General features: G+C 33.2%; 47 protein-coding genes (1 of these 47 cut by a window edge). 29 read left to right on the top strand and 18 right to left on the bottom strand.

Features of this window, described 5'->3' with window-relative positions:
* Positions 1-195: 195 nt before the first annotated feature.
* Together OEW74_RS04535 and OEW74_RS04530 are read right to left on the bottom strand one after the other, a co-directional pair.
* Positions 196-942, bottom strand: coding sequence for a glycerophosphodiester phosphodiesterase family protein (locus tag OEW74_RS04535; RefSeq protein WP_265427370.1), 747 nt, complete (start codon positions 940-942; stop codon positions 196-198).
* 68 nt (positions 943-1,010) lie between these two features.
* The gene (locus OEW74_RS04530) at positions 1,011-4,112 is read right to left on the bottom strand and encodes a TonB-dependent receptor (protein ID WP_265427369.1); all 3,102 of its coding nucleotides are present in this window, start codon (positions 4,110-4,112) and stop codon (positions 1,011-1,013) included.
* 240 nt (positions 4,113-4,352) lie between these two features.
* Between OEW74_RS04530 and ligA the strand changes: the two genes are divergently transcribed.
* From ligA to OEW74_RS04510, 4 genes are all read left to right on the top strand, one after another.
* On the top strand, positions 4,353-6,356 hold the full coding sequence (gene ligA / locus OEW74_RS04525; RefSeq protein ID WP_265427368.1) for an NAD-dependent DNA ligase LigA: 2,004 nt from the start codon (positions 4,353-4,355) through the stop codon (positions 6,354-6,356).
* A 94-nt stretch (positions 6,357-6,450) separates the two neighbouring features.
* Entirely contained in the window at positions 6,451-7,095 is a 645-nt protein-coding gene (locus OEW74_RS04520; protein ID WP_265427367.1) for an MgtC/SapB family protein, read from the top strand.
* Between the two features lie 273 nt (positions 7,096-7,368).
* Positions 7,369-7,950, top strand: a complete 582-nt coding sequence (locus tag OEW74_RS04515) for a Crp/Fnr family transcriptional regulator (protein ID WP_265427366.1) — start codon at positions 7,369-7,371, stop codon at positions 7,948-7,950.
* A gap of 258 nt (positions 7,951-8,208) precedes the next feature.
* Positions 8,209-10,350, top strand: a complete 2,142-nt coding sequence (locus OEW74_RS04510; RefSeq protein ID WP_265427365.1) for a S46 family peptidase — start codon at positions 8,209-8,211, stop codon at positions 10,348-10,350.
* A 282-nt stretch (positions 10,351-10,632) separates the two neighbouring features.
* Here the strand turns inward: OEW74_RS04510 and OEW74_RS04505 are convergent, their stop codons facing one another.
* Positions 10,633-11,202, bottom strand: coding sequence for a Crp/Fnr family transcriptional regulator (locus OEW74_RS04505; protein ID WP_265427364.1), 570 nt, complete (start codon positions 11,200-11,202; stop codon positions 10,633-10,635).
* A gap of 175 nt (positions 11,203-11,377) precedes the next feature.
* Between OEW74_RS04505 and OEW74_RS04500 the strand changes: the two genes are divergently transcribed.
* Entirely contained in the window at positions 11,378-12,475 is a 1,098-nt protein-coding gene (locus tag OEW74_RS04500) for an MFS transporter (RefSeq protein WP_265427363.1), read from the top strand.
* 11 nt (positions 12,476-12,486) lie between these two features.
* Positions 12,487-12,876: a VOC family protein gene (locus OEW74_RS04495; protein ID WP_265427362.1), complete on the top strand. Its 390-nt coding sequence runs from the start codon at positions 12,487-12,489 to the stop codon at positions 12,874-12,876.
* 82 nt (positions 12,877-12,958) lie between these two features.
* Here OEW74_RS04495 and OEW74_RS04490 read toward each other — a convergent pair whose 3' ends face one another.
* Positions 12,959-15,826, bottom strand: a complete 2,868-nt coding sequence (locus OEW74_RS04490; protein ID WP_265427361.1) for a M16 family metallopeptidase — start codon at positions 15,824-15,826, stop codon at positions 12,959-12,961.
* A gap of 511 nt (positions 15,827-16,337) precedes the next feature.
* Here OEW74_RS04490 and OEW74_RS04485 point away from each other — a divergent pair.
* The 7 genes from OEW74_RS04485 (at position 16,338) to OEW74_RS04455 (ending at position 20,930) form a co-directional block, all read left to right on the top strand.
* The gene (locus OEW74_RS04485; RefSeq protein ID WP_265427360.1) at positions 16,338-17,168 is read left to right on the top strand and encodes a GLPGLI family protein; all 831 of its coding nucleotides are present in this window, start codon (positions 16,338-16,340) and stop codon (positions 17,166-17,168) included.
* Positions 17,169-17,262: 94 nt separating this feature from the next.
* Positions 17,263-17,799 carry an HD domain-containing protein gene (locus OEW74_RS04480; protein WP_265427359.1) on the top strand — a complete coding sequence of 179 codons (537 nt, stop codon included), beginning with the start codon at positions 17,263-17,265 and terminating at the stop codon, positions 17,797-17,799.
* A gap of 16 nt (positions 17,800-17,815) precedes the next feature.
* Positions 17,816-18,373 carry a YdeI/OmpD-associated family protein gene (locus OEW74_RS04475; protein ID WP_265427358.1) on the top strand — a complete coding sequence of 186 codons (558 nt, stop codon included), beginning with the start codon at positions 17,816-17,818 and terminating at the stop codon, positions 18,371-18,373.
* 46 nt (positions 18,374-18,419) lie between these two features.
* Complete coding sequence (locus OEW74_RS04470; protein WP_265427357.1) at positions 18,420-18,983, top strand: DUF4256 domain-containing protein; 564 nt, start codon at positions 18,420-18,422, stop codon at positions 18,981-18,983.
* Between the two features lie 19 nt (positions 18,984-19,002).
* The gene (locus tag OEW74_RS04465; protein WP_265427356.1) at positions 19,003-19,752 is read left to right on the top strand and encodes a hypothetical protein; all 750 of its coding nucleotides are present in this window, start codon (positions 19,003-19,005) and stop codon (positions 19,750-19,752) included.
* Between the two features lie 73 nt (positions 19,753-19,825).
* On the top strand, positions 19,826-20,212 hold the full coding sequence (locus OEW74_RS04460; protein WP_265427355.1) for an immunity 22 family protein: 387 nt from the start codon (positions 19,826-19,828) through the stop codon (positions 20,210-20,212).
* Positions 20,213-20,231: 19 nt separating this feature from the next.
* Positions 20,232-20,930, top strand: coding sequence for a hypothetical protein (locus tag OEW74_RS04455; protein WP_265427354.1), 699 nt, complete (start codon positions 20,232-20,234; stop codon positions 20,928-20,930).
* A 43-nt stretch (positions 20,931-20,973) separates the two neighbouring features.
* Here OEW74_RS04455 and polA read toward each other — a convergent pair whose 3' ends face one another.
* Positions 20,974-23,841: a DNA polymerase I gene (gene polA, locus OEW74_RS04450; RefSeq protein ID WP_265427353.1), complete on the bottom strand. Its 2,868-nt coding sequence runs from the start codon at positions 23,839-23,841 to the stop codon at positions 20,974-20,976.
* A gap of 435 nt (positions 23,842-24,276) precedes the next feature.
* On the opposite strand from polA, the gene OEW74_RS04445 reads away from it, so the two are divergent.
* The 4 genes from OEW74_RS04445 (at position 24,277) to OEW74_RS04430 (ending at position 27,948) form a co-directional block, all read left to right on the top strand.
* Positions 24,277-25,122 carry a prephenate dehydrogenase gene (locus tag OEW74_RS04445; protein ID WP_265427352.1) on the top strand — a complete coding sequence of 282 codons (846 nt, stop codon included), beginning with the start codon at positions 24,277-24,279 and terminating at the stop codon, positions 25,120-25,122.
* A gap of 324 nt (positions 25,123-25,446) precedes the next feature.
* A complete protein-coding gene (locus tag OEW74_RS04440; protein WP_265427351.1) occupies positions 25,447-25,713 on the top strand; it encodes a DUF2089 family protein in 267 nt (88 codons plus the stop codon).
* Between the two features lie 7 nt (positions 25,714-25,720).
* Entirely contained in the window at positions 25,721-26,290 is a 570-nt protein-coding gene (locus tag OEW74_RS04435) for a YIP1 family protein (protein ID WP_265427350.1), read from the top strand.
* A 17-nt stretch (positions 26,291-26,307) separates the two neighbouring features.
* Positions 26,308-27,948, top strand: a complete 1,641-nt coding sequence (locus OEW74_RS04430; protein WP_265427349.1) for a serine hydrolase domain-containing protein — start codon at positions 26,308-26,310, stop codon at positions 27,946-27,948.
* A 120-nt stretch (positions 27,949-28,068) separates the two neighbouring features.
* Here OEW74_RS04430 and OEW74_RS04425 read toward each other — a convergent pair whose 3' ends face one another.
* The 7 genes from OEW74_RS04425 to OEW74_RS04395 all read right to left on the bottom strand — a co-directional run bounded on the left by OEW74_RS04425 (position 28,069) and on the right by OEW74_RS04395 (position 35,386).
* Entirely contained in the window at positions 28,069-29,487 is a 1,419-nt protein-coding gene (locus OEW74_RS04425) for an L-serine ammonia-lyase (protein WP_265427348.1), read from the bottom strand.
* A gap of 508 nt (positions 29,488-29,995) precedes the next feature.
* A complete protein-coding gene (locus OEW74_RS04420; RefSeq protein WP_265427347.1) occupies positions 29,996-31,342 on the bottom strand; it encodes an ammonium transporter in 1,347 nt (448 codons plus the stop codon).
* 147 nt (positions 31,343-31,489) lie between these two features.
* Positions 31,490-32,131, bottom strand: a complete 642-nt coding sequence (locus OEW74_RS04415) for an alpha/beta hydrolase (RefSeq protein WP_265427346.1) — start codon at positions 32,129-32,131, stop codon at positions 31,490-31,492.
* Between the two features lie 118 nt (positions 32,132-32,249).
* On the bottom strand, positions 32,250-32,861 hold the full coding sequence (locus OEW74_RS04410; RefSeq protein ID WP_265427345.1) for a YceI family protein: 612 nt from the start codon (positions 32,859-32,861) through the stop codon (positions 32,250-32,252).
* A gap of 78 nt (positions 32,862-32,939) precedes the next feature.
* Positions 32,940-33,506 (bottom strand): YceI family protein, encoded by a 567-nt coding sequence (locus OEW74_RS04405; RefSeq protein ID WP_265427344.1) that lies wholly within the window; start codon positions 33,504-33,506, stop codon positions 32,940-32,942.
* Positions 33,507-33,651: 145 nt separating this feature from the next.
* On the bottom strand, positions 33,652-34,701 hold the full coding sequence (locus OEW74_RS04400) for a glucokinase (protein ID WP_265427343.1): 1,050 nt from the start codon (positions 34,699-34,701) through the stop codon (positions 33,652-33,654).
* Positions 34,702-34,813: 112 nt separating this feature from the next.
* Complete coding sequence (locus tag OEW74_RS04395) at positions 34,814-35,386, bottom strand: hypothetical protein (RefSeq protein WP_265427342.1); 573 nt, start codon at positions 35,384-35,386, stop codon at positions 34,814-34,816.
* 241 nt (positions 35,387-35,627) lie between these two features.
* Here OEW74_RS04395 and OEW74_RS04390 point away from each other — a divergent pair, with 241 nt between their 5' ends.
* The gene (locus tag OEW74_RS04390; protein WP_265427341.1) at positions 35,628-37,001 is read left to right on the top strand and encodes a DUF1800 domain-containing protein; all 1,374 of its coding nucleotides are present in this window, start codon (positions 35,628-35,630) and stop codon (positions 36,999-37,001) included.
* Positions 37,002-37,092: 91 nt separating this feature from the next.
* Complete coding sequence (locus OEW74_RS04385) at positions 37,093-38,283, top strand: DUF1501 domain-containing protein (protein ID WP_265427340.1); 1,191 nt, start codon at positions 37,093-37,095, stop codon at positions 38,281-38,283.
* Positions 38,284-38,317: 34 nt separating this feature from the next.
* On the opposite strand, the gene OEW74_RS04380 is transcribed toward OEW74_RS04385, so the two are convergent.
* The 4 genes from OEW74_RS04380 to OEW74_RS04365 all read right to left on the bottom strand — a co-directional run bounded on the left by OEW74_RS04380 (position 38,318) and on the right by OEW74_RS04365 (position 40,545).
* Complete coding sequence (locus OEW74_RS04380) at positions 38,318-38,455, bottom strand: hypothetical protein (protein WP_167494292.1); 138 nt, start codon at positions 38,453-38,455, stop codon at positions 38,318-38,320.
* 60 nt (positions 38,456-38,515) lie between these two features.
* The gene (locus OEW74_RS04375) at positions 38,516-39,538 is read right to left on the bottom strand and encodes a helix-turn-helix transcriptional regulator (RefSeq protein ID WP_265427339.1); all 1,023 of its coding nucleotides are present in this window, start codon (positions 39,536-39,538) and stop codon (positions 38,516-38,518) included.
* A 196-nt stretch (positions 39,539-39,734) separates the two neighbouring features.
* Positions 39,735-40,067 (bottom strand): HopJ type III effector protein, encoded by a 333-nt coding sequence (locus OEW74_RS04370; RefSeq protein ID WP_265427338.1) that lies wholly within the window; start codon positions 40,065-40,067, stop codon positions 39,735-39,737.
* Between the two features lie 4 nt (positions 40,068-40,071).
* Positions 40,072-40,545 carry a hypothetical protein gene (locus OEW74_RS04365; RefSeq protein ID WP_265427337.1) on the bottom strand — a complete coding sequence of 158 codons (474 nt, stop codon included), beginning with the start codon at positions 40,543-40,545 and terminating at the stop codon, positions 40,072-40,074.
* A 1,004-nt stretch (positions 40,546-41,549) separates the two neighbouring features.
* Between OEW74_RS04365 and OEW74_RS19675 the strand changes: the two genes are divergently transcribed.
* The 5 genes from OEW74_RS19675 (at position 41,550) to OEW74_RS04340 (ending at position 46,452) form a co-directional block, all read left to right on the top strand.
* A complete protein-coding gene (locus OEW74_RS19675) occupies positions 41,550-42,350 on the top strand; it encodes an RtcB family protein (protein WP_416207898.1) in 801 nt (266 codons plus the stop codon).
* A gap of 165 nt (positions 42,351-42,515) precedes the next feature.
* On the top strand, positions 42,516-43,265 hold the full coding sequence (locus tag OEW74_RS04355; protein ID WP_265427335.1) for a nucleotidyltransferase domain-containing protein: 750 nt from the start codon (positions 42,516-42,518) through the stop codon (positions 43,263-43,265).
* Positions 43,266-43,283: 18 nt separating this feature from the next.
* Positions 43,284-44,015, top strand: a complete 732-nt coding sequence (locus OEW74_RS04350; protein WP_265427334.1) for an ATP-grasp domain-containing protein — start codon at positions 43,284-43,286, stop codon at positions 44,013-44,015.
* Between the two features lie 66 nt (positions 44,016-44,081).
* The gene (locus OEW74_RS04345) at positions 44,082-45,302 is read left to right on the top strand and encodes a hypothetical protein (protein ID WP_265427333.1); all 1,221 of its coding nucleotides are present in this window, start codon (positions 44,082-44,084) and stop codon (positions 45,300-45,302) included.
* A 55-nt stretch (positions 45,303-45,357) separates the two neighbouring features.
* Positions 45,358-46,452 carry a DNA polymerase beta superfamily protein gene (locus OEW74_RS04340; RefSeq protein ID WP_265427332.1) on the top strand — a complete coding sequence of 365 codons (1,095 nt, stop codon included), beginning with the start codon at positions 45,358-45,360 and terminating at the stop codon, positions 46,450-46,452.
* 73 nt (positions 46,453-46,525) lie between these two features.
* Here the strand turns inward: OEW74_RS04340 and OEW74_RS04335 are convergent, their stop codons facing one another.
* Complete coding sequence (locus OEW74_RS04335) at positions 46,526-46,960, bottom strand: cold-shock protein (protein WP_265427331.1); 435 nt, start codon at positions 46,958-46,960, stop codon at positions 46,526-46,528.
* A 547-nt stretch (positions 46,961-47,507) separates the two neighbouring features.
* On the opposite strand from OEW74_RS04335, the gene OEW74_RS04330 reads away from it, so the two are divergent.
* The 5 genes from OEW74_RS04330 to OEW74_RS04310 all read left to right on the top strand — a co-directional run bounded on the left by OEW74_RS04330 (position 47,508) and on the right by OEW74_RS04310 (position 55,412).
* Positions 47,508-47,948 (top strand): MarR family winged helix-turn-helix transcriptional regulator, encoded by a 441-nt coding sequence (locus OEW74_RS04330; protein WP_265427330.1) that lies wholly within the window; start codon positions 47,508-47,510, stop codon positions 47,946-47,948.
* A gap of 6 nt (positions 47,949-47,954) precedes the next feature.
* Complete coding sequence (locus OEW74_RS04325) at positions 47,955-50,381, top strand: TonB-dependent receptor (protein ID WP_265427329.1); 2,427 nt, start codon at positions 47,955-47,957, stop codon at positions 50,379-50,381.
* Positions 50,382-50,638: 257 nt separating this feature from the next.
* Positions 50,639-51,820 carry an AAA-like domain-containing protein gene (locus OEW74_RS04320; protein WP_265427328.1) on the top strand — a complete coding sequence of 394 codons (1,182 nt, stop codon included), beginning with the start codon at positions 50,639-50,641 and terminating at the stop codon, positions 51,818-51,820.
* Positions 51,813-54,506, top strand: a complete 2,694-nt coding sequence (locus OEW74_RS04315) for a tetratricopeptide repeat protein (protein WP_265427327.1) — start codon at positions 51,813-51,815, stop codon at positions 54,504-54,506. Before OEW74_RS04320 ends, OEW74_RS04315 begins: the two co-directional genes overlap by 8 nt.
* Positions 54,507-54,680: 174 nt before the next feature.
* Complete coding sequence (locus tag OEW74_RS04310) at positions 54,681-55,412, top strand: hypothetical protein (protein ID WP_265427326.1); 732 nt, start codon at positions 54,681-54,683, stop codon at positions 55,410-55,412.
* Positions 55,413-56,340: 928 nt separating this feature from the next.
* Here the strand turns inward: OEW74_RS04310 and OEW74_RS04305 are convergent.
* Positions 56,341-57,671 carry the 3' portion of a polyribonucleotide nucleotidyltransferase gene (locus tag OEW74_RS04305; RefSeq protein ID WP_265427325.1) on the bottom strand. The gene runs 931 nt beyond the window's last position, so the window shows 1,331 of its 2,262 coding nt (coding positions 932-2,262); its start codon lies off the right edge, out of view; its stop codon occupies positions 56,341-56,343.

Here is a 57,671-nt window from a genome sequence, read left to right as displayed (position 1 = left end):
TTAGTTGATGGTTGGTCGGTTGTATTCAATTTTCATGAATTGAAATTGAAGTGTCGCTCCTCCGGAGCTTAAGATTGTTGATGTAATTTTGCTACAAAGGTTTTGCTCCTCCGGAGCAAAAAATTAAACTTATTTAAACAAAAAAATCTGCCCCGAATGAGACAGATTTTATATAATAGAAAAAAATTTAGAATATTACTTATTCTTCAATTGATCCGGAATATTGGTAGTAACAAATTTTACTCCTTGTTTTTTTAATTCATTGTAAACTTCAACATCATTTACCGTCCAGGAATTGGTGATTAATCCTAAAGCATTGGCTTCAGAAATCCATGTTGGGTTTTTCTGAAATACTGAATAATGATAATCTAACCCGTCTAAACCTTCGTCTTTAATCTGTTGTGGAGAAAGCTCACCTCTTAAATACTGAACTTTAAAATCGGGAGCTATCTTTTTGATTTGCTTGCAGATATTTAAACTGAACGAAATGTATTCACATTGAGACTCAAGCTTCATTTCTTTAATCATCTTAACGGTTTTTTCAACCATTTCGTTTTCTAAAGCTTCTGTCTTTGCTGGTTTTATTTCTACGATAAGCTTTAAAGCCTTGTCTTTTTTACCAGATTTCAAATAGTCCTTTAAAGTAGGATATTTTTCACCGTTTGAAAGTTTCAGTTTTGCCAGTTCTTTAAAATCGGTTTCAGAAATTTCCATTTTTCCGTGATGCTCGTCGTGGTTAATGACCAAAACGCCGTCTTTAGACATTCTTACATCAAACTCAGATCCATAGATCTTTAATTTTTGAGCATTTTGTAATGCTGTAATAGAATTTTCCGTTGTTGGAGGCTGCGTCTGAAAATAACCTCTGTGCGCTATAATTTGGGTTTGTGCATTCATAAAAACGGTTGTTAAAACTGCAAACCCTAAGATAAACTTTTTCATAATATCAATTAATCATTAAAATCTAAAAGCCATTTTTCAGACTTTTAGATAAAATTAGTACTTATTTTTTAGAATGAATATTTTGCTCCGATCTGGATCTGATAAGGATTCCCTGATAAAGGCGCCAAACCGCTGGTATTTTTAGCATATTCAAACTGTTTTGTAACCGGGTCAAACTTGCTTATTCTGTATAAAGACATGTTTCCGTACGATTTGTTTACCCCCCATTCTCTGTTAAGCAAATTGGCAAGGTTGAAAATATCAACAGAAAGCTCAAAAGCTCCAATTTTTTCAAACTTGATTTTTTTCGCAACACGTACATCCCAAACTCCGTAGAACCCGTTCTTTCCTCCGTTTCTTTCTGCAATTTGGTTGTTATAATCTGTGATATAATTTTTTAAAGCTTTTCCAACTTCAGGATCCTCGATCAAAGATTGCGTCAGTTGAGGGAAAATGTACGCTAAATCATTAGTATCCACAAAATCTCCATTAATATTTCCACCAGAAGTCACAGAGAAACGCGTTCCTCCAATTCCTGAATATCTGATTCCTAAAGTAAATCCTGCAATTGTAGGTGAGTTTCCGTATAATACCACCTTATTTCTGAATTGGTTATCAGAATAGGTCATTCTCAAATTTCTGGGATCACTTTCTACCAATGTAGACAACGTTGCAGAATTCGCTACGTTTCCGTTGTATGAAGTATTATCTTTAATATCAGACCAAGTGTAACTTGCCGTAATCTCTCCATCTTTCCAGTAACGATAACTTGTATCAACTACAAATGAAAACTGATTGACTTTACCGTCACTTACCAATTCAAGAACCCTTCCGAAGTTATTGTTAATTCTACTGTTTTTCCAATCCATTACACCATTGGCGGCTATTGTACCAATCGGAACAAAAACACCTCTTCCACCTTCGTTATCTAATGTGAAATAAGGATTTTGTACCATGTTTCTGTCATAATAGAAATAATTGTTTCTTCCTAAAGCCATGTAACCTGCAAGTCCCGCTCTGAATCTTTCGTTGAAGAAATGCGTATAAGAAATATTCGCTTTGTAAACAATCGGAATTTTTGCATCTTCCCGTGTATAGTTGATTGTAGGAAGCTGATATTGTGACAATGTAGGAATGGTATTGTAATCGTTTCTGTAGCTATTGAAATCTGGAGTAAGACCAATCTGAGAAGGATTAACATCCACCGTTGCCAAATGATTACCATCAAACACCAAATTATTGATGACCATATAATTATTAATATCAGACGAGAAAATTCCTGCTCCGAATTTTAAGAAATCTTTATTTCCTTCATTCACATTCCACTCAAACTGAAATCTTGGCTGAATAACAAATGATTTGATCTGATTATCTGTTCTAATCCCCATTTCGTCAAATAATTTCTGATTAAACTGAGCTTTCGGATAACCACCGTAATCAAGCCTTAAACCAGCCATAAAATCTAAACCTCTTGCCACTTTCGTCTGCAATTGCCCATAAACTCCGGCATTCCAGATACTCGATTTTACAGACGGATCTTCTACCAAAGGAACTTCTCTGTAGAATCGGTTAGAAATAAGATTATTAAAATTAAACAGATTATCGCCACCGTTCACTGTAGGATTTTCTCTGAAATGGAATCTTCCGTTGACCTCACTTCCGTACACAGATCTCGCTTTTGTGTACATGAAATCTACCCCAAAAGTATATTTGATCTTATCGGTATTGTAATACAAGTTATCTACGATTTGGATCACATTATTTTTGAAGCTTTCCTGCGCAAAACGGTGACCTCCGATTTGAATATTTGTCGCCTTGTTTCCGTCAATATTCGTGATTATATTTTCTACAATCGCTCTCGGAACAGCATGCCCCAACTGGTCACTTTGATAACTGTCCTGGAAAGTATATAAATGCTGAACTTTTAATTCGTTCGTTATATTAGGCTTTAAATTAGATCTTAAAGTTAACAACAAACTATTATCCATGTTTTTATCAGTTCCGTAAGATTCAAATGCATTAATTGCGGTGTTGTCTCCTAATCCGTTTTTATTTAAATCATACGTAAAATTATTTCTTAAGGTCAATAAGTTCTTCTCATTGATCTGCCAATCTAAACGTAAAAATCCGGCATCTGAATTTCTTACTTTATCGAAACTTCCAAATTGTGGAGAATTTCCAACGCCGTATTTTGCTCTTGCAATATCAAGGAATTTATTAAGTGTCGCAGTTGTAGTATTTAATCTCAACTCATCTTCACGCGATTTGATATCTGCAATCTGCAACGGTCTCGAATCTAACTGATGATCCCAAGCTGCGAAAAAATGTAACTTATTTTTAATAATCGGTCCACCTAATGAAAACCCGAACTGAGAAGTAGAAAAATCAACATCTCTTTTGTTTCCACGAATATCATACGGGCTCGAAAGCCAGTTGGTTCTCAAATATTCCCAAGCACTTCCCGAAAATTTATTGGTTCCTGATTTTGTAACCGCACTCACCGTTCCACCTCCACTTCTACCCAAGGTAACATCGTACTGGTTGGTTGTGATTTTAAATTCTCTTACCGCTTCAATCGAAATTGAAAAAGGCGCACCGCTTCGGCTGGTTGTAGAACCTGCAGAAGTTGGGTTTTTCGCTGTCATTCCATCAATGGTGAAGTTGGTGGAAGAACCTAACTGACCAGATAAGTTTCCGTTCTTACCGCTTAAAGGAGACAAATCTGTAAGACTGGTAAAATTTCTTCCGTTTACCGGTAAAATTCCTATATTCTTTGCTGAAATGGCAGTTGCCGCTCCTAAGTTTCCTATTTTATTTTTAAGATTTCCATTGACTATTACTTCCTCAATCATTTTTTCACTTTCGTCTAAATCAAGATTCACAGTCACCTGATCACCAAAATTCACATTGTAGCCTTCCTTTTTTTCGTCATTTACAATCACCGTATATGGTCCTCCCAAAGGTATTTCTTTAAAAATATACTCCCCTTTAGAATTCGTTTCTGTTACTGTACGAAAACCGGTAGACTCATTCACGATGGTAACTTTCACCTTTTCCTGAACATTTTTTCCGGTAATTTTCCCTACAATAGAAGCTTGCGTTGTTTGTGCATAGGCAATAGTTCCTACTCCCAAAAACAGAAGTCCCAATAAAATCTTTGCTTTTTTCATATAATAGATTAATTGGGGACAAAGGTATAGTGACTTTGTAAGCCAGCTGTTTAAGAGGGTTTTAACATTTTTTTAATTAAATTGAAATATTATGTTAAATAAGTGTAAACGATAACATTATTCGATAGACTATCAGTTCGTTAGAATAGATTACAAAGTTTTAATTTTCTCAGAATAATTAATAGTAGTATTTTTTTAAACTATTATTTACATTATTTTTGTTGAAAAGATAGAAAACGCATGTCCGAAAACATTCAGCATAAAATAGAGCAACTCCGTAAAGAACTTCATCAGCATAACGAAAATTATTATCTGTTGGATGAACCCAGTATTTCAGATTTTGAGTTTGATCTATTATTAAAAGAGCTTCAGGATCTGGAAGCACAATATCCGGAATTCCATGATGACAACTCTCCTACAATTCGTGTTGGAGGCGGTGTCACAAAAATATTCCCTACGATTCAACATCAATTTAGAATGTATTCTTTGGATAATTCTTACGACTTTGATGATTTGGAAGACTGGGAAAAGCGAATCATTAAAACGATTGACGAACCTGTAGAATTTGTTGCCGAGCTTAAATATGACGGAGCTTCCATTTCTATTCTTTATGAAAATGGAAAATTATCACAAGCAGTAACGCGTGGTGACGGTTTTCAGGGAGATGAAATTACAGCCAATGTGCGAACAATTTCAGATATTCCGTTGAAGCTAAGCGGGAATTTTCCTGAAAGATTCTTTATGCGTGGTGAAATTTATTTAACCCGAAAAAATTTTGATAAAATAAATAAATTACGTGAAGAAGAAGGTTTAGATCCATTTATGAATCCAAGAAACACAGCCAGTGGAAGTTTGAAAATGCAGGATAGCGGTGAAGTGAGAAAACGAAGACTTTCATCGGTACTTTATCAGTTTGTGTCAGATGAAATTCCAGTTGAAACGCATTGGGAATTGATTCATCAGGCAAAAAACTGGGGTTTTAAAATTTCAGATCAGGCAAAACTCTGTAAAAATTTAGATGAGATCAAAGAATTCATTAATTTTTGGGATGTTGAAAGACACATCCTGCCTTTTGAGATTGATGGAATCGTATTAAAAGTCAACTCAATAAAACAACAAAGACAACTTGGTTACACCGCAAAATCTCCACGTTGGGCAATGGCTTATAAATTTAAAGCTGAAAAAGTAGAAACCGAATTGCAAAGCGTTTCTTATCAGGTCGGAAGAACCGGAGCCATCACTCCTGTTGCCAACTTAAAACCTGTTTTATTGGCCGGAACTATTGTAAAAAGAGCTTCGCTACATAATGAAGACATCATCAAAAAATTAGATCTTCACGAAAAAGATTTTGTTTTTGTAGAAAAAGGTGGTGAGATTATTCCAAAAATTGTTGGTATAAATACAGAAAAAAGAACTTCTGAAAGTAAAGAAATCGAGTATATTAAAAATTGTCCGGAATGTGGAACTGAGCTTGTAAAAGTAGAAGATCAGGCCATTCATTTTTGTCCGAACGATTTACATTGTCCGCCTCAAGTTGTGGGAAGAATGATCCATTATGTTTCGAGAAAGGCTTTGAATATCGACAATTTGGGAAGCGAAACCATCGAGCAGCTTTACAAAGAAAAACTGGTTGAAAATCCTGCCGATTTTTATGCTTTAACCAAAGAGCAACTTCTTCCTTTAGAAAGAATGGCTGAAAAATCGGCACAAAATATCATCACCGGAATTGAAAAATCAAAAGAAATTGCTTTTGAAAAAGTTTTATACGGAATTGGAATAAAACATGTCGGAGAAACTGTTGCCAAAAAATTGGTGAAAAACTTCAGCACGATTGACGATTTAAAAAACGCAACTGCTGAAGAATTGTGTCAGGTAGAAGACATCGGGATGAAAATCGCTGTAAGTATTGTTGATTTCTTTAATAATTCTGAAAATATTTTAATGCTTGAAAGGTTAAAATCTTATGGAGTTCAACTTGAAAAAGGCGAAAACACCAATGAAGTTTTATCGAATGCTTTGGAAGGAAAAACCTTTTTATTTACCGGAAAACTCTCACTTTTCACCAGAGAATCTGCCGAAGAAATGGTAGAAAAACACAACGGAAAAAACATTTCTGCCGTTTCTAAAAACCTCAATTATCTTGTAGTTGGCGAAAAAGCAGGGAGTAAACTGAAGAAAGCTCAAGACATTGGTACGATTACCATTCTTGATGAACAGCAGTTTTTGGATCTGATTAATAATTAAAATAATCATTTAAAAATTAAATAGAGACTGTCTTTTTAGGCAGTCTTTTTCATTTGATATTTTATCGTAATTTTATTTCATTAAACTATAAAAAATGGATTTTCTAAGAGACCACTCCATTCAAAACGAATTGCTTTTGATATTCATTTCGGTATTTCTCGGTCTTTGCATTGGTGCAGAAAGAGAGTACAGAAACAAATCTGCAGGATTAAGAACTTTTATATTGGTTTGTTTCGGATCTTGCCTTTTCACCATTCTTTCTATTAAAATCGGGGTATCAAATCCCGACCGATTGGCTGCAAACATTATTACCGGAATTGGTTTTTTGGGAGCGGGAGTTATTTTTAAAGGTGACAATAAAATCGACGGAATCACCACTGCTACAACAATTTGGGCAACTGCATCCATCGGAATGGCAGTCGGTTCAGGATATGTTTACTTATCACTTTTAGGAACTGTTTTGGTTTTATTAATCTTAAGTTCACTCACTTATTTTCAAACGTATATTGATCATCATCACAAAATTCGGGAGTATAAAATTGCAGTCTCCAACAGAGAAAATCTTGATTATTGTGAAGAACTTTTCAAAATAAATCATTTAAAATTTGTCGTCGTAAAACAGCAGTTTTCAAAAGGATCTTCTAATACAACCTGGATTATTACCGGAAAACATAATCATCATGAAAATTTGATTCAGCAGATGATGAGTGATGAGAAAATTGATTCTTTCCAGTTTTAAAAATGAATCAGAAATCATAAAATTTTAATTAAAAGATCAAATTTTATCGAATAACTCACACCCTAAAAATATAAACAAACAAAGAGATCTTCTGCTTGATTTTTTCATCTAAACTCTAATACTGATTTATATTTTTAATTCAATTTATTTTTACAGCGCTTTTCAAAATTCAAAGCTAGAAAGTCTCACTATTTAACTTCGGATAAAATTAAGGTTTAACGAAAATTAAATATTACTTTTACAATACGAAAAACTAATATCCATAAGGATTTCATGGAAAAACTGCTGAATATTTACAATAGTATAGAAGGTCTTTCTCAGGAAGAAGCTTTGTATCATGTCAATAAATTTGAGAAGATTGTTTTAGCCAAAAAAACAATGATTTTAAGGGAAGGAACTGTAGAAGATTATCTGTATTTTATCGATAAAGGAATTATCCGTTTTTTTGTGAATAAAGTACATCCTACTGAACCTTCAAAAGAAATTACATTTTCTCTAATTGGAGAAAATATGTTTTGCAGTGCTTACGATTCTTTTATTACCCGAAAACCTTGTGCCTATAATGTAGAAACTGTACAGGAAACGGTGATGTACAGAATTCATTTTGATGACCTTCAGGAACTTTATGAAAGAAGTAAAGTGGGAAATTATTTAGGAAGAATCTCTGCCGAAAATCTTTATGTACGAAAAACCCAGCGTGAAATCTCTTTGCTCATGCACAGCGCAGAAGAACGTTACAATAATTTGGTAAAAGCATATCCGCATTTTATAAGAGAAATTCCTTTGAAACATATTGCCTCTTACATCGGAATAACTCCACAAGCTTTAAGCCGCATCAGAAAACAACTTTTATGAACCTAGGTTCATTTTTTATTCAATATATTTTGATTTATTTTGCAAACGAAAGCAAAACACAAACGATGTTTTTTTGTTTTCAAAGCTCGAAAAACATGAAGACTATTATATATTGAAAAGTTTTTTCCGAATATGATTCGAAAAGATATTTAACTAAAAAAAATAATCCGAAAGACCCTTCCCAAATTTTATTTTTAGGAAGGGTTTTTCTTTTCCTAAAAAAATTAAAATGCGTATTTTAGACAAAATTTTTAAATAATGATAAAACGTAATATTCTTATTGCTTCTGCGTTCTTCAGTTTCTCTTGGGGAATTGCTCAGCAATACGGCGGAATGTGGATTCCTACGGAACTCAATGAAAAGGAAATGAAAGATCTTGGGATGAAAATTTCTGCAAAAGATATTTTTAATACTCAAAAACCAAGTATCAAAGATGCAGTAGTGCAGTTCAATGGCGGTTGTACAGCCGAAATCATTTCACCAAAAGGATTATTACTTACCAATCACCATTGTGGTTATGGGCAAATTCAGGCTCATTCTACCGTTCAAAACGACCTTCTTTCTAACGGATTTTGGGCAAAAAATATGAGTACAGAACTTCCAAATCCGGGAGTAACTGTTGATTTTATTGTTGATATTAAAGATGTTTCTGCTCAGATTTTAGAAGACACCGACAACCTTCAGGAACCTGAATTAGGAAAGAAAATCGCAAAAAATATTGAGATTTACAAAAATTCTCAGAAAATAGAGAACTATCAGTCGATTTCTGTAAAACCGATGTATTATGGTAATAAATTTTACGCTTATGTGATCGAAACTTATAAAGATGTACGTTTGGTTGGTGCGCCTCCTCAAAGCATCGGAAAATTCGGAAGCGATACAGACAACTGGGTTTGGCCAAGACATACGGGAGATTTCTCGATGTTCAGAATTTATGCTGATAAGAACAACAAACCTGCAGAATATTCTAAAGACAATGTTCCTTACGTTCCGAAACATTATCTTCCGGTTTCTATAAAAGATAAGGCAGAGAATGATTTCACATTTGTATTCGGATTTCCGGGAAGAACTACAGAATATCTTCCAGCAATTGCAGTAGAAAAGATCAAGAAAGAGATTGATCCTGCAAGAATTGCCGTGCGTGACGTTGCTCTGAAAACTTTAGACGAGAAAATGCGTACTGATGATGCTACAAGAATTAAATATGCTTCTAAATTTGCCTCTGTAGCCAACTATTGGAAAAAATGGATCGGTGAAGTGGAAGGTTTGAAAAAATCTAATGCGGTACAGAAAAAAGTAATGTACGAAGGTTCTTTGGTTGCTAAAAATCATGAAATAAAAGCAACTTTAGACCAATTGAACAAACTGTATAACGACCAGGCTCCTTATGCTTTAAACAATGCATATTACAGCGAAGTAGTAAGAAATGCAGAAACGTTTGCATTGGCAAATATGTATTCAAACTACATTACATCTGTGGAAGCAGGAAGAATGGATGAAAAAGGAACGGCTGCTTTTAAAAACAAACTGACTTCTTTCTACAAAGATTACAGCGCTGAATTAGATTCTAAAGTTACCGCTAAACTTTTGGCATTATACGCTAACAAAACCGATGCACAGTTTTTACCGGCTGGTTTTGATAAATATAAAAATGAAGCTCAAAACATTACAGGTTTTGAAGAATTATCAAAAAACTCTGTCATCACAGGAAGAAGCCAAGTAAATGGTGCTGCCCTTAACGGAGATATTGAAAAAGCATTTTCGAATCAGGATAAATTAATCAAAACGATTAAAAAAGATGCCGTTTATCAGTTATTTATGAGTATTAAAGATACTTATATGAAAACTGCTGATCCGCAATTCACAAGTTTACAGACTAAAATTGATGCGTTGCAGAAAAAATATATGGCGCAACAAATGGCTACAGATAAAGACAGAAAATTCTTCCCAGATGCCAATTCTACCCTTCGTGTAACGTATGGAAAAGTAAAAGGATCTACGCCGAAAGATGCAGTAACTTACGATTACCAAACGCATTTGGCAGGAGTTATGGAAAAATACATTCCTGGAGATTATGAATTTGATGTTCCTCAAAAGCTGATTGATCTTTACAACAAAAAAGATTACGGAAACTACAAAGATAAAAGTGGTGACGTTCCTGTAGGATTTACAGCAACCAACCATACAACAGGTGGAAATTCAGGAAGCCCGGCTTTGGATGCACACGGAAATCTTGTTGGGTTGAATTTCGACAGACAATGGGAAGGAACAATGAGTGACATCAATTACGACCCGCGTTTCAGCAGAAACATTATGGTTGACACGAAATATATTCTTTTCATTATTGATAAATTTGCCGATTCAAAATGGCTAATCGATGAGATGAAAGTGGTAAAATAAGTCTTATTTTATCTAAATTTAAAAGATAAGATTCAACATAAAACCCTTGAAAATTGCTTCAAGGGTTTTCGTTTTTATATTAAGTCTCTTTAAACTAATTTTAAATTTAACCACAAAAGATACAAAAGACAATTATAAAGTTATTATTAGATAATCAAAGTTCTCAAAAGAATAAAAAATCAAAAATTTTTAAAGGTTTTGTGTGCTTTTTTCAACTTTAAATAGAAAGATTTAAATCTTTTACCACTTTTGCGGTTAAATAAAAGTTTAAACAATTTCACATTACAAAACTCCTGCTCTTACACGGCTTAAAGTTTCGGGAGACATCAACAGATAAGAAGCAATGTGTGCAACAGAAGCACGTCTGGAAACTGAAGGAAGCTCTCTGCAAAATCTTTCATAACGCTCTCTGGAATTTTCAAAACGCCAAGAATCTGCTTTTTGTTGAGAAACAACAAGCTTATACTCCATTACCGCTCTGTATAATCGGTTCATTTCAGGAAATTCATCGCAATGTTTTTTCCATTGATCATAATCCAAAAGAAATAATGTAGATGGTTCCAAAGCTTCAATTAATAAACGGGTTGGTTGCTGTAAAAACAGACTTTCGAGACAGGTTGCAATATTTCCTTCACAGGAAAAATGTTCTGTAATATCTCGACCGTCTTTATAATAAAACTGACGCACCATCCCTTTTTCTACAATATAGAGATAACGGCTAACTGTACCTTCTTCTAAAATCATTTCATCTTTTTGATAGTCCTTTCGTATCAACATCGATTCAAATTTCAACATTAATTCCTCAGAAAGTTGCACCTTATATTTTTCGAGTAGGGTTTTAATCACGTCCATTTTAAAAAATCAGGGTTTAAAATTATTAATTTTAATTGAATCGGCACGAAAATGACGTTCGTCATTTTGCTTTCGCTAATCTGTCATTAGCTTTGCAGCATAATTTTCAAAAACAAACATGACTCAACAGAAATTACCGCGAATACGTCTCAGTATTTTTTATTTTTATTTTATCATGGGATTGATATTTGCCAGTTGGGCAAGCAGAATTCCGGATATCAAATCTTCTCTTCATCTGAACGACGGTCAATTGGGTCAGGTATTATTTGCGATGCCTTTGGGACAACTTATGATGATGGTAGTTTCCGGTTATTTGGTTAACAAATTTGGAAGCAGAATTATTCTGATAACCGCTATGACTTTATATGCGATCGCACTCACACTTATTCCGCAGGCAAATAGTTTTATTCAATTGTTTTTAGTATTATTTCTCTTCGGTATCACTTCGAATATGGCCAATATTGCTGTAAACACACAAGCTGTCAGTCTAGAAGCGCTGTACAAACGAAACATCATGTCTTCTTTTCACGGATTATGGAGCCTTGGTGGATTAACAGGCGGAATATTGGGTGCTGTTTTTGCAGAAACAAAATTCTCTATTTTCACTCATTTAGTCATTATTTTGATCCTCGGAGTTATTGGAATCATTATATTCAGTCGTGGTTTATTAGCTCAGGATATTAAAGAAAATTCACATGCTAAAACGTCTAAAAAAGCATTCAAACTAGATTCAGCAATTATTATTTTAGGGTTGATAGGATTTGGAAGTATGTTTTGCGAAGGAACAATGTTCGATTGGAGCAGTGTTTATTTTTCCACAATTATAAAACCTGATGAAACTTTCGTGCGAATGGGTTACATTGCAAGTATGGGTGCAATGACCTTTGGGCGTTTTGTTGCCGATCGATTTGTAAATCGTTATCAGGCTTCTGTTGTCTTAAGATTTTGCGGAATATTGATCACATCAGGATTATTATTAGCTACGATTGCACCGGGATTAATTATCTCAACTTTCGGCTTTCTTTTGATAGGATTAGGTGTTTCATCCATCGTTCCCATCTGTTACAGTGCAGCAGGAAGATTAAAGACAATGTCTGCAAGCATCGCTATTACAGCAGTCTCTTCCATCAGTTTCCTGGGCTTTATGATTGGGCCACCGTTAATTGGTTTGCTTTCAGAAATAACAGATCTTAGAATTGCTTTATTAGCCGCATCTTCTTTCGGAATCTTAATTATTGTACTTTCTTATCAATATAGATCAATTAAATTTTAAAATATAAACGTATGAAAATTGACCATTTAGCTATCTGGGTAGACGATCTAGAGAAAATGCGTGAGTTCTATCTGAACTATTTTAGTGTAACGTCAAACGAAAAATATACTAATACCAAGAAAGGTTTTACGTCTTACTTTTTAGATTTTGGCGAAGATAAAACACGCATCGAATTAATTAATAGACAAGATATCGTTCAAGAGCCTGATAAAAGAGGTTTTACGAAAGGGATTGCTCATTTCGCAATTTCTGTTGGAAGTAAAGAAGCCGTAAATGATTTAACAGAAAGACTGCGTGCAGATAACTATACCATCGAAAGCGAACCTCGAACCACTGGTGATGGCTATTATGAAAGCGTTGTTCTGGATCCTGAAGGAAATTACGTAGAAATTTCTATGTGATCTGAAAATTTTTCACAACAAAAAAACAGGCTGTTTGAATGAATGAAACAGCCTGTTTTAGTTTTATCTTTTTAGAATATTTTTAATATCCAAAAATTTCTTTTAAACCTACTTCTTTAAAAGTTCCCATTTGCTCTACCGCTTCCAAATTCAGGTTTTCCTTTTTCCCGATAATCGCTGTATTGAACTGAATTGGTTTTATTTCAGTCTGATAAAACTGTTTAATTTCTTCAAAATTTAAGTTTTCGATTTGATTGTAAATATCTTTTCTGAAATCATAATTAATTCCCAGCTTTTTCAACCTCAACGTATTAAAGAAAATATTCGTTCTTGTAATTCTGGTTGATGCAATCTGTTTTAAAGCAGAATTTTTAGCATTCTCAAACTGAACCGGAACTTCGGGCAACTTATCCATCAAATCCGTCATTGTATCAACAGCGATTTGTAATTTATCGGGTTGAGTTCCGATGTAGGTTGTGATATAATCCGGATGATTCAGCTCTGAATTTGGCGAATAAGAAACATAGGCAGAATATGCCAAACTCTTGCTTTCACGAATTTCCTGAAAAACAATTGATGATAAACCACGACCGAAATATTCATTAAAAACGTTGATCTTTCCAAAGTTTTCAGGATTTACGTTGTTGCTTTTCCCAATCTTACTCATTTCCATCTGAACCATATCGTAATTGGTGAAATACACCTTCCCTGAAGTTTCCTGTTCTGGATATTTTTTAGGTTCTGAAACGGTGAAATCTTCACTCGAAATATAATTTGGAATATAATTTTTAAAACCTTCGAAATCTTTTCCATAAAAGAATATTTGGTATGGGAAACCAAACAGATTTTTTATGCGGTTGGTAAACTGTTCAACTTTTGCACTTTCAAGCTCATCTTTTGAAATGACATCCAAAAATCTTGAATTTTCTCCAAGTTTTGTATAAGTTGTCAACGCCGTCATGATGCGGTTTTTATCCTTTTTTATCGCTTCACGATTCTCAAGAATGGTTTGCACAAACTGATTGTAAATTTCCTGATCAGGTTTTGCATTATACATCCAGTGCTGCAATAATGAGATCCCTTTTTCAATATTAGATTCTAATCCGCTTAAAGAAATGGTAAGCTGATCTGCAGTGGTTTTAAAATCATTGCTTATTCCGATTTTGAAAAATTCTTTCTTTAAATCTTCTGGTGAAAATTTTTCTGTTCCCAAATATTGTAAAACCTGCGTAGAAATAGCCAGATCTCTGTAATGATCACTTCCGAAAGGAAAAATAAAATGCACCTGAGCAATTTCGTTGTATTTGTTTTTAACGAAACTTATTTTTTTGGCCTGAACTGAATCGGTTTTAATTTCTTCCTGATAATTAATAAATTCAGGCTGAATATCTTCCGTTTTATCAGCTAAAATTTCCTTCAAAAATTCTGACTGCGCTTCACGATTGATTTTAATCGGTGTAATTCCCGGATTATCAACTCTTAAAAGCTGGTCATTAACTCCTTTTTCTTTGTTGATAACAACATAATTATCTTTGAAAAATGTATTCGCAAAATCGATAATATCCTGTTTTGTAAAAGAAGCATATTCATCCATTTCGCTCAATTCCTCTTTCCAGGTTCTGCCTTTAATGTAGGTGTCATAAAGGTTTGTAGCAAGACCTTCTGCAGTTTCAAGACCTTTTAATCTTTGCAGTTTAAAATCATTGATGATGGCAGGAAGCATCCAATCAGGGAAATCTCCTTTTTTCAGTAACTCGATTTGCTCCAAGATCATTTCTTTGGCTTCAGATAATGTCTGGTTCTCTTTTGGAACCGCAACCAAAGAAAAATATCCGTACTGTTTTAAACCTAAAGAATACGCTTGAGCCCAAAGCATTTTTTGAGTCTGATTGATGTTCAGATCCAACAAACCTGCTTCTCCCCTGTTGCTCAAAATATTAGCTGTAATATCGGCAAGCATCGCTTCTTTGGTTCCGTAACTGTCGGTTCTCCAAGCTAACTGAAGCCTTGGTGTTGTCGGGCTTTTTACCGTTCTTTCAACAATTTCAGTTTGAGGTTTTTCTATAATTAATTCTTTCTTTGGCAATTCTCTGTAAGGAATTTCACCAAAATATTTATCAACCAAAACAACAGTTTTCTCAAAATCTAAATCTCCAACCAAAACGATTGCATAATTATTAGGAACATAATATTCATCAAAATATTTGTGAATCGCCTTCATAGAAGGATTTTTCAGATGTTCCGGATTTCCTAAAGTGGTTTGTTGTCCGTTTGGATGAGTCGGGAAAAGCGCATCCATCAATTCATAATTCACCAATCGGGAATCGTTATCTTGTGCTCTGTTGAATTCTTCATAAACAGATTCCAGCTCAGTATGGAAAAGTCTTAAAACAATTTCTGAAAAACGTTCTTTTTCCACTTTAAGCCATTTTTCAAGCTCATTATTGGGGATATTATTTTTGTAAACTGTTTCGTCAAACCAGGTATGTGCATTGGTTCCGCTCGCTCCTAAAGAAGATATTGCTTTATCGTATTCATTAGCAATCGCATATTGACTTGCTTCCTGAGAAATTTCGTCAATCTTTTTATAAATTTCTTTTTTCAGCTCAGAATTTTGTTCAGCTTTATGTTCTTCGTATAGATCTGAGATCTTTTCAATCAAAACTTTTTCCTGTTCCCAGTTATGAGTTCCAATTTTTGATGTTCCTTTAAACATCATATGCTCTAAATAATGCGCCAAACCGGTATTATCAGAAGGATCGTTATTACTTCCCGTTCTCACCGGAATAAAAGTCTGAATTCTCGGCGCGTCGAAATTCTGGGCAAGAAAAATTTTTAAGCCATTTTTGAGGGTATAAATTCTTACTTTATTTTCGTCGTTGGTAATGGTAATATAATCGTAGTTATTTTTGTCGGTATGATGAGTTTCTGCGTACTTTTTGTCAGTCATATTTTCATTTTACAAGCTCTAAAATTTTAGAACATCTTACAAATTTACGCAATCAAAAAATAAGAGCTACCACAATTGATTATATTAAATCTATGATTATGATTTGTATAAACTTTAAGAGCCTGTTTAAATTTTATTCAAAAGTTTTTTTATAGCTCTTTTCTTAATTTCTAAATTAAAATAAACTTTGTTTATTCTTAACTTTAACATTAAGAATTTCAGTGAATTAAGCTGGATTTGATTAAGAAATCAATAAATCGATTTTTATTAAGTTTTTTAAGCTAAATACTCTTAATTTCTTAATGTTAAAAATATATTTAAAATTTAAACAGGCTCTAAAAATCTAATCTGCTGAGAAATCATTCAATTTAACAACTATAATTTCAATTTAAAAATTATTATTTTTTAATTCTTAATATAGGTATACAAACCAATATTTAAACATAAAAAAACAAATTTAAATCCTATTATGGGGAAAATTATTATCTTAGAAACTTAATTATAAATTGATATGAAAAGTTGCTTATTTCTACTCGTATTATTTTTCAGTCTGAGTACTGCACAAACCAACCGCTTTTTCTACGAGGTAAAATTCAAAGAAGATTCTACTCAAACTGAACATCAGAAAGTTTTTATGGTTTTGGATGTTAATCCTAATGAAACAAAATATTATGATAATACATTTTTAGAAAAAGATTCCATCAATAAAGCAAATCATTCCCAGCTTACCAACTGGACAAGCCAGATCCCTGTAACCAGAAAGAAAAATTCAAATAAAAACATCAATTACACTTTTATAGACGATCAACTTTATTCTTATCCTACCGAAGATTTGATACAATGGAAATTGTCTGATAAAACTAAAAAATATTTACACTTTGACCTTCAGCAAGCAACCGCAAATTTTGGAGGCAGAAAATGGACGGCTTGGTTTACAAAAGAGATCCCGCTTTCAGAAGGTCCCTATAAATTCACAGGATTACCAGGTCTCATCGTTTTGTTGGAAGACGATCGCAACCAATATAGTTTTGCTCTTGTTAAAAGTAAAAAATTAGAAAAGACATACGATACATCAAACTTTTTGGAAGTTCGTTATGGAAACAAACCGCTTCCGATAAGTGAGAAAATATATCTGAAAAAATCTCTTGAATATTATAACGATCCTTTGCAGGAAATAAGAGCAGAAATGAAAAACGGAACAATAAAAAGCTATGAAGACGGAGGAAAACGTTATAGCAAACCTGAAGAATTAGTACCTTTAATACGAGAAGAGCAGGAATATATCCGCCAACACAATAATCCTATTGAGCTTAATAAAGCGATAAAATATCCTGTGAAATAATTACATTTTTAGAAAAAAATAATCTATTTTTCATCTCTTTATTACTATGAAATGAATTCAAATGATTCCAAGTAATTAAAACCAGAAAAAAATTATGAATATTCAGGATATCTATCAAAGAACGATAAAATTTGCAGCTCAAAAACACACTGACTCTAATCAGACAATTCCTGGAAGCAATCTTCCATATATTGTTCATCTCAGTAATGTCGCAATGGAGATTTTTATTGCGGCTGAGAAAACAAAAAACTTCAATATCGACTTCGCAATTCAAGTTTCTTTATTACATGATATTTTGGAAGATACCGAAGTTACTTTTGATGAACTTGAAAATGAATTTGGAAAAACAGTTGCAATAGGTGTTCTAGCTTTAACTAAAAAAAACAATCTTCCAAAAGAAGACAAAATGATGGACAGCCTACAAAGAATCAAACAACAATCTAAAGAAGTATGGGCTGTAAAATTGGCAGACAGAATTACCAATTTACAGCGTCCTCCACATTTTTGGTCAGTAGAAAAAATCAAAAAATATAAAGAAGAAGCTTTAACTATTCTCAACGAACTTAGTGGAGGAAATGAGTACCTCGAAAATCGCTTGGGAGAAAAAATTAAAGATTATAATTTTTTCTAAATTTTAAATTCAAAAAATGTCTGCAACCTTCTTCCCAACACCTCAAAATTTCAGAGACTGGCTTGATAAAAACCATAAAACCGAACAAGAATTACTGGTCGGTTTCTATAAAGTCGGAACCCAAAAGCCTTCAATAACTTGGTCTGAATCTGTAGATCAAGCTTTATGTTTTGGCTGGATTGACGGCGTAAGAAGATCGATCGATGAAGAAAGCTACAGCATCCGTTTCACGCCAAGAAAACCGACAAGTATTTGGAGCGTTGTGAATATTAAAAAAATCGAAGAACTTACCAAAGCAGGATTGATGAAAGAAGCTGGTTTGAAAGCATTCAAGCTTAGAAAAGAAGAAAAATCCGGGATTTATTCTCACGAAAAAGAACCTGCAAAACTTACATCAGATTACGAAAATCAGTTTAAAGCCAATAAAAAAGCCTGGGAATTTTTTGAAAAACAAGCTCCTTCTTACAAAAAGGTAATGATTCACTGGATTATGAGTGCCAAACAAGAGAAAACGCAGATTTCACGATTAGAAAAAACTATTTTGGAAAGTGAAAACCATAAAAGAGTTCAGTAAAAATCGAATTTTTTAATTAATTTTAAACTCATTCAATTCAAACAAAATGGCAGCTAAAAAACAAATTTCCACAGAAGAAAGTACAGAACTTTTACAAATACTCAAAAATCGTTTTGAGAAAAATAAAAGCCGTCATGAAAATCTGGACTGGACAAAAATTGAGGAGAAATTAAATTCTAATCCATCAAAATTATGGTCACTTTATCAAATGGAAAACTCAGGAGGAGAACCCGATGTTGTAAATTATGATGAAAAAACTGACGAATATATTTTCTTCGACTGTTCGGCTGAAAGTCCAAAAGGGAGAAGAAGCTTTTGCTACGACCGCGAAGCTTTGGATGCCCGAAAAGAACATAAGCCACAAAATGACGTCATCACAGCTGCCAAAGAAATGGGTGTAGAACTACTTTCGGAAGAACAATACCGTTACTTACAAAGTTTAGGAAAATTTGATCTGAAAACTTCAAGCTGGATCAAAACTCCGAAAGATATCAGAGAATTGGGAGGCGCTTTATTTTGTGACCGTCGCTACAATACCGTTTTTATCTATCACAACGGAGCCGAGTCTTATTATGCAGCGAGAGGTTTCAGAGGGGTTTTGAAGGTTTAGAATCATTAAAAAAACACAAATGAAAAATCTTAAATTAATTATTTTCTCTTTTATTGTTCTCTTAATTTACTCATGTAATAAGAATGCAGACAATAAACATTCATCCTCAACCAAAGTAAAAGAAATTACCTATACAACAACGGTTGACAAAGCATCTGAACATGAAAATAAAAACCCGAATTTCCCCACAACAAAAGGAAGGATTTCAGATATTGTTAAGAAAAAATTTGAGATTCAATATACTGCAGAAGGAGATTTGAATGGTGATGGTTTGCCCGATCAGGTTTTAGTTTTAAGGCAAAAGTCAGATACCCTTTTATCTCGTACAGTTTTAATACTTTTAAAGAATAAAAACAGTACTTTCAAGCTTGATAAAATTTCAGACATTTTACTTCCTGATGAATATAATGAAGCTGGTTTTAAAAAATACGATCCTGAAGATATTATCATTGAAAAAGGAATGCTAAAAGTAAATTTTTACAACCCAGCTCCTTATGGAAATCTTTTCTTCAATTTCAAATACATCAATAACGATTTGGTTCTAACTTATATTGAAACGTATAATGTAGGAGCCGGAAGTTGGCAATCACTGTATTATGAGCCATTAAAAGGAAAATTCACACAAGAAGTAACCAACACAATGGAAGAAGAAATGCCCGCAAAAACCAAAACGATACTCGTAAAAAAACAGAAATTCTTATTTGAAAACTCTTCACCGGATGATATTATCTCAAAAGTATATTCTGAAAATGATGTGTTAGATAATTAAAAAATTTGCTCAATCTATAAAAACTTTGAATACAAAAACTATATTCTTACCTTTGAGCTTTGAATAAAATACTATGAATACACAGGTTTTAGATTTTTGGGTAGGAAATTTCAGAACGGAAGAAGATTTTTTCCAGTTTGTAGAGGAAGATGAGAATTACTACATCGAAGAAGAATCTGATGACACTTATATTTCAAAATTTGCAGAATCACAGGACACGGTTTGGTTTGATCAGGATTTGATGGAATACGGTTTTGAGCAAAGCATTCAGCATTTTTCTGAATATTCTTTTGCTGAACAATGGCTTCCCGTTTTATACAACAGATTAAATGAAATGAATCTTAAATTTGATATCAACTCTTTGGTTTTCGTAAGCCAAGGACAAATTCCAACACCAAAATCTATGGAAAATGATGATTTTTCTTTAACTTATGTGGGAGGGATTGAGTTTGAATATTAAAAAAATAGGGTATTGAATCATGCAAAATAAAACTTTAATTCGGTTACTTTGGATTTCAACATTAATTGCATTATCTATTGTAATTATTCCATATATCTGTAAGTTTGGAGCTTTAAATTTTTCTAGTAGCCCTGAAAGTTGGGGGCCTTTTGGAGATTATGTTGGGGGACTTTTAAATCCTATTATTGGAATTCTTAACTTAATTGTTTTAACATATTTGTCAATAAATTTAGTTAAGGAAGATACGGAAAGAAATAAATGGACTATTCAAGAATTAGCAAGACCAATCGCCAGTTTTCATATTTACATTGGACAGAAAACGGCTAAAATAGTAATCGAAAACGCTGGATTAGGTCCATTAATAATTAATAAATTAAAAATTGTTTCTTCTAACAACCAAGAATTTGATGAGTTTAAATCAATAATTGATAACGTAAGAGAAATCTCCTACAGACCCGAAACAACTATTACTAAAGCTGTTAATAAAACCATTGTAAAAAAAGAAGGACTTTTCACAATCTTAGATATAAATCTTGATCGACCGACTAACGAAGAAAATCAAGATTTAGTTGATATGAACAGTAAAATTATAAGCTTATATAAGGTTAAAGATGAACTAAACAGTTATAAAGTAATACTACAGTATAATGATATGTACGGAAATGAAATAGAAGAAATCACAGAATCATTAGAAGGTATTAATCTAATTTGCAGCTAATTTAATTTACACTTATTAGCTACAAATTAGTATTTTGATTCCTTTAATGCGCTTCCAGCCAGTTCTTCCCTACTCCAACCTCAACCAATAACGGAACCTGCGTTTCAATGGCACTTTCCATTTCTTTTTTGATCAGTTTTGTAGCAGCTTCAACTTCTTCGATTGGTGCTTCAAACAACAATTCGTCATGTACCTGAAGAAGCATTTTGGTCTGAAGATTTTGCGATTCCAGTTCTTTATCAATTTTAATCATCGCCATTTTTACAACATCGGCTGCGCTTCCCTGAACAGGAGCATTCACAGCGTTTCTTTCAGCATGACCTCTTACTACAAAATTCCCTGAATTGATATCTTTTAAATGACGTTTTCTTCCCAAAATCGTTTCTACATAACCCTGTTCACGAGCTTTCGCAACCTGTTCAGCCATGTAAGCTTTTAATTTTGGATAGGTTTCAAAATACGCTTCGATCATTTGCTTCGCTTCCGTTCTCGACATTCCGGTTTGTTCAGCCAAAGCAAAAGCACCTTGTCCGTAAATAATACCGAAGTTGACGGTTTTTGCCTGACTTCTCTGTGTTTTTGAAACTTCTTCCAATGGAATTTTAAATAATTTTGCCGCCGTAGAAGCGTGAATATCTTCACCATCCTGAAACGCCTTGATCATATTATCTTCACCCGAAATTTCGGCAATTAAACGCAGTTCAATCTGAGAATAATCGGCAGATATAATTTTCTTTCCTTCTCCCGAAACAAACGCTCCACGGATTTGCTGACCTCTCAATGTACGAATCGGAATATTTTGTAAATTCGGGTTTACACTTGCCAAACGACCTGTTGCAGCCGTAGTTTGTGAGAAATTGGTATGAACTCTATTGTCGTCTTTGTCGATCTGTGACGGCAATGCATCAACATAGGTCGATTTCAGTTTCTGATACGTTCTGTACTCTAAAATATGCTGAATGATCTCATGTTTTGAAGATAATTTCTGTAAAATATCTTCCGAAGTTGCGTATTGACCGGTTTTTGTCTTTTTAGCTTTCGGGTCGAGCTGCATTTTTTCAAATAAAACTTCTCCCAACTGTCTTGGTGAATTCATATTAAATTCTTCACCCGAAATTTCAAATATTTTAGCTTCTAATTGTCTTAGATCATTTTCAAGATCGATACTTTCCTGAGCCAACCATTTTTCGTCTAAAGAAATTCCAGCCAATTCCATTTTAGCCAAAACTTCCATTAAAGGCATTTCGATATTGAAGAAAAGTTCTTCTAAATTTTCTTTCTTTAATTGTGGCGCAAACAATTCATATAACTGAAAAGTAATATCTGCATCTTCTGCAGCATAATCTGTCTGAGTACGCAAATCTGCATCTCTAAAGCTACCCTGATTTTTACCTTTTTTACCAATAATGGTTTCAATAGAAACGGGTTTATAATTTAAATAAACTTCAGAAAGATAATCCATTCCGTGTCTTCCGTCCGGATTTAAAAGGTAATGCGCAATCATGGTATCAAACATTGCTCCTTTTACGGTAACATTGTATTTCTGAAGGACTTTATAATCGTATTTTAAGTTGTGAGCAATCTTCACTAAATCTTCTTTTTCAAAGAAAGGCCTGAAAACTTCTAACGTTTGTAAAACTTCACCCTGATCTTCAGAAAACGGGATATAATATGCCAAACCTTTTTTGTAAGAAAAGCTCATTCCGACCAATTCAGCTTCCAGCTCGTTTAAAGATGTTGTTTCTGTATCAAAACAAACTGCTTTTTGTTGTAATAAGTTTTGAACTAAAATTTTCTGTGCTTTCGGATTATCTACAAACTGGTATAAATGGTCGTTGTCAGTAATCGTAGATTTTGTGGAAGTTGCCTGATCGAGCTCTTCATAGGTTGCAAAAAGATCGAGTTGCCCGACATTTTTAGCTACTTTTTGTTGTGGTGTTTCGGTAATCTGTGCTTCAACTTCAGTTACCGTTACACCATCTTCAGAAACTACAGTAGTTTTTACCGAAATCGTTTCCGTAGGTGCAAAAGCACGATATAAATTTTCGTACAATCTTGTAAATTCTATTTCGTCGAAAACCACTTTTACTTTTTCAAAATCCGGAGTTTCAAGATCGTATTGCTCCTGATGAAATTCTACGGGTGCATCGCAAATAATAGTTGCTAACTTTTTAGATAAAATACCTCGTTCTGCAGAAGCTTCAATCTTTTCTTTAATTTTACCTTTCAGTTTGTCTGTATTGGCTAAAAGATTTTCAATACTACCAAATTCTTGTAAGAATTTCATGGCAGTTTTTTCACCAACACCATCCAATCCGGGAATATTATCTACCGCATCACCCATCATTGCCAAATAATCGATCACCTGTTTTGGATCTTTAATTCCATATTTTGCATTGACTTCTTCGACACCTAAAATTTCTATTTCGCCACCTTTTGATGATGGTTTATACATTTTAATTTTATCGGTCACTAATTGGGCAAAATCTTTATCAGGAGTTACCATAAACGTGGTGTATCCTTCTTTTTCAGCTTTACATGCAATCGTTCCAATAACATCATCAGCTTCATAGCCTTCTACTCCCAAATAAGGAATGTGCATGGCTTCTAAAATTCTGTGAATATAAGGAACTGCTATTTTTATCGCTTCCGGAGTTTCACTTCTGTTGGCTTTGTATTCTGCAAAATCATCTGTTCTCACACTTGCCTGACCAACATCAAAAACAACCGCTAAATGGGTAGGTTTTTCTCTTCTGATCAATTCGATCAAAGAATTCGTAAAACCAAAAATTGCAGATGTATCAATTCCTGTACTTGTAATTCTCGGACTTCTGATCAATGCATAGTATCCTCTGAAAATCATCGCATACGCATCGATGAGAAAAAGCCTTTTATCTTGTGTTGCCTCCATATTTTGAATAATGAACAAATATATGAAATCGGGATGAGCGGTCAAAAATAAAGACTAATCAAGAGTAGTCAAGTTCATTTTTTTTCAATTAATATTTTTTTTGATAATGTACTTTTACCTTGAAGTAAAAGTACCAAAACTCGTGCGAATTCAAAATTAGTTCTTCATTATTAAAATCAGTATCGCACTCAAACAATAGGAATTTTTTAACGGAATAAATTTTATTTTTCTTAACGCTACAGCTTCCTAAGTCACAAGAAAAATGACTGTAAAAACCACAATCCTTTCGGAAAATATTCTTAAATTTGCCTTGTGAATACAAACAAGACATATTATTACGGAATTATTAACTCAGAATTGGGATAAGGATTTCTTGTATATATAACTAAAACCTCGTCCTTTGGGCGGGGTTTTTTATTTTTAAAATTTAAACAAATGAAAATAAGTATCATTGGTGTAGGATTAATCGGCGGATCAATCGCTTTAAAATTAAAACAGAAAAAAACAGCAGATTTCATTTATGGAATCGACAACAATACAGAAAATCTTAATGAAGCTTTTGCCTTAAATATCATTAATGAAAAAGCAGATTTAAAAACTGGAGTTCAAAATTCAGATTTGGTTATCATTGCCATCCCTGTAGATTCGGCGAGGAAAATTCTTCCTGAAGTTTTAGATTTAATTTCAGATCAGCAAACTGTGATGGATGTGGGTTCTACAAAATCAGGAATTGTAAATGCTGTAAAAAACCATCCAAAAAGATCAAGATTTGTCGCTTTTCACCCGATGTGGGGAACGGAAAATCATGGTCCAAAATCGGCAGTTGCTGAAAGTTTTTCAGGAAAAGCCGGAGTGATCTGCAATCGTGAAGAATCTGCAGAAAACGCTTTAGAATTGGTAGAAAGCGTGGTAAAAAGTCTTGATATGCATTTAATTTACATGAATGCGGAAGATCATGACATTCACACTGCGTATATTTCGCATATTTCACATATTACTTCTTACGCTTTAGCCAATACAGTTTTGGAAAAGGAGAAAGAAGAAGACACTATTTTTCAGTTGGCGAGTTCAGGTTTCTCGAGTACGGTTCGTTTGGCAAAATCTCATCCTGAAATGTGGGTTCCGATTTTTAAACAAAACAAAGAAAATGTTTTGGATGTTTTGAATGAACATATCTCTCAGCTTAGAAAATTCAAATCTGCTTTAGAAAAAGATAATTTTGAATACTTGGAAGAACTGATTACCAACGCCAATAAAATACGCGGAATTCTGAACAAATAAGAAATTTTTTAAACGCAAAGATCTTATCTTAAGCTTAAAATTTAGGCAGCAAAGATGAATCAACAAATTGATTTGATGAAGCTTTGTTTTCAAGCTTTGCGAAGCAAATTTTATTTGTCTTTGCTGTCTGAAATATTACGAACACAAAAATAAAATCTTTGCGTTAAATTCTACAAGTTAAAACCTCTACCGCTGTACAAATTTTCAATCAAACTTCCATAATTTGGAAGTTTTTTTATTTTTTAACTCAAATAAAATTTAACTTTATTAAAATTTATTTTAACTTTATTAAAAATAATATTACATTTGTAAAAACAAAAGTCAATGAAACTTCCTATAATTTGTCCGAGTTGCGATCATACACTCAATGTAAGTCAGATGAAATGTCCCGATTGTGGAACCAATGTAAACGGCGATTATGAACTTCCCGTTTTTCTAAAACTCAACAGAGATGAACAGGATTTTATCTTAAACTTTTTTCTTTCCAGCGGAAGCATTAAAGAAATGGCAAAACAGGCTGAGCTTTCTTATCCTACCATGAGAAATAAAATGGATGATCTTATCCAGAAAATCAATCAACTAAAAAAATAATCCATTTATGAACTGGAAAACTATTTTTAATCCTTTTTTAAAGTTTGATGAAAAGAAGCTTCTGATAGCCGGAATACTCGTTTTCGTCCTCAATATTTTTAGTTGTTATTATGTAGATTTTGCCAACGACAGTATTTTTCATTATTCAAACCTAGATGAAGACCAAGGAATTTGGGATATATTAAAAATCAACAGTTTAAGTTATATTTTAGCAGTTGTTATTCTTTTTATTTTAGCTAAAATCTTAAATGGAAAAACAAGATTTATTGATATTTTAAACACTGTATTCATTTCTCAAATACCGTTAATGGTAATGATTCCCGTAAACGGATTACCATTTTATAAAAAAGCAGTAGACCATCTTTCTGAAAACATCAATACTCCTCAAAACATCCCGGTTGGAGATATGGCGATGGTGACAGTTTGGGGATTTGTAAGTTTAATTCTTCTTGTTTACAGTATTGTACTTTACTACAATGGCTTTAAAACCGCAACCAATATCAAAAAATGGCAACACATTGTGCTATTTGCATTTGTATCACTCGTAATCACAATTGTAAGCCAGGTTATATTTTAATCTAAAATTTTAAAAATATGAAAACCAAACTATTATTAGTGCTGATTCTATTAGCACAGACTTTTTACGCCCAAGAAATAACAGGTTCCTGGAAAGGAGAACTCGATCTTGGCGGAATGACTCTTCCATTAATTCTTGACGTAAAAAAAGAAAACAATATCTACGTTTCTACAGCCAAAAGCCCGAAACAAAGCGATCAAATTATTAGCGTTGATAAAACTGAATTCAGCAATAATGAATTGGTTTTTGAAATGAAAGCTTTGAATGCATCCTACAAAGGGCAATATAAAACAGATCATTTTGAAGGAACTTTTACGCAAAATTCGAGATCTTTTCCTCTTAGTCTTTATAAAAATGACGGAAAAGAAAAACCCAATCCGAAAGATGAAAAAATAAAAGGAATCAGTAAAAATGGGATTAATACAGCTAAAATTGATGATTTCTTAAACTACATCAGCCAAAACAAACAGGGAATAGGAAGTATTACTATTTTCCAAAACGGAAAAGAAATTTACCAAAAAAATTTCGGTCAAGATCAGTTATCTAATGTAAAATGGGATAAGAATACAGGATATCAGATTGGGTCTATCAGTAAATTAATTACTGCTGTTATGCTGATGCAATTGGAAGAAAAAGGAAAGTTGAAACTGGATGAAAAACTTTCAAAATATTATCCCGATGTTCCCAATGCCAATAAAATTACTTTAGAAAACCTAATGAACCATACAAGCGGATTGGGCGATTATGCAGGATCGTGGTTGTTTGGAAAAACAGTGGGCGACAAAGCTATTTTAGATACTATCAAAAAACATGGTGTAGAATTTCAGCCCGGAGAAAAAGAGAGATATTCAAATTCAGGATACTATCTTTTAAGCAGAATTTTAGAGAAAGTTGCTAAGAAACCATACAATGTTTTACTGAAAGAAAATATTACGAGTAAAGCGAATATGAAGAATACGTTCTCGGTTTTAGACAATCAAAAAAACATCTTCAAATCGTATGAAAATACAACCGGAAAATGGATGGAAGTAGAAGATTTTGATTTCCGTAACTGTATTGGTTTGGGTGACATTACTTCTACAACCTATGATATGAATTTATTCATCAACGCTTTATTTGATTATAAATTCGTAAAAAAAGAAACATTAGACAAGATGCTTCCTAAATCAGGAAAACCTTTTGGATTAGGTGTAATGGCGGTTCCTTTTTACAATAAAGTTTCTTTCGGACATGGTGGCGACACTGCAGGAACTCACTCGCTTGTTTCTTACAGCCCAACCGAAAAATATTCGATTGCGACCATTATTAACGGTGAAAAATTAGCGCACGGAAAAATATTTTTAGGAATCGTAAATCTTGTTTACGATCAGGAATATGAATATCCAAAATTTACAGAATCGAAAAAAATCTCTGAAAAAGAACTGCAAAAATATGAAGAAACATATTATTCTAAAGACCTTAAAGCAGATTTTAAGATCTTCATAAAAGACGAAAATCTTTTTGCTCAGTTAGCAGATCAGCCTTCATTTCCGTTAGAATATGTTGAGGGAAACAAATTTAAACATGATAATGCTGGTGTAGAAATAATTTTCTCTCCGGAAAAGAAACAATTAAACCTTATACAAAACGGTAATAACCTTGTTTTTGACAAGAAGTAAATGTATTATAAAAAAGATGCGGGCGTTTCATTGAAAACGTCCGTATCTTTTAACGAAAACGTGCGTACCTTTTAATCAAAAGATGCGCACGTTTTTATAATAAACCGCTTATGTTTTATTTTAACATTCCGGAACATTCACCGCAATTGCCAAACCTCCTTCTGAAGTTTCTTTAAATCGATCATTCATCGACAAAGCAGTTTCCCACATCGTCTGAATAACCTCATCCAAAGTTACTTTGGCTTTTGTAGGATCACTTTCTAAAGCAATATTTGCTGCAGTGATCGCCTTGATTGCTCCCATCGTATTTCTTTCAATACAAGGAATCTGCACCAAACCTTTAATCGGATCACAGGTTAAACCTAAATGATGTTCCATTGCGATTTCTGCCGCCATTAAAACCTGACCTACAGTTCCGCCTAAAATTTCCGTTAAACCAGCTGCAGCCATTGCTGAAGAAACTCCGATTTCCGCCTGACAGCCACCCATTGCCGCAGAAATGGTTGCATTTTTCTTAAATAAAGTTCCTATTTCTCCTGCAACCAAAATAAATCTTGCAATATCATCTTCACTTACAGCATCTGTAAAAGCCTGAGCATACATTAAAACTGCAGGAATTACCCCACTCGCTCCATTTGTTGGCGCCGTGATAATTCTTCCAAAGCTTGCATTCTCTTCGTTTACCGCCAAAGCAAAACACGCAATCCATTTATTGATGTTGGTGAAATTTTCTTCCGCATCTACAACCTGCTGAAACCACTCGTCTTTATTTTTATAAATTTTATCGCCTAAAAGTTTTCTGTTGATCCCTGCTGCACGGCGGGTAACATTCAGTCCGCCCGGTAAAACACCTTCTTTATTAACTCCTTTATAGATGCATTCTTTAATCTGATCCCAGATATAAAGCGCCTCTTTTCTTGTTTCCTCCTGCGTTCTCCAGCTTTCTTCATTAATTAAAATTAAATCTGAAATTTTATCGAAGCCTAACTTCTCACAATATTTTACAATATCCGAACCGTGATGACAAGGATAGATGGTACGAACACACTGTTTCTCGATCGAGTTTTTCTCCTGACTCATGATAAACCCTCCACCTACAGAATAAAAATCCTGAACAAGCTCTGTTCCGTCTTCAAAGATGGCTTTAAAAATCATTCCATTAGGATGATAATCAAGAGTCTGAGACATATTCAATACCAAATGATGTCCGTAAACGAATGGAATTTCTTTTTCTCCACCCAAATTAATGATTTGAGATTCTTTAATTGTATCTACAATTTTATCAATTTTTGTAGTATCGATGGTTTTAAAATCTTCTCCATTTAAACCCAACATTCCGGCAATATCGGTTCCGTGACCGATTCCCGTTTTTGCCAATGAGCCAAAAAATTCAAGAAAAACTTCTTTTACCTCAGCAATTGACCTTTCTCTTTTTATGATTCTGATAAATGCCGAAGCTGCATTCCACGGTCCCATTGTATGCGAACTTGAAGGACCTATTCCTACTTTAATAATCTCAAAAACCGATATTGATTCCATAAATTAAATTCCAATTTCATGAAAAGCAAATATACATTGAAAATACCTTAGAATGGAAACAATAATTGAGCATTATGTAAAGGTATATTAGTGAAGCTCCGTAGGAGCGGAACCTTTGTAGAAAATAGTCGTATGTAAATGAAAAAAGCGCTCCGTAGGAGTGCAACCTGACCCTATTATTTTAAACTTTTTATTTAACTACAAAAGAGACAAAAGATTTAAATATTTCTATTTAAAGTTAATAAAAACAAAAGCACACAAAAACCTTTAAAACTTTGGTTTTTTTTATTCTTTTGAGAACTTTGATTATCTAGTTATAACTCTATGATTTTCTTTTGTTACTTGTGTGGTTAAATTTCAAATTAGTTTAAACAAACTTTTACTCTAAAAATTAACTATTTTTTCTATCATTTTTAGTTTGTTGTAATTATTTAGATTTAATCAATTAAAAACATCATTATAAACCTGCGTTATCTGCTCAATCTGCGAGAGAAAAATCAAATTCATTTTACCATTTCAGACTTTCGCTATGCTGAGAAATGTCAAGTCCCTGCTCTTCCGAATCTTCCTTTACTCTTAACGTAATAATTCTATCAGTAATTTTGTATAAAAGCATTGACCCGAAAAATGCAAAAAGAGAAACCAAGATCAGCGCCATCATGTGATGTGCAAAAACTCCAAACCCTCCGTGAAGAAGACTTGCATTTTCACCGTGAGCAAAAATTGCCGTAAGAATCATTCCCATAATCCCTCCTACTCCATGACAGGCAAAAACATCCAGCGTATCATCAATCTTTTTTAAAGCTTTCCAGTTGACCATCAAATTAGAAACAATCGCAGAAATAAAACCAATAAAAATACTTTCCTGAATAGAAACAAAACCACATCCCGGAGTAATCGCCACCAAACCGACAACCGCACCAATGCAAGCTCCCAAAGCAGAAACTTTTCGCCCATTAATTCTATCAAAGAAAATCCAGGTCATCATCGCCGAAGCCGAAGCGATCGTAGTTGTTCCAAAAGCGATTGCCGCTGTTGCATTGGCGCTTAAAGCTGAACCAGCATTAAAACCAAACCATCCAAACCAAAGCATTCCTGTTCCGAGAATAACATAAGGAATATTCGATGGTTCGTGATGTGGATTTTTTCTTCTTCCTAAAACAATGGCACCCGCCAAAGCTGCAAAACCAGCACTCATGTGAACAACCGTTCCGCCAGCAAAATCTTTAATTCCGAAAAATTTATTTAAAAGACCATCCGGATGCCAAACCATGTGGCAAAGCGGTGTATAAATAAAAAGACTGAACAAAACCATGAAAACCAAATACGAAATAAACCGAACCCTTTCAGCAAACGATCCTGTAATTAAAGCTGGAGTAATGACCGCAAATTTCATCTGAAAAAGCGCAAACAAAACAAACGGAATGGTTGAAGCCATCGTTTTGTGAGGATAAATGCTTACATGATTAAAAAACGGATAGGTAAAAGGATTTCCGATTATTCCATAATGAACGCCATCGATCTCAAAGCCGATAGATTCGCCAAAAGAAAGGGAAAAACCAACGACAATCCATAGAATAGAAATTACTCCCAAAGCAATAAAGCTTTGTAACATCGTAGAAATTACATTTTTCTTACCGACCATTCCGCCATAGAAAAATGATAAACCGGGAGTCATCAGCAAAACCAAACCTGCCGCAGCGAGAATCCAGGCTACATCTGAACCTACAATTTCTTTTTCACTCAGAAAATTTCCGGTGTTGGGAATATCTACATCTGGTCTGAAGAATAATCCACCAATTGCTACAATGCAAATGATAACAAATGAAACTTTCCATTTTAATCCTACTTTCATAAGAGTTTTATTTTTTAGTGTTTTTAAATTACCAAAACAGCAATTTTATTGATTTTTTTATTTTTAACCCTGTCAAAATTAAAAATAAATTTCACAAAAACATATATTTAAAACAACAACCCCTATAAATTTAATAGTATTTTAAAATTAAATGAAAATTTTATTCAAAAGCAATGAAACTTCTTTGTATTTCGTTGCAGGAAAAAGATGAGTTCCACCTTTAATAATATAATCAGGTTTTGAGTTTTTAATCGGAAAAACAATATCACGGTCGCCCATAATTTGAATGATGTTATTTTTCTGCTCAAACTTCCATTCAGAAATACGCTGAACAGACCATTTCAGATAATAAGGATCGGTAACTCTAAAATATTGATTAACCTTAGGATTTTTAGGATCAAAGAATTTTCTGAAAACAGAATAAGTTTCTAAAGTCTTAGGATTGAAAAGGTTCACAGGAAGATATTTAGGAATTTTTGTAAGCTCTCCCATCTTTATCAACCTTGATTTTTCCTTATCAGATTTAATACTTCCTAAAATCACCACTTTTTCTGCAGCTTTTAAAAGATTAATTTCCTGAACCAAAATTCCCCCAAAAGAATATCCCAAAAGATAAAAAGGCTCGGAAGCATCGATCTTATCGCCCATTCTTTCAACATAAGAACTGAAAGGTTCGTCATTTTCAGGAATCAACCAATCGATAAAAACCACTTCATGCTCTTTTGGAAACTGCAACCGCTCCAAAACTTTAAAATCGGCACCAAGACCGCTTATTACATATATTTTCACCTAAATATTTTTTAATTTAAACAATTACTCAACTATTCATGAGTAATTGAGTAAGCTAAAATAAAAAAAGGACCGCTTATTTAAAAGCAGTCCTTTCTATTTTATTATAAATTTAACCTTACAAAGGTCTTTCGTTATCAACTTTTTGTGTAGAAAGCTTAAACTGAATATCCATTTCGTCTTTGATGAAATAGTCTTTCAAAGAATTCTGGTAGAAAATTTTGAAATCTTTTCTGTTTAAAGAGAATTTAGAAGATTCAATTTCTACTGTAAACTGCGTAATGTGTGCATTTGCAGGGAAAGAAATTGTTTTTCTGATATTCTTGATCGTAATATCACCTACAATGGTAGAATTATACTCGCTGTTTGCAAGAGGGATGATTTTCTTTAAATGAAACTTTGCGGTAGGGAATTTTTTAACTTCGAAGAAATTGGTTCCTTTCAGTTCGTTAGTCAGTTTTACCTGATCGTCACCAGAAACATCTGCAACCACAAGACTTCTCATATCGATTACAAACTCACCGTCTACCAAAACCGTTTTATCGAAATTAAACTTACCACTTTTCAGTTTTAGACTTCCGTAGTGAGACGAAGCTTTAGTTTTTACCACTTTATGTCCCCACCATTTGATCTCGGATGTTATTACTTTCGAAACCTTATCTCCCTTTTTCTGAGCAAAAACTAATGATATGCTTGCACACATCATAACAAACAATAGTAATCTTTTCATTATATTTTATTTACAATTCAACAAAAATAAAAAAAAGTGTAGAACTTCTACACTTTTAATAATATTTTTTTAAATAAATTATTTCGCACTCACCTTAACGGTCATATCTATCTCATCTTTCACAAAAACATCCTTCATTGAAGATTTGTAAGCAACATCAAATTTTTGTCTGTCGAAAGAGAATTTATTTGATGTTAAAGTAACCACTCCGTCTTTCACTGTAACGTTTGCAGGGAAAGAAACGGGGTTTGTTTTTCCTTTTACTGTAAGATCACCTGTAACTGTACGGTTGTACGTTTTATCGTTGTTTTTCTTTACTGAAGTAATTTTGAAAGCTGCAGTCGGGAATTTTTCAACTTCGAAGAAATCTCCGTTTTTAAGGTGACCGTTTAATTTACCTTGCATTTCTCCCGAAACATCAGTTGCGTTGATAGAATTCATATCTAAAACGAAAGAACCACCAGTAATTTCGTTTCCTTTCATTACAATGTTTCCTGATTTTACAGTAATAGTACCGTCGTGAGAACTTGCCTGAGATTTAGCAACTTTATAACCCCACCAGTGAACATCAGAGCTTACTACTTTTTTTGCCTGCCCGAAAGCTAATCCACTAGCTAAAACTGCCAATAAGAATATTTTTTTCATTGTAAATTTTTAAATGTTTATTAACGCTGCAAATGTAATTATCTTATTTAATAATTCATCTTGATGTACATCAATAAAAATCTTTTTTTGACATGAATAAAATCAGGCATAAAAAAACTCCGAATTTCTTCGGAGCTTATTACATTTATTCTGTAAAATAGGCGGTGTAAAGTGCCGCACCATTAATACTTGTACTGTCTGTATTGACCACATAAATTGGAATGTTCTTCAACATATCTTCCATTTTATCACTGATCTTGAATTTTTCGTAGAATTTATCTTTGTCGATATATTCTCTGATGATCTGCGGAATATCTCCGGCAATCAACAATCCACCTGTAGCTTTCAGCTTTAATGTAAGGTTGTTGGCTTCTCTTGCCAAAAACTCTAGGAAAGTGTCTAAAGCAATTCTACAAATCAACGCATCTTCATGCATTGCTGCTTTGTAGATTTCTTCTGTAAAGTTTCCATTTGCCAAACGCTCAGAAAGCCATTCCGGTTCAGGATGTCTTTTTACATCTCTCAAAAATCGGTAGATATTAAATAAACCTGTTTTTGAAAGTACATTTTCCCAGCTTACAATTCCGTAGATATTATTTAAAAACTGATAAAATTCTACCTCTACATTCGTTCTCGGTGAAAACTCTGAATGCCCTCCTTCCGTTGCAAAAGGTCTTAAATATTTTCCGTCGAAGAAATATCCTGCTTCTCCCAAACCATTTCCAGGTGCAAGAATGGCAACATTTCCTTTTTCAAGATGACCACTTGTGTAGATTGCATCCAAATCAGAATCATCCAAAAGACCAATTCCATAAGCAGAAGCTTCTTGGTCATTCAGCATATCAACTTTTTCAAAACCAAATTTGCTGCGATATTCTTCTACATCTAAGCTCCAGTTTAAACGTGCAGGGTGACTTTTACCATCTAGTACAGGTCCCGGAACCGAAATTCCAAGGCGCTGAACATTTTCTAGCTGAGAATCCTGAATAAACTTTGAAAGAACATCTGAAAAAGATGAATATTCTTTGGTAAGATAATTATTTTTAAATTTAAGTTCTATCCCGGAATTTCCTGAAGTATAATACGCAATCGTAGTTACATCTTCTCTCAAATTGGCTCCGATAATAGAAATATTATCATTATTGGTATTTTTTACCCCCGGTAAATAGAGAGGAAATTTTGGATTTAAATTCATAATCGCAAATTTTATCAAATATAATAATTGTTTTGGTATTTTTTGTATGGGAACAAAAAACCTTTTCAAAAACTCGAAAAGGTTTGGTTAATAACTGATTATATTTATATTATTATTTTCCTAAAGGAATATTGTACGAAAATCCTACTCCAATGCTTCCCACATTATAGTCCTGAGAAGCCGGTGATACGATATCTCCGTTGCTTCCTGCAAAAACTTTTTGGTATTGTACGTAGAAATTCCAGTCTCTGTTGTGATACCCGATTTCAGGTTTTAGATAGAAACCTCCATCTGGTCTGTTTACGGTAGAATTGGTTGCAACTTTATCATCTCCAACCAAAAATCCGTACCCTAAATCGGCTCCGAAATAAAATCCTGTCTGTTTAGGATACACTCTGAAAAGTGCTGCCACAGGAATTACCCCAACATCATTATTATTATATCCGTTGTTATCTTTTCCAAAATAATGAGTATAACCTGTTGCTATACCTAAACCAAAACCTGGAGTGATTAGATTTTGATATGCCACATCTACACCTACTGCTGCAGAAACGTTATCTGAAGGAACAGCGATACCTGCTGTAGCTCCTACTTTAATCATATTATTCATCTGAGCACTTTGCGCACTTACTAAACCTGCAGTTAAAATTCCAGCTGCTAAAATGGTTTGCTTAAACATTTTCATAACTCTGATTTTTTTAAATTTTACTACAAGGGCAGATGTAAAAATCATGCCAAAATAATTCACACTTCTTAACACCAAAGCCTAAATATTTTGTAAAATAATGAAAATCAATTATTTAAAATTACAAATATTTAAATAGTTGTTTAACTTTACATGAAGGTAAATAATAAATCAATATTAATATTTGTTTATACAGTTTAACCTCATGTTTATTTCATCATCAAAAAACAAAATCACAATTATGGCTGCTTCATTTATCAATAATAAACATCTTCTTTGGCGTGCTGGTTTCGGACCTGAGATTGAACAGGTAAATGATTTGAAAAATAAAGACATCAAGATTATTTTGAAGGAAGTTTTTAATGAAGAAACCTTCTCTCCTATTGTTTATGAAACTCCCGATATTGAACCCATTGAATACACTGATCCAAAAGCAACAGCCGAACAGAAAAGAGAAATTCAAAAAATAAATCAGAAGCAAAACACCGAACTAAATCTTAATTTTCTAAAAAAAATGACCGATAGCAAAGAACAGCTCAGAGAGAAAATGGCTTTTTTCTGGCACGGACATTTTGCTACGAGAATCAATAATCCGAAATTCAATCAACAGCTTTTGAATACAATACGGGAAAAATCTTTGGGGAATTTTAAAAATTTACTGTTTGAAGTGAGCCGTTCTCCTGCAATGCTTAGTTTTTTAAATAATCAACAAAATAAAAAAGATCATCCTAATGAAAATTTCGCCCGTGAAGTGATGGAACTATTCACAATGGGTCGTGGAAATTATACCGAAAAAGATATTCGGGAAGCCGCAAGAGCTTTTACAGGATGGGGGTATGATAAAGAAGGAAATTTTAATGAAAGAAAAAAACTTCATGACACCGGCACAAAAACTTTTCTTGGAAAAACCGGAAACTTTACCGGAGACGATATTTTAAATATCATTTTAGAGCAAAAATCTACTGCAGAGTTTATTACAACAAAAATCTACACGTTTTTCGTCAACGAAAAGCCCGATTCCAGCAGGATTAAAAATCTAAGTGAAGATTTTTATCAATCCGGGTATGACATCAAAAAACTGATGTCTGAGATCTTTTCAAGCTCATGGTTTTATGACAAAAAAAATATTGGTAACCGTATAAAATCTCCCACAGAATTATTTGCTGGAATGATGAGAATGCTTCCAATGAATATTCAAAATCCTGAAAATATCACAGTGTACCAAAAACTTTTAGGTCAAATGCTTCTTTATCCGCCCAATGTTGCAGGTTGGCCCAATGGAAAATCGTGGATTGACAGTTCTACTTTAATGTTGAGACTTCAGATTCCGCAAATCTGGTCGGGTTTGCGCCCTATGGAATATTCGGCAAGAGAAGATGATGATATGGATATGGGAATGAAATCACGTGAAGCTTTAAATAAAAGCTTCAAAAACCCGAATATCATTATCGACTGGAATAAAGTTGACCAAGCTTTAACACAGAAAAAAGCAGAAGATTATCTGATCGTTAATTCAGAATCATTGGATATGGATATTGTAAATCAATTTTCAGATAAGAGTATTAAAATGAATGTGATTAATCTGATGTCTACACCGGAATATCAGTTAATGTAGTTTTTAGGTCGCAGGTTGCAGATTTTAGCTTACAGTTAAAATGCAACTTTAAAACCTGCAACCTAATACCTTTAACCTAAAACCTAAATTTATGATTATAAAGAGAAGAGAGTTCTTAAAGATAAGTTCATTGGCAACGGCTTCACTACTGATTCCGAATTTTTTGCAGTCGATGACTTTAGATAATGCTTTGAATCCAAGTCAGAAGATATTGATCGTTTTACAATTTACAGGTGGTAATGATGGTTTAAACACGATCATTCCGACAAAAAACGACATTTATTTTAAAGAAAGAAATACGATTGCGATCAAAGATTCATTAGCTTTAAATGATGAAACGGGGATCAATCCTTCATTATCATATTTTAAAGAATTATTTGAAAACGGTGAACTATCCCTGATGAATAATGTAGGTTACCCAAATCCTGATAAATCACATTTCCGAAGCATGGATATTTGGCATTCTGCAAGTAAAAGCAATGAGTTTCTGGAAACAGGATGGCTCGGAAGATTTCTGGATGAAGAATGTTATAAATGCGAACATCCAACACAGGCTTTGGAAGTTGATGACATGCTGAGTCTGGCTTTAAAAGGAGAAAATAATAAAGCTTTTGCGTTTAAAGATCCTAAAAAACTGTATCAAACCAGTCAGGAAAAATATTTTAAATCATTGTACAATAATGACCATCATCACGATGACGAAACCGTTTCTTATTTATACAAAACTTTAGGCTCTACGATCAATAACGCTGATTATATTTTTGAAAAAAGCAAAGCAAAAAAATCGACTCAGGAATATCCGAATTCTAAATTGGGAAAAGACTTTAAAACGGTGGCTTCATTAATAAAATCTGACATTAATACGCAGGTTTATTATCTTTCTATCGGAAGCTTTGATACGCACGTCAATCAAAATGAGAGACAGCAAAAGCTGTTTGGAGAAATCAATGATGCTGTAAAATCTTTTGTTTCTGATATGAAATCTAACGGATTGTTTAATGACATTTTACTCATGACTTTTTCCGAATTCGGGAGACGTGTTGCCCAAAATGCAAGCAAAGGAACTGATCACGGAACTGCCAATCAAATGTTTTTTATCAGCGGCGGATTAAAAAAGAAAGGAATTCTGAATGCCCTTCCCGATTTACAAAATCTTAATGAAGGAGATTTAATTTACACTGAAGATTTCCGAAAAGTCTACGCAACAGTTCTTAAAAACTGGCTGAATGCAGATTCGTCAAAAGTGTTGGGCTGGAAGAACGGCATTTATGATTTTATATAAAAAAAACCTTACGGTTTAGTAAGGTTTATATTTTCTAATGTGGTGAAGGAATTGATTTTACATCTTTTTCTTCTTTGTTTTTATCGAGTTTCTCGGTAACTTTTTTAATGATAAATTCTATAACAATCGGCACAACAAGTGCCACGACAGCTTTTAATATTCTGGATTTCATAATAATTTTATTTTCGTAATCAAATTACAACTTTCAAGCCAAGTTTTTAATTAAATAGAATTATGATTCTTCATTTGTTTTATTTTGAGCATTATAATTTGAGTGCGCAATGCTTATACTTTTAGCAATTCTCTGTTTCAGTTTTCTCGGACCTAAAACCGTTAAAAACTCTCCCATTCCCAAGATCATTCGCTCCAGTTCAAAGTTGAGCTGTACGCAAATTTTAAACGTCGTTCCGCTTTCGTCTTCTTTAATAATTTCTTGAGAATGGTGAAATGGTTTGGTTTTTACGTAAGGAGCATGTTCTGAATTAACAAAAAATACAACATTTTGAGGCCGCTGGGTTTCTGAAACAGTTGCTCCGATTACTTCTCCGAAATATCGGTCTGCATCAAAATCTTTATCGATATATTCCGTTTCATGGTCTGTTTCAATGGTTATCATTCGGTCTAAAGCCAAATTGTAGATTGCTTTTTTGTGCCAACAGATCAAAAACCAGCGGTTGTTATATTCTTTCAATAACTGGGGATGAACCGTCAGAATATTCTCTTCTCTTGCCTTAAAACTTTTATAACAAATTTTTAAAACCTTTTTATTTAAAATACTTTCATACAAAACATCAATGTGCTCTAAGCCTTTCAATTGCTCATTTTTATCTAAATGAATGATCGATTTTTGGCTGGTAGAATGAATAGAATCCTCCAACTTCTGAATGACACCATTCATTTCCTTGAACATCGAAAAATCTTTGAACTGCTTTAAGATCTGTATCGCATTATTCATCGCTTTCAGGTCATTTTCATTCACTGAGATCTGATGAATACTGTAATCTGGGTCGCTGTAACGGTAATATTTTTTTTCAAAAACTTCAATTGGTGCTTCATAGCCAAACTTTTCGCTTCGCATATTTTGCAAATCCAATTGTACGGTACGTTTGCTGACAAAAGATTCTTTTCCTTCAAATTCAAAAAGCGCTTCGGAACATTCGTCGATCAAATCTTCCAAAGTGTATTTTTTGTACTTATTCTTCAAACATTTATCTAAAGTTTTATAGCGAATTAAAGCGTTTTTATTGGATGACATAAAATAGTTAAGGTTTAGATTAAGACTAAAACAGGATGAATTCCCCTCCTTTGGAGGGGTGGCGAAAATTCGCAGAATTTTTGACAGGGTGGTTAAAATGAACATCCAATTTGTCATTCCGTAGGAATCTAAGCAACTACTTATAAAAATTTTGCAGAGATTCCTACGGAATGACAAACTATATGAATAAACAAATCTATTTTCTCACCAAAGCTTTTCCTTCAAAAGAAATCCCGTCCCAACCGAATTCCATAAAATTTCTGATGTTTTGATGATCTGTTCCTTCAGGGTTCTGCAAAACATCTTTTCTATAAAATTCGCCGAAAAGATTCAGCGTTTCTTCTTTTGATAAATCATTCAATTTTGCAAAACTGAAAACTTTGCAAGAACCATTGTTTTGATCTGCTTCATTTACGGTATTTCCGTTGGTGAATTTTGTGGGAGTAAAATCGTAATGCTCGTCGATGAATGCAATAACGTCTGGAAATTGAATTTCTTCTGCTGATTTTTCTAATTGTTCAAATAACATAATTTTATATTTTTATTAATTGTTTATCTTCTAGGTTTAGATTTTCTAACCTAATTTCTATATTGCTATAAATACCCGGTGTAGTTTGAAATTCTATAAAAACATCTTGATTAAATGAATGCAAATTAAGCTTATATAATTGGGGTATTTGCGCCGTAGGAAACTGTTCTTTATAAATATCTTCGCGGTGGGTCAAAATAACCAAGCATTTGTACCATTTTAAATTTCGAAATTCTGAGTAGCCAAAAATGAAAAGAGCATCCTCTAAAATGTAAACATCGGCTTTATTAAACCTGAAATCGTGATTTCTTTTTCCAGTAGCAAAACAAAAACAACGGATGTTTTTTAGTTCTTTCGTTATTGTCATCTTACTTTCTAAAAGTTGTCTGTTTAGCCTTTTGATAGAAACTGACTTTTGCCAAATAACCAATACAACAAAGCCAAAAAAGAAAACGAATGTCAAGATTGGGAATAGCATAACACAAAATTTTAGTAAAAATAATTAAAACATTTTCTCTGCGCAAAAAGATTGCATACTTATGTTTTTACTTTGCACTAGGAAAATGACCTTGTAGCTTAAAAGGAAAAGCCTACGGAAAAATTTACGGAGCCGTAGAGTTTGAGGATATTCCGGTTAGACCTGCGCGGACTAATGGGTAGAGTTTACAGAAGCACCGAAATTTAGTAGGGAAGCGTATTTACAGCCTCAATGCCAATATGGAATGTGAGTTCGAATCTCATCAAGGTTACAAATTTTATAAAGTCGAATCTCTCGCAGCCCGACTTGAACGGAGCTCTTTTTACGAAACGAAGTGAAGTAAAAAAGCGGGAGTGGAAGGCGGAAAAGCTGCCCAAACATAAAAAATGATTAGACAAAATCAAATAAAAAACAAAAATATGAATACAATTACAGGAAACGAATTGATCGCTTTAGGATACAGACCGGGAAAATGGTTTACAGAAGCATTAGAATATATCAACGAAAATCAATTGGATGAAAATCAAATCTCGGAATATTTGGAGCAATTCAAATTTCCGGATCCTATTCCTTTGCATGCAGAACCGAAAGATTTTATCATCAACATCAAAGCGGAACACGAAAGTGAAAACGATAACGTAGAAAAAGTAATCAACACGATGAAAGTTTTGATGAAAACGCCAACATTAATTGAAGGTGCCATTATGCCCGATGCTTGTCCGACAGGTCCAGAAGGAAATATTCCGGTGGGCGGAGTTGTAGTTGCAAAAAATGCCATTCATCCGGGATTTCATAGCGCAGATATTTGCTGTTCCGTGATGCTGACTGATTTTGGGAAAACAAATCCTAAAGATGTTTTAGATGCAGCACATTCTATCACGCATTTCGGATATGGAGGAAGACCGAGAGGTGAACAAATGGAAATGTCTCAGGAATTGATGGATGCTTTCAGAGAAAATGAATTTTTGAATGATGAAAAATTAATCAGCATTGCCCGTTCTCATATGGGAACTCAAGGTGACGGAAACCATTTTTTATTTGTCGGAGTTTCTAAAAATACAGGAAATACAATGTTAGTAACTCATCACGGATCGAGAGCTCCGGGAGCGATGTTGTATGATAAAGGAATGAAAGTCGCGAATAGATTCAGACAAGAAATTTCGCCAGAAACTTTGAGAGAAAATGCTTGGATTCCGTATGAAACCGAAGAAGGAAAGCAATATTGGGAAGCTTTGCAATTGATAAGAAACTGGACGAAAGAAAACCACGAATCGATTCATAACGCAACTTTAGAAAAGCTAAATATCGAAAAACAAAACAGATATTGGAACGAACATAATTTCGTATTCAGAGACAGAGATCTATTCTATCACGCAAAAGGAGCCACTCCGCTCGACGATAAATTTTTGCCGGATATTACAGGTCCGAGGTTGATTCCACTAAATATGTCGGAACCCGTTTTGATTGTTCAGGGAAAAACGAACGATAGAAATTTGGGATTTGCGCCACACGGAGCAGGAAGAAATTTCAGCAGAACACAGCATAAAAAATCTCTGGCTCATAAAACGATTGAAGAAATTTTTGAAGAAGAAACAAAAGGTTTGGATATCAGATTTTTCACCAACGATATTGATATTTCTGAACTTCCAAGCGCTTATAAAAGTGCGAAAAACGTGAGAGCTCAGATTGAGGAATACGGATTGTGTGAAGTTCTGGATGAAGTGATGCCTTACGGATGTATTATGGCGGGAGATGTGCAGAAGAATGCGCCTTGGAAAAAGAAGAAAAAGTTTAGAAAAGCATAGTTGTTGGTCAATCGCAAAGGCGCAAGGATTTTATCTTCGATAAAATTATACTCAATATTTTACTAAGAATCTCCGTCACAATGAGTGAAGTCGAAGTGTCTTGCAGCTTAAACACCATAAATTTAAAAACTTTGCGTCTTTGCTTTAACAAAAAAAATAAAAACAATGACATCAAAAATATTAGAAAAACTAAAAGAAGTCGAAGAAAAACGAGGCGTAGAAATACTTCTTGCCGTAGAATCTGGAAGCCGAGCCTGGGGTTTTGCTTCGCCAGACAGCGATTATGATATACGCTTTATATACCGCCACGAAAAAGACTGGTATCTTTCACCGTGGGACAAAGACGAAACGATAGAATTTATGACCGAAGACGATTTGGACGGTTCCGGATGGGATTTGAGAAAGACTTTTCATCTTTTATTAAAATCGAATGCAGCTTTGTTGAGTTGGTTCTACTCTCCTATCGTTTATGTGAAAAATGAAAAATTTTACGACTTATTTAAACCTTTAGCAGATTCTGCTTTTTCACCAATTGCGGTTTCTTACCACTATTTAAGCATGAGCAAAAAATATCTGGAAGCCTGCAGAACCGATGAAGTAAAACTGAAATCTTATTTCTATCTTCTCCGAACTGCCTTAACAGGAAAATGGATATTAGAAAAAGGAACTGTTCCGCCTGTTTTATTGAGTGAATTGTTGGTTTTAGTAGACGATTTTACACGAACAAAAATAGAAGACCTTGTTGCCTTAAAAGCTACCAAAGGAGAATCTTATTTTCATCCGAATGATTGGGAACTTTTTGGATTTTTGGATAAAGTGATATTAGATAATGAGAAAAGAGCCAAAAGTTTGAAAGGTGGAAATACGGATAAGAATGAAATGGAAAAGGTTTTTAGAGAAATATTAATAAATTAGGAAAAAAATATACATTGCATGAAAAATATAATCGCCCTGTCTCCCATGTACACGGAAGACAGTAATAACCTGAAAAAAGCATCGCTCAATTCACCTTACGAATTGAACCGTTTCAATGCAAAATGGAATGTTCCTGAAGAATTTCGTGCGGATGTAATTGCAGTATATGGCGAAGATATTTATGCAGAAATTGTTGCTGAACAATGTAATTTAACGTTAACAAAGCCTGATGACAATTGGCTTTCAAAAATTTCGGAAGAATTTACAAAACGTAAAATTTCTTACGGTCAACTAAAGGAATTTGTAGACGAAGAAAATATTTTCATTAAATGTTCTGATTTTAAAAGTTTTAAAGCCGGAGTTTTCGATAAAGTCACCAATATCAAAGGTTTTGATTCTTTAGATTTAGACATTGCCGTTTTCACTTCGCAAGTTGTGGAATGGGAGCTTGAAGTAAGATGTTTTGTTTTAAATAATGAAATAAAAACTTATTCTTCTTATTGGCGAAACAATGCTTTCGACACCAATCCGCTTTCCGAAACTGAGGAAAAAGATCTATTTGAGTTTTTCAAAAATTTCATTCAAAAATATTCTGAAACATTACCGAAAGCAATTGTTCTTGATTTTGGAATCATCAAAGGAAAAGGCTTGGCTCTGATTGAAGCAAATCCGGCTTGGTGTTCTGGCTTATATGCTTGTGACGCAGAAAAGGCTTTGGAAGTGATTGTTGAGAGTTGTATTAAAAATTAAGTGATTATGGAAACCCGTAATCGTTTACTATAATTTAAAAATATATTTGATAAAATATTTAATTATATGAAAAAAGTAAATGTTCTAAGAATTTTTTTAGCTTCTCCAGGTGATGTTAAGGCAGAAAGAGAAATGATTTTTGCCTTGAAAGAAGATTTAGATTTATTAATAGGAAAGGATAAAAATATAAAATTTGAAATTGTCAATTGGGAAAGAAATACTTATCCTGGAAAAGGAATTGATGCTCAAGATGTTATTAATGAACAAATTAATGGTGAATATGATGTTTTCATTGGGATTTTCTGGCAAAGATTTGGAACCCCAACAAACCGATATGAATCAGGAACGCTTGAAGAATATGAAAATGCGAAAAAAAAATATGAGAATGATAAAGAAAACACTCATATTATGATGTATTTTAAGACAGAAGGAAATCAAAATATATACGATACGGATATTGAACAACTAAAAAAAGTTAAAGATTTCAAAGATAAAATATCAAAAGAAGATGGGATATTATATTCCGAATTTGAGAAAACTGAAGATTTAAAAAATTTAGCTCAACTTAATTTGGCAAATTTAGTTAGAGATAAATTTTCAAAAAAGAAAAGAAATATTACAAAATCATCACTACAAAAAAAAGAGTCTCTTACAACAGATGCAGAAGAAATTGATAAGTATGAATTATTGGCTATAAAAGTTGACAAAGGAGAATATAACATAGAATTTGAAAATTTTTTAGAAGATATTGAAAAAACCAATAGCTTTCTATCTGACTTAGCATCATCAACTAATAAGATAACTTTAGTAATGAGTTTTTTTAGTACTAAAACTAGCGAAAGAACAAAACAGTTAAATAGAATTAATAATATTAAGGATGAAAGATTACGTTTAACAAAGGCAAAAAAAGTTTCAAATGATTATGCCGATGATTTGGATAAATACTCTGATGATTTTGAGAATCTTTTACCGGAATTTAGGGAATCGATTAGTAATAGCGTACAATCTTATTCTGAAATTATTTTTAAAACTGTTAACTCAAATTCATTTGATGAAGGTAGCAAGAATGAATTATTACAAAACCTACCTAGTTTTATTTCTTCTGTTGAATCTGCGATGGAAGGAACTGCTGATTTTTTAGAGACATTTACTAAGGTTAATACTCACCTTACTGCTAAATATAGTACAGCTAAAAGAAGAGCCGAACTTGCAACAAATAGCGTGTTTAAAGAATTAATTAGAACAAGAAAACTATTAAAGCAACTATTAGATGATAATAAAGATTAATCATTTATAAATTTTATATATTCTAAAATTTTATAAAAATCAAAATATATAAAAAATGACCATCCAAAACTTAAAATCCCACAACCTCATCCTCTTCCAAGCCATCTCCGGAAGCCGTTCTTTCGGACTCGCCACAGAACACTCAGATACAGACATTCGTGGAGTGTATTATTTACCGAAAGAAGATTTTTTTGGTTTAAATTATATTCCGCAGATTTCTAATGAAACCAATGATATTACCTATTATGAGATTGGAAGATTTATAGAACTATTGCAGAAAAACAATCCGAATATTTTGGAAATTTTGGCAAGTCCGGAAGATTGTATTCAACATAAAAACCCGTTGATGGATTTGCTGAAGCCTGAAGATTTTCTTTCCAAATTATGCAAAGACACTTTTGCGGGATATGCGATTTCACAAATCAAAAAAGCAAAAGGTCTCAATAAAAAAATCCTTAATCCGATTGCTAAAGAACGAAAATCAATTCTTGATTTCTGCTATATTTTACAAAATAACAGTTCAGTTCCATTAAAAAAATGGTTGCAAGAATTCCCCTCCTCTGGAGGGGTGTCCGAAGGACGGGGTGGTTTAATTCAGGAAAAATGCGGATTAGTCAATATCGACAACACCAAAGGAATGTTTGCGCTTTTCTATGATGAATTGGGAGATTTAAACTACAAAGGAATTATTCAAAATGAAGAAGCCAATCAGGTTTCCGTTTCATCGGTTCCGAAAGGTGAGCGATCTTTAGCGTTTATGTTTTGTAATCTCGATGCCTACTCCACGTATTGCAAAGATTACCGCGACTATTGGAAATGGGTTTCAGAGCGAAATAAAGACCGTTATAATGTCAATCAAAATCATGGACAAAACTACGACAGCAAAAATATGATGCACACAATTCGGTTATTGCAGTCTTGTGAACAGATTTTCAAAACCGGTTCGTTACAAATTAAGGTGGAAAACCGGGACGAATTGTTAGACATCAAAGCCGGAAACTGGTCGTATGAAAATGTAATGAATAAAGCTGAAGTACTGATTAATTCAATCGAACATCATCATTCAAAATCTAATCTTCCGGACACGCCGGATTTGGAAAAAACAACCAAAATTTTAGTGGAAATTAGAAATTATTTATACACTAATTAAAAACAAAAAAGGCTTCCAATGGAAGCCTTTTATATGATATAATCTATTGGGTTTCAACACCAAAACCGAATGATTATTTAACCATTCTGATTTCTACGGCAACAAAACCTTTCGGAGATTTTTCTTTTTCGAAAGATACTTTGTTTCCTTTTTTAATTGGTTCCATACAGTTGTTGCTGTGGAAGAAAACATTTTCTTTAGAACCATCTTCTGTAATAAAACCATATCCTTTTTCACTGAAAAAAGTTACAATTCCTGTTTTTACCACCTCTTCAGCTTCAATCGGAGCTGCACCAAGCTGAATATTGTTGATATCAAACTCTTCAACATTGCTGTTATCTGGTGGTGTAGAAGTCAACTGACCATTCGCATCAACGTACATAATCATGTCATCAAGACTTTTCCCCTTGTTGTTGCTTGTTTTACGCTCTTCTCTTTTCTGAGCTTTTTCTTTTGCTTTCTGTGCTTTTTTCTTAAAATTTTCTTTTTTTGAGAAAGAATCCGCCATATATATATTAAAATTTATTTGTTACGTGCTGATTTTTAAAGATAAGACTTCTTTCTGAAATCTATCCCATTTATAACCAAATACTTTTCCCGATTAAATCAGAAAGGTATTCTATTGTTTTTCAGTAATGATAAAAGATTGCCGACAAAAATATTTTTTAAGGAATAAAATGAGGCATCTGAAATGTGAAAACTGAGAGAAAAATAAATGTTTTAAACTTTGCTTTGAAGCAAAAGCTGAAAACCTTTCTATTAATTGTTTTGCAAATATACGACAAATATTATTGAGATTAAGCCTTAATCTAACATTTTCATATTCAATTATTTATCTACAATTAATTTAAATATAAAAAATAAGTATTTATCAACTTACACTAAATTATCAAACTATATATTTTCAAACATTAAACAACTGACTGTAAGTCTTTTATCTTTCATCTATTCTCTTTCATCTATTTTATTTAAAAAAATTGTAACAAATAAATAAACTCAGCAACAAATTAATTGATATATCAATAATTGATAAATCATTATTAAAAATATTCATTATGGAAAAATTAGATTCAATTATATTTTACAATATCGATAAAGCGATCAGAGCGTATAGAAATTATGCTCAAAGACAGCTTAAACTTCATGGTTTTACCATAACAATCGATCAATGGTTAATTATAAAAGCAATCCTTGAAAACCCCGGAATTACTCAGAATGAACTCGGAGATTTGGTTTTTAAAGACAACGCATCGGTAACGAGAATAATAGATTTATTGGTGAAATCTCAATATATCATTCGAAGCGTTCACTCTGAAGACCGAAGGAAAACCAATCTTGAAGTAACAGAATCTGGTCTGAAAATCATTAAAGAAGTTCAGAAAATAGTAGAACAAAACAGGAAGGTCGCTTTAGAAGGAGTTTCTAAAGAAGAATTGCAAGTCATGAACAGTGCATTATTAAAAATTTCGGAAAACACTATTAACACCAAAAAATAAAACATCATGCTACGACTCGTCTTATTCCTTTTTGTTTGGCTGATATCTCTTTTCAGCCTTAAAATATCGGCACAAACCACTGCTTCCCAAAGTCATTCTCTCTCAGGAAGCATCGATTCCGGCAAAGTAGATCAGGTTGAAATTAATTTATTCAATTCTGAAAACAAGCTGATAAAAACAGAAATTGCAGATCAAAACGGAAAATTTACTTTCAATGATCTTACCGATGGAAACTACATTGTACTGATCAACAAAAGCGGTTCTGAAGCGTATAGATCGGATCTAATTTCGGTAAAAGAAAACACCAACCTTCCCATTATTCATTTAAACGAAAAAACGATTGAAGCCGTTACGATCACCAAAGCAAAACCTTACATCGAAAGGCAGGACGGGAAAATGATTCTGAATGTAGAAAACAGCATCGCAGCCACAGGAACTTCCGCTTTTGAAGTGCTGGAAAAAGCTCCGGGCGTAAATATTGACGGAAGCGACAACATCAGTCTGCGGGGAAAAGGAAATCTTCTCATTCAGATCGACGGTAAAAATACTCCGATGACCGGAACCGATCTTGCCAATTATCTTCGTGGAATTCCGTCTTCGAGTGTAGAAAAAGTGGAATTTATTACCAATCCGTCGGCAAAATACGACGCTGCAGGAACTTCAATCATCAATATTAAGCTTAAAAAAGATCAGCGAAAAGGGACGAACGGAAGTCTTTCCACTTCTTTGGGAACCGGAAAATACATTAAAAACAACAATAATTTCAGCATCAATCACCGCAACAAAAAAGTGAATATTTTTGCGAATTACGGTTTTGCGTACAGAGAATTTTACAATCATCTGGTTTTAGACAGAAACTTTTACAATGACAGTGGAAACTTTGAAAAAGCGTATCTGCAGGACAATTATTTAAAATTTAATTTCAGAAATCATATCGCAAAAGCAGGAATGGATTATTACCTGAACGATAAAAACATCTTGGGTTTTTCGGCAGGTTTCGTAAGCAACAGATTTGATCCGAGAGGTGATAATTCGAGTTTGGTTTTAGGCAGCAATCAGCTTCCAGAAAGTACTTTCACCTCACAAAACCGCTCAAAAGATCACTGGAAAAATGTTTCTTTTAACCTTAATCATAAATATAAAATCGATTCTTTGGGATCTGAACTGACCACCGATTTCGATTACATCAATTATTCAAATACTTCGCTCCAGAATTTTGATACGAGAAACTACGCCATCAACGGAAATCTTAACAGTTTTGATATTTTAAAAGGTGATATCAACGGAACTCTGAATATTTATTCTTTAAAATCTGATCTGTCTAAAAGCTTAAAAAACAACTGGAAAATAGAAACCGGAATTAAAACCAGCTTTGTAAAAGCAGATAACGACATGCAGTTTTTCGATGCCACTTCGGGAGTTTCAATTATTGATCAGAACAAGACCAATCATTTTATTTACGAAGAAAACATCAATGCTTTATATGGAAATGTTTCTAAAAAATGGGAGAAATTTAGTGCGATATTTGGCTTAAGAGCAGAAAATACCAACGTTACCGGAAATCAGATTACTACCAATCAGGTCAACAAAAAGAATTATACCCAATTGTTTCCGAGTGCCGTTTTTTCTTATGATTTGAGTGAAAAAAATAACATTGAACTGAATTTCAGCCGAAGAATTACAAGACCAAGTTATAATCAGTTGAATCCTTTTAAATTCTATCTCGACCCAACCACCTACAAAGCCGGAAACCCTGATCTGAATCCACAGACAACGATGAATTATGAGTTCACGTACAGCTTACAAAACAAATATTTTGCAACATTCAGCTACAGCAAAACCTCAGATAATATCACCGATGTTCTGAAACCGACTGTAGAAAACGGCAATATTGTGGTGGTGCAGACCAATGATAATTTAAGTTCGGCATCTTATTTAGGGCTGTATCTCATTGCGCCTGTAAAAGTGACAAAATGGTGGGATATGAACAACAGCGCCAATTTCTATTACGGAAGCTACACTGGAAATATTGCTGATACCTACATTAAAAACCAGGGGAATTTCACGTTCAATGTCAACAGCATCAATTCTTTTAAACTTGGAAACGGCTTTACAGCCGAGCTTACAGGAAATTACAGAGCAAGAGAAGTCTATGCTTATATGGATTTGAAACCCAACTGGTATCTGAATATCGGTGCTCAGAAGAAATTTAAAAACAACAGCACGTTGAAGTTTTCATTTAACGACATTTTCTTCACCAGCAATCCTGAAGCAAGAAATGTCTACTCCAATTACATCGAAAATTTTGTGGTCCGTAGAGAAACCCGTGTTGCAACACTTTCTTACACCTACAATTTTGGTTCATCCAAAAACGGACAGCCAAGAAAAACCGGTGGTGCAGATGATTTGAAAGAGAGAATCGGGAATGGGTAAATCATTGTAAATAACTAATAACTGTCATTGCGAGGAACGAAGTGGCGAAGCAATCTCTTGTGAAAATAAAATAAAGGTTACGGTTTTCCGTAATCTTTATTTTAAGAATTATAATATTTAAGAGACATACTAATTTTAAAATATTTTCACCTCTTATCTTAAGTATTTCAAATTGAGATTAAAAATTTGACAAAAATTTTGCTGTTAAATAATTTAACAGTAATTTTACTGTTAAATTATTTAAAACACATTTAAATATGAATAAAGAATGGATATCGCCAAATATTATTATTGGCAAAGAAGCAACCGGCAAATTTTATTTCAGAAGAAAAGATTTTGAAAATGAAGTTTGGAAAGAAATTGAAAAAGGCAACAATGTTCTTTTAGCAGCACCTCGTAGAGTTGGAAAAACCTCTGTCATGAAATTCCTTACAGAGAATCCCAAAGAGAATTATAAACTTATTTTCAGAAACGTACAAGGAATCGATGATGAAAAACAATTTTACAAAACCATTTATGATTTAATTATTATTTGCTTAGATAGATTTACTAAAAGTAAAAATATTATACATAATTATTTCAAGAAAATGCAAATTTCAGAAATAAGTACCACTGGCTTCTCAATTGAAACTAAGGATATAGATTACTTATATGAAATTAACAATTTAATTCCACAACTTGAAAAAGATGGAGAAAACATAATCTTACTCATAGATGAACTTCCCGAAGTTTTACATAACCTTTATTTAAAAGGACAAAAAGATACAGCTTTAAACATTTTAAAAAATCTAAGACATTGGCGTCAAGAAGAAGATTTTAAAAAAATACAGTTTGTACTAGCTGGCTCTATAGGAATTCACTATGTTGTTAATGCCATTGCAGGGAGAAGTTCAGATATTAACGATTTATATAAAATTATTTATCAACCTTTAACCGAAGACGAATTTGACAATTACATAACATCTGTCACAAAGGGAGCATCAATAGTTTATGATGAAAAATTAATAAAACACTTAAAATCTAAAATTCAATACTTTGTACCTTATTTTATCAATTTAATATTAGATGAAATTGATAAAGCAGCAATAAAAAAAGATGATACTTCAGTTGCAATTGAAAACATAGACGAAGCTTTTAACAAAATTATCAAGAATAGTGATCATTTTTCAGACTGGAAAAAAAGATTAAAAGACTATCTACCAAAAAACGATTTCTTATTCATAAATGAAATCTTGACTAATATTGCACATCACGAACAAATAAACATTCAAAAAATTTATGATATCGCTGTAAAATATGAAAAAGAAACAGAATACATGGATTTTATTAAAGACTTGGAACAGGATGGATATATTGTCGAAAGTCAGCAAAACTACATTTTCATTTCTCCATTTTTAAAAGAATATTGGAAACAAAACAATCCCATACCTAATGCTTAAAACAAATAACAATACTAGCAATTGGTTCATAGATCAATTAAACTTATATCAATCAGCCAACAGCGATTTTAAATCCATCAAACGTAATTTTATTATTCGAGAAGCTGAGTTTACAATAATAACAAAGGCATTACTTAACAAAGACAGTAATGACCCACTACAACATGAGCTTATTCTTGGTAGGCGTGGTAGCGGAAAATCTACTCTTCTAAAAAGAATCGAAATTGAAATTACTGAAAATAATAAATTAAACAAAAAGTATATACCAATAAATCTCGCAGAAGAACAAGCTGGAATTTACCGTTTATTTGACTTATGGGAGCAAGTTATTGAAGAACTACAACATCAATTTCAAATAATTGAAAATAAAAGAGATTTTGAAGATTTTAAAACTGTTCAAGAATACACTAGGCATCTCTATGATGTTATTCATAAAAATTGTATAAAACAAAAAAAGAGAATTGTTCTTTTACTCGATAATTTCGATAGAATTGTTGAAAATTTTAATGACGACGGAAATTTACTACGAGAAACCCTAATCAATTATAACGATATAGAAATAATTGCAGGAAGCACAAGGATGGATGAACATTTTTGGAAATATGACAAACCTTTTTATGAATTTTTTAGAAAGCATAGACTAGAAGCATTAAGCAGAGATGAAATGCTATTATTACTAAATCATTGGGCAGATTCTTTAAATATTCCAGCTTTAAAACATTTTATTAAAAACAATCCTGGTAAACTAGAAAACATAAGAATTTTGACAGATGGCCTACCAAGAACACTTCAGTTTTTCATACAGATTGTATTACAAAACTCACAATCTCACGGGTATGATTATCTTAAGAAAATCATGGATCACGTCACACCTTTATACCAAGAGAGACTGAATTACCTTCCCGCACAACTAAGAAAGATTATTTTAGAAATGGCATTTATATGGGAGGCATGCACCACAAAACAGTTGGTAGAAAAAACCCGTATGGAAAGTAAACTCGTTTCAGCAAATCTAAAAACTTTAGTTTTAAAAGGTATTGTTGATAAAATTGAAACTTCAAAAAAAAACCATTTATATAGAATCTCAGAACGTTTCTTTAATATGTGGCTTATTTTTACTCAAGGTAATCCCGAACAAAAAAGAAAAGCCAAATGCCTTAGTATATTTTTAGAAAATTGGTATGATGCCCAAGATTTTAAAACCCTCGTAGATAATCACATAAATTTACTTATAAATAGAGAGATAGATTACGACAATGCTCTTATTCTATCTAAAGCATTGAGCCAAAGCAAATATATTTCGTTAGATCAAAGAGATTCAATTTTAGATTTAACCGAAAACATTAATATTAAAAAAGAAAAATCACAATTAATTCATCTGCCTAAAAAATCTTCTAAAATCATAAACAAAGCATATGAAGAACTTGAACAGAAAAATTACAGGGCTGCTGTCAACTTGGTAAATTCTCTAGAAAACGAAGAAGATGGTATTAAATTTAACCTGTTAGGACTTATTTATGAAGAGCAAAAAAATTACTCTGAAACTGAAAAACATTACCTACTTGCTATTGAGAAAAACAATTCCAACGCACTACATAATTTAGCTTTATTATACCAAGATCAAAAAAAGTATGAACAAGCAGAAAAATATTTTCAATTAGCTGTGGAGAAAAGTGAAAATGATGCTTTATTTAATTTAGCATTAATGTATCAAATTCAAGAAAGATATCAAGAAGCAGAAAAGTATTACCAATTGGCAATAGATAAAAATCACGATAATGACGCATTATTTAATTTAGCATTACTATATCAGAAACAAGAAAAATACGAAAAAGCTAAAAGGAGTTATTTATTAATTAATAATAATGATAAAGCACAAAATAATTTAGCTGTCATTTATGACGAACAAAAAAAATATATAGAGGCAGAAAAATATTACAAATTAGCAATTGAAAAGAACAATGAATACGCATTATTTAATTTGGCATTATTATATCAAACACAAGGAAAAGACAATTTATCTGAAAAATATTTTTTATTAGCTATTGAAAATGGAAATGCAAAAGCATTAGATGGGTTGGCAACTTTATATCAAAATCAACAAAAACATATAGAAGCTGAGAAGTATTACAAACTAGCTATCGAAAAAAACATTAATGATTCATTGTTCAATTTGGCATTATTGTATCAAAAACAAGAAAACTATAAAGAAGCTGAAAAATATTATTTATTATCTATTCAAAACAACAACATTCTCGCTTTAAATAATCTGGCGATACTATATTACAGCCAAAATATAAATAAAAAAGAAACACTCAGCTTATTAAAACAAAATAATAGAAATCCACAAAACTTAATAATTGCCGAAATATGGAATGGGATATTCAATGATTTAGAAAGAAGAGTGTTTTCCTTAGTGGAAGAAAATAATGATTATTTAGAAAATTTTATTATAGATTTATTAGTACATCAACAGAAAAATTTAGTTATAAAGCTATTCAAGGATTCTTATCTAGGAGAAATTCTAAAAGATAAGTATACTGTTTTACATTATGTCACCTTGCTTATCACCAACCCCCATGAAGAGATTTTAGGATTAAAAATACCTCCAGAAATATATGATACAATACAAGAAATCCTGAAAACAATAAATGAAAAAGAGAAATTTTACGGATATAGAAAATAATATTTTCTTTTCTAAAACTCAATAATCAATTACCAAAAACCCTAGCCTCCCGCTAGGGTTTTCCCATCCCCAAACTCAACATAATCCCCTCACCCTCAAAATATTTCCCCCAAAACCCATTTCAATTCAAAATAATTTCTAAATTTGAATAAATAATTTAAAACACAAATGATTATGCCTTCAACATCTGAAGTAGGACACGCCAAAAATGTGGCTAACCTACAAAAACTTTCACAGCAAGTTTCCGTTTACAACCTTTACAATCCGCCTGTACCCAATCTTACGGTTGCCAGTCTTCAGGGATTGTACACTACAGCTAATGCAAAATTAGTCGAGGTCGAAGATAAACGAAATGCCAACAAAAATGCTATCGCACTGCGACAGACCGCTTTCGAAAACCTAAAGCCTATCCTCACCAGAATTATTAATCGCTTAGAAATTTTAGGATTAATGACTGGAACATTAGACCAGGCAAAATCCTTAAACCGCTCTATTCAGGGGAGTCGTAAGAAAAGATCAGTTTCTGCAAAAACTGATGACGAACAACCATCAACCAACAACTCAATTTCTAACTCCCGACAGTCATTTACCCAGCAAGCAGAAAATTTCGGAATTCTTTTGCAGTTATTGGCAACCATTCCCAATTACAATCCGGATGAAGACGAATTGAAATTAACCACTCTCACCACTTACAAAGATTCATTAGTCAACGCTACCCAATTCGTAGACCAAACCGAAGCCGAGCTCAACATCAAGCTCATCGAAAGAGGCCAGATTTTATACGCAGAAGAAACAGGGCTCTACTCCATCGCTCAAAACGTAAAAAAATACGTCAAAAGCCTTTACGGAGGCACTTCACCCGAATATGCAACGATTTCCCCCATTACATTTAAGAAACAAAAATAATATTTACTTTTCCTAAAGCGATACAAGAATAAGATTATAAACAATAAGGATAAAAATATCCGTAATTGTTAAGAAATCAACATTTAACAGCTTGTTTGTCATTACGTAAAAATCTAAGCTACCCTATTTTTAGTGTATTGAGATTCCTAACGGAATGACAAAACGACTATCGGATTCAGTGCTAGGATTAAAAGCGGAGATTCATTTCAATATTCTTTCAATCTAAAGTTACATTCTTACGATGTAACTTTATTTTTTTGCGATATCATTTTATATTGGCACGATTTGACTTTATATTTTAGCGATATTGGTTTATATTTTTGCATCATCAAGTTATATTCTTTCGTCTGTAAGTTATATTCTTCCGTCTGCGAGTTATATTTTTACGTCTGCAAGCTATATTCTTGCTTTATGAAATACTATTATTTCTGTTTTAAATTTACTGGAAATAGATTGAACTCCTTCGGAGTTCTTCTGTGTGCTATATCATTTCTACTACACAGATATTGCTCCTCCGGAGCACTTAATAAAAAGGTCAATTATAAGATTAAATGGTATAATATTATCATATAGCAAAATACTATTCTTCCATCTAAAAAAAACTTATCTCAAATTCCTTAATGCTCTGGAGGAGCAATATCTGTGTAGAAAATACAAATGACGAGATAACAGAACTCCGTAGGTGTTCAATCTTAATATGATAAAATAATCTCGTATTACCCTTTGTATTTCAAAAATAAGTTAACGCCTTTGTTTATCTTATTTTCCAGAATGATTTTTAATAATTCTTTGTATAGCTTGGCGATAAATTAAACGCCAGCATAAAAAGTACTTTTCTGAAAGCAATTCCAATTGATTACAGAAACTCTCGAATAAACAAAAAACCACCGAAAATTCGGTGGTTTTACTATGATTGATTATAATAATCTTAAGCTTCAGATGAAGGATTTTGATCTCCCGCAGGCTTTTCACCTTCTGGTCTTCTGTTTCCTTCTGGTCTCGCAGGTCTTTCAGGTCTGTTTTGACCTTCTGGTCTAGGACCTCTTTGTTCACCTTCTTTCTTCTCTGGTCTTGGTGGTCTTGGCAACAAAACTTTTCTTGAAAGTTTCATTTTCTTACGGTCATCATAACCCATAAATTTCACCTCAACTTCGTCACCTTCTTTGTAAGGAACTTTATCAAGACGAGCCCACTCGATTTCAGAGATGTGAAGTAATCCTTCAGTACCTTTAGCAATCGCTACGAAAGCTCCGAAATCCATTACTTTCACTACTTTACCTTGGTAAACTTCACCTACAACAGGTACAAAAGTAATTTCGTTGATTTTCGCAATCGCTTCGTTGATCTTCTCTCTGCTAACACCAGAAATTTCGATTCTTCCGATCTCACCAACTTCTTCAATGGCGATAACTGTGTCAGTATCTTTCTGCATTTGCTGAATGATTTTTCCACCAGGTCCGATTACAGCACCGATAAAATCTTTAGGGATTTCCATCATCACCATTTTCGGAGCGTGAGGTTTTACATCTTCTCTTGGAGCAGCAATTGTTTCAGTAATTTTATTTAAAATATGGATTCTTCCGTCTTTAGCCTGTAAAAGCGCTTTCTCCATAATATCCATAGACAATCCTTGGATCTTGATATCCATTTGGCAAGCGGTAATTCCGTCTGCAGTTCCTGTTACTTTAAAGTCCATATCACCTAAGTGATCTTCGTCTCCTAAGATATCAGAAAGTACAGTGAATTTTCCAGTTTTTACGTCAGTTACCAATCCCATTGCAATACCAGAAACTGGTTTTGTAATTTGAATACCTGCATCCATCAAAGCCAAAGTTCCTGCACAAACAGTTGCCATAGAAGACGAACCATTTGATTCTAAAATATCAGAAACGATACGGATAGTATAAGGGTTTTCTTCAGGGATCATATTTGCCAAAGCTCTTTGAGCTAAGTTTCCGTGACCAACCTCTCTTCTTGAAGTTCCTCTTAAAGGTCTTGCTTCACCAGTTGAGAATGGAGGGAAGTTATAATGTAAGAAGAATCTTTCGTCATAATTTACCATTACGCTGTCTACCATGTTCGCATCTTTTACCGAACCTAAAGTTACAGCTGTTAAAGATTGAGTTTCACCTCTTGTGAAAATTGCAGAACCGTGAGCTCCAGGTAAATAATCGATTTCAGACCAGATTGGACGAATCGTTTCAGGATCACGACCATCAAGACGAATTTTGTCATTGATAATCATCTGACGCATCGCCT

The organism is Chryseobacterium sp. YIM B08800 (assembly GCF_026163565.1).
Classification (GTDB): Bacteria; Bacteroidota; Bacteroidia; order Flavobacteriales; family Weeksellaceae; genus Chryseobacterium.
The sequence above is the reverse complement of the archived record's forward strand: the minus strand, read 5'-3'. Positions and strand labels throughout refer to the sequence as shown.

Excerpts from the sequence above, each read along its gene's own strand:
- OEW74_RS04535 (WP_265427370.1), bottom strand. The coding sequence starts at position 942 with ATGAAAAAGTTTATCTTAGGGTTTGCAGTTTTAACAACCGTTTTTATG.
- OEW74_RS04530 (WP_265427369.1), bottom strand. The coding sequence starts at position 4,112 with ATGAAAAAAGCAAAGATTTTATTGGGACTTCTGTTTTTGGGAGTAGGA.
- ligA (WP_265427368.1), top strand. The coding sequence starts at position 4,353 with ATGTCCGAAAACATTCAGCATAAAATAGAGCAACTCCGTAAAGAACTT.
- OEW74_RS04520 (WP_265427367.1), top strand. The coding sequence starts at position 6,451 with ATGGATTTTCTAAGAGACCACTCCATTCAAAACGAATTGCTTTTGATA.
- OEW74_RS04515 (WP_265427366.1), top strand. The coding sequence starts at position 7,369 with ATGGAAAAACTGCTGAATATTTACAATAGTATAGAAGGTCTTTCTCAG.
- OEW74_RS04510 (WP_265427365.1), top strand. The coding sequence starts at position 8,209 with ATGATAAAACGTAATATTCTTATTGCTTCTGCGTTCTTCAGTTTCTCT.
- OEW74_RS04505 (WP_265427364.1), bottom strand. The coding sequence starts at position 11,202 with ATGGACGTGATTAAAACCCTACTCGAAAAATATAAGGTGCAACTTTCT.
- OEW74_RS04500 (WP_265427363.1), top strand. The coding sequence starts at position 11,378 with ATGGGATTGATATTTGCCAGTTGGGCAAGCAGAATTCCGGATATCAAA.
- OEW74_RS04495 (WP_265427362.1), top strand. The coding sequence starts at position 12,487 with ATGAAAATTGACCATTTAGCTATCTGGGTAGACGATCTAGAGAAAATG.
- OEW74_RS04490 (WP_265427361.1), bottom strand. The coding sequence starts at position 15,826 with ATGACTGACAAAAAGTACGCAGAAACTCATCATACCGACAAAAATAAC.
- OEW74_RS04485 (WP_265427360.1), top strand. The coding sequence starts at position 16,338 with ATGAAAAGTTGCTTATTTCTACTCGTATTATTTTTCAGTCTGAGTACT.
- OEW74_RS04480 (WP_265427359.1), top strand. The coding sequence starts at position 17,263 with ATGAATATTCAGGATATCTATCAAAGAACGATAAAATTTGCAGCTCAA.
- OEW74_RS04475 (WP_265427358.1), top strand. The coding sequence starts at position 17,816 with ATGTCTGCAACCTTCTTCCCAACACCTCAAAATTTCAGAGACTGGCTT.
- OEW74_RS04470 (WP_265427357.1), top strand. The coding sequence starts at position 18,420 with ATGGCAGCTAAAAAACAAATTTCCACAGAAGAAAGTACAGAACTTTTA.
- OEW74_RS04465 (WP_265427356.1), top strand. The coding sequence starts at position 19,003 with ATGAAAAATCTTAAATTAATTATTTTCTCTTTTATTGTTCTCTTAATT.
- OEW74_RS04460 (WP_265427355.1), top strand. The coding sequence starts at position 19,826 with ATGAATACACAGGTTTTAGATTTTTGGGTAGGAAATTTCAGAACGGAA.
- OEW74_RS04455 (WP_265427354.1), top strand. The coding sequence starts at position 20,232 with ATGCAAAATAAAACTTTAATTCGGTTACTTTGGATTTCAACATTAATT.
- polA (WP_265427353.1), bottom strand. The coding sequence starts at position 23,841 with ATGGAGGCAACACAAGATAAAAGGCTTTTTCTCATCGATGCGTATGCG.
- OEW74_RS04445 (WP_265427352.1), top strand. The coding sequence starts at position 24,277 with ATGAAAATAAGTATCATTGGTGTAGGATTAATCGGCGGATCAATCGCT.
- OEW74_RS04440 (WP_265427351.1), top strand. The coding sequence starts at position 25,447 with ATGAAACTTCCTATAATTTGTCCGAGTTGCGATCATACACTCAATGTA.
- OEW74_RS04435 (WP_265427350.1), top strand. The coding sequence starts at position 25,721 with ATGAACTGGAAAACTATTTTTAATCCTTTTTTAAAGTTTGATGAAAAG.
- OEW74_RS04430 (WP_265427349.1), top strand. The coding sequence starts at position 26,308 with ATGAAAACCAAACTATTATTAGTGCTGATTCTATTAGCACAGACTTTT.
- OEW74_RS04425 (WP_265427348.1), bottom strand. The coding sequence starts at position 29,487 with ATGGAATCAATATCGGTTTTTGAGATTATTAAAGTAGGAATAGGTCCT.
- OEW74_RS04420 (WP_265427347.1), bottom strand. The coding sequence starts at position 31,342 with ATGAAAGTAGGATTAAAATGGAAAGTTTCATTTGTTATCATTTGCATT.
- OEW74_RS04410 (WP_265427345.1), bottom strand. The coding sequence starts at position 32,861 with ATGAAAAGATTACTATTGTTTGTTATGATGTGTGCAAGCATATCATTA.
- OEW74_RS04405 (WP_265427344.1), bottom strand. The coding sequence starts at position 33,506 with ATGAAAAAAATATTCTTATTGGCAGTTTTAGCTAGTGGATTAGCTTTC.
- OEW74_RS04400 (WP_265427343.1), bottom strand. The coding sequence starts at position 34,701 with ATGAATTTAAATCCAAAATTTCCTCTCTATTTACCGGGGGTAAAAAAT.
- OEW74_RS04395 (WP_265427342.1), bottom strand. The coding sequence starts at position 35,386 with ATGAAAATGTTTAAGCAAACCATTTTAGCAGCTGGAATTTTAACTGCA.
- OEW74_RS04390 (WP_265427341.1), top strand. The coding sequence starts at position 35,628 with ATGGCTGCTTCATTTATCAATAATAAACATCTTCTTTGGCGTGCTGGT.
- OEW74_RS04385 (WP_265427340.1), top strand. The coding sequence starts at position 37,093 with ATGATTATAAAGAGAAGAGAGTTCTTAAAGATAAGTTCATTGGCAACG.
- OEW74_RS04380 (WP_167494292.1), bottom strand. The coding sequence starts at position 38,455 with ATGAAATCCAGAATATTAAAAGCTGTCGTGGCACTTGTTGTGCCGATT.
- OEW74_RS04375 (WP_265427339.1), bottom strand. The coding sequence starts at position 39,538 with ATGTCATCCAATAAAAACGCTTTAATTCGCTATAAAACTTTAGATAAA.
- OEW74_RS04370 (WP_265427338.1), bottom strand. The coding sequence starts at position 40,067 with ATGTTATTTGAACAATTAGAAAAATCAGCAGAAGAAATTCAATTTCCA.
- OEW74_RS04365 (WP_265427337.1), bottom strand. The coding sequence starts at position 40,545 with ATGCTATTCCCAATCTTGACATTCGTTTTCTTTTTTGGCTTTGTTGTA.
- OEW74_RS19675 (WP_416207898.1), top strand. The coding sequence starts at position 41,550 with ATGGGAACTCAAGGTGACGGAAACCATTTTTTATTTGTCGGAGTTTCT.
- OEW74_RS04355 (WP_265427335.1), top strand. The coding sequence starts at position 42,516 with ATGACATCAAAAATATTAGAAAAACTAAAAGAAGTCGAAGAAAAACGA.
- OEW74_RS04350 (WP_265427334.1), top strand. The coding sequence starts at position 43,284 with ATGAAAAATATAATCGCCCTGTCTCCCATGTACACGGAAGACAGTAAT.
- OEW74_RS04345 (WP_265427333.1), top strand. The coding sequence starts at position 44,082 with ATGAAAAAAGTAAATGTTCTAAGAATTTTTTTAGCTTCTCCAGGTGAT.
- OEW74_RS04340 (WP_265427332.1), top strand. The coding sequence starts at position 45,358 with ATGACCATCCAAAACTTAAAATCCCACAACCTCATCCTCTTCCAAGCC.
- OEW74_RS04335 (WP_265427331.1), bottom strand. The coding sequence starts at position 46,960 with ATGGCGGATTCTTTCTCAAAAAAAGAAAATTTTAAGAAAAAAGCACAG.
- OEW74_RS04330 (WP_265427330.1), top strand. The coding sequence starts at position 47,508 with ATGGAAAAATTAGATTCAATTATATTTTACAATATCGATAAAGCGATC.
- OEW74_RS04325 (WP_265427329.1), top strand. The coding sequence starts at position 47,955 with ATGCTACGACTCGTCTTATTCCTTTTTGTTTGGCTGATATCTCTTTTC.
- OEW74_RS04320 (WP_265427328.1), top strand. The coding sequence starts at position 50,639 with ATGAATAAAGAATGGATATCGCCAAATATTATTATTGGCAAAGAAGCA.
- OEW74_RS04315 (WP_265427327.1), top strand. The coding sequence starts at position 51,813 with ATGCTTAAAACAAATAACAATACTAGCAATTGGTTCATAGATCAATTA.
- OEW74_RS04310 (WP_265427326.1), top strand. The coding sequence starts at position 54,681 with ATGCCTTCAACATCTGAAGTAGGACACGCCAAAAATGTGGCTAACCTA.